The sequence below is a fragment of the Colwellia sp. PAMC 21821 genome (assembly GCF_002077175.1).
Classification (GTDB): domain Bacteria; phylum Pseudomonadota; class Gammaproteobacteria; order Enterobacterales; family Alteromonadaceae; genus Cognaticolwellia.
On sequence record NZ_CP014943.1, the window covers coordinates 692057 to 749727 of the forward strand.

At 39.1% G+C, this 57671-nt stretch carries 48 protein-coding genes, 4 tRNA genes and 2 pseudogenes; 17 read left to right on the top strand and 37 right to left on the bottom strand.

The genetic code is table 11. The annotated features are described in order from the left end of the window. Positions 1-75 precede the first annotated feature (75 nt). The 5 genes from A3Q33_RS02915 to pspA all read right to left on the bottom strand — a co-directional run bounded on the left by A3Q33_RS02915 (position 76) and on the right by pspA (position 4291). A complete protein-coding gene (locus tag A3Q33_RS02915; protein ID WP_081182231.1) occupies positions 76-1089 on the bottom strand; it encodes a YcjF family protein in 1014 nt (337 codons plus the stop codon). Continuing rightward, on the bottom strand, positions 1086-2516 hold the full coding sequence (locus A3Q33_RS02920; RefSeq protein ID WP_196798040.1) for a YcjX family GTP-binding protein: 1431 nt from the start codon (positions 2514-2516) through the stop codon (positions 1086-1088). Before A3Q33_RS02920 ends, A3Q33_RS02915 begins: the two co-directional genes overlap by 4 nt. A gap of 343 nt (positions 2517-2859) precedes the next feature. Beyond that, a complete protein-coding gene (pspC, locus tag A3Q33_RS02925) occupies positions 2860-3345 on the bottom strand; it encodes an envelope stress response membrane protein PspC (protein WP_081178644.1) in 486 nt (161 codons plus the stop codon). After that, positions 3342-3533 (bottom strand): envelope stress response membrane protein PspB, encoded by a 192-nt coding sequence (pspB, locus tag A3Q33_RS02930; protein WP_220465415.1) that lies wholly within the window; start codon positions 3531-3533, stop codon positions 3342-3344. Before pspB ends, pspC begins: the two co-directional genes overlap by 4 nt. 86 nt (positions 3534-3619) lie before the next feature. After that, positions 3620-4291, bottom strand: a complete 672-nt coding sequence (pspA, locus tag A3Q33_RS02935; RefSeq protein WP_081178645.1) for a phage shock protein PspA — start codon at positions 4289-4291, stop codon at positions 3620-3622. A gap of 191 nt (positions 4292-4482) precedes the next feature. On the opposite strand from pspA, the gene pspF reads away from it, so the two are divergent. The 9 genes and pseudogenes from pspF (at position 4483) to A3Q33_RS02980 (ending at position 14254) form a co-directional block, all read left to right on the top strand. Continuing rightward, positions 4483-5577, top strand: a complete 1095-nt coding sequence (gene pspF / locus A3Q33_RS02940) for a phage shock protein operon transcriptional activator (RefSeq protein ID WP_081178646.1) — start codon at positions 4483-4485, stop codon at positions 5575-5577. Between the two features lie 288 nt (positions 5578-5865). Next, positions 5866-7202 (top strand): annotated as a pseudogene (locus A3Q33_RS02945) (ABC transporter substrate-binding protein). Positions 7203-7248: 46 nt separating this feature from the next. Then, positions 7249-8235 (top strand): ABC transporter permease, encoded by a 987-nt coding sequence (locus A3Q33_RS02950; protein ID WP_231295833.1) that lies wholly within the window; start codon positions 7249-7251, stop codon positions 8233-8235. Then, positions 8222-9115 carry an ABC transporter permease subunit gene (locus A3Q33_RS02955; RefSeq protein WP_081178647.1) on the top strand — a complete coding sequence of 298 codons (894 nt, stop codon included), beginning with the start codon at positions 8222-8224 and terminating at the stop codon, positions 9113-9115. The genes A3Q33_RS02950 and A3Q33_RS02955 overlap by 14 nt, the downstream gene beginning before the upstream one ends. Then, on the top strand, positions 9115-10107 hold the full coding sequence (locus A3Q33_RS02960; RefSeq protein ID WP_081178648.1) for a peptide ABC transporter ATP-binding protein: 993 nt from the start codon (positions 9115-9117) through the stop codon (positions 10105-10107). Before A3Q33_RS02955 ends, A3Q33_RS02960 begins: the two co-directional genes overlap by 1 nt. Next, positions 10104-10889 (top strand): peptide ABC transporter ATP-binding protein, encoded by a 786-nt coding sequence (locus A3Q33_RS02965; protein WP_081178649.1) that lies wholly within the window; start codon positions 10104-10106, stop codon positions 10887-10889. Before A3Q33_RS02960 ends, A3Q33_RS02965 begins: the two co-directional genes overlap by 4 nt. 199 nt (positions 10890-11088) lie before the next feature. Further along, positions 11089-12045, top strand: coding sequence for an AraC family transcriptional regulator (locus A3Q33_RS02970; RefSeq protein ID WP_081178650.1), 957 nt, complete (start codon positions 11089-11091; stop codon positions 12043-12045). A 461-nt stretch (positions 12046-12506) separates the two neighbouring features. Beyond that, entirely contained in the window at positions 12507-13277 is a 771-nt protein-coding gene (locus tag A3Q33_RS02975; protein ID WP_081178651.1) for a class II aldolase/adducin family protein, read from the top strand. A gap of 38 nt (positions 13278-13315) precedes the next feature. Beyond that, the gene (locus tag A3Q33_RS02980) at positions 13316-14254 is read left to right on the top strand and encodes a TauD/TfdA dioxygenase family protein (RefSeq protein ID WP_081178652.1); all 939 of its coding nucleotides are present in this window, start codon (positions 13316-13318) and stop codon (positions 14252-14254) included. A gap of 803 nt (positions 14255-15057) precedes the next feature. Here A3Q33_RS02980 and rpoS read toward each other — a convergent pair. The 10 genes and pseudogenes from rpoS to A3Q33_RS03025 all read right to left on the bottom strand — a co-directional run bounded on the left by rpoS (position 15058) and on the right by A3Q33_RS03025 (position 22452). Continuing rightward, positions 15058-15912, bottom strand: a complete 855-nt coding sequence (gene rpoS / locus A3Q33_RS02985) for an RNA polymerase sigma factor RpoS (protein WP_231295834.1) — start codon at positions 15910-15912, stop codon at positions 15058-15060. A gap of 156 nt (positions 15913-16068) precedes the next feature. Further along, on the bottom strand, positions 16069-16917 hold the full coding sequence (locus tag A3Q33_RS02990; RefSeq protein ID WP_231295771.1) for a peptidoglycan DD-metalloendopeptidase family protein: 849 nt from the start codon (positions 16915-16917) through the stop codon (positions 16069-16071). Positions 16918-16934: 17 nt separating this feature from the next. Next, positions 16935-17513 (bottom strand): YqaA family protein, encoded by a 579-nt coding sequence (locus A3Q33_RS02995; protein WP_081149158.1) that lies wholly within the window; start codon positions 17511-17513, stop codon positions 16935-16937. A 3-nt stretch (positions 17514-17516) separates the two neighbouring features. Next, complete coding sequence (locus A3Q33_RS03000) at positions 17517-18194, bottom strand: protein-L-isoaspartate(D-aspartate) O-methyltransferase (RefSeq protein ID WP_081178654.1); 678 nt, start codon at positions 18192-18194, stop codon at positions 17517-17519. After that, complete coding sequence (surE, locus tag A3Q33_RS03005; protein ID WP_081178655.1) at positions 18191-18943, bottom strand: 5'/3'-nucleotidase SurE; 753 nt, start codon at positions 18941-18943, stop codon at positions 18191-18193. Before surE ends, A3Q33_RS03000 begins: the two co-directional genes overlap by 4 nt. Before the next feature lie 2 nt (positions 18944-18945). Further along, positions 18946-20190: a tRNA pseudouridine(13) synthase TruD gene (truD, locus tag A3Q33_RS03010; RefSeq protein WP_081182241.1), complete on the bottom strand. Its 1245-nt coding sequence runs from the start codon at positions 20188-20190 to the stop codon at positions 18946-18948. Continuing rightward, positions 20176-20652 (bottom strand): annotated as a pseudogene (ispF, locus tag A3Q33_RS20720) (2-C-methyl-D-erythritol 2,4-cyclodiphosphate synthase); the annotation flags it as partial. The pseudogene ispF and the gene truD, both read right to left, overlap by 15 nt. Beyond that, positions 20643-21371 carry a 2-C-methyl-D-erythritol 4-phosphate cytidylyltransferase gene (gene ispD, locus A3Q33_RS03015; protein ID WP_081178656.1) on the bottom strand — a complete coding sequence of 243 codons (729 nt, stop codon included), beginning with the start codon at positions 21369-21371 and terminating at the stop codon, positions 20643-20645. The pseudogene ispF and the gene ispD, both read right to left, overlap by 10 nt. After that, entirely contained in the window at positions 21371-21676 is a 306-nt protein-coding gene (gene ftsB / locus A3Q33_RS03020; protein WP_081154264.1) for a cell division protein FtsB, read from the bottom strand. The genes ispD and ftsB overlap by 1 nt, the downstream gene beginning before the upstream one ends. Before the next feature lie 89 nt (positions 21677-21765). After that, complete coding sequence (locus tag A3Q33_RS03025; protein ID WP_081182243.1) at positions 21766-22452, bottom strand: hypothetical protein; 687 nt, start codon at positions 22450-22452, stop codon at positions 21766-21768. A gap of 655 nt (positions 22453-23107) precedes the next feature. On the opposite strand from A3Q33_RS03025, the gene upp reads away from it, so the two are divergent. Together upp and A3Q33_RS03035 are read left to right on the top strand one after the other, a co-directional pair. After that, complete coding sequence (gene upp, locus A3Q33_RS03030; protein ID WP_081178657.1) at positions 23108-23734, top strand: uracil phosphoribosyltransferase; 627 nt, start codon at positions 23108-23110, stop codon at positions 23732-23734. A 123-nt stretch (positions 23735-23857) separates the two neighbouring features. Continuing rightward, the gene (locus tag A3Q33_RS03035) at positions 23858-25123 is read left to right on the top strand and encodes a uracil-xanthine permease family protein (protein WP_081178658.1); all 1266 of its coding nucleotides are present in this window, start codon (positions 23858-23860) and stop codon (positions 25121-25123) included. Between the two features lie 168 nt (positions 25124-25291). On the opposite strand, the gene A3Q33_RS03040 is transcribed toward A3Q33_RS03035, so the two are convergent. The 6 genes from A3Q33_RS03040 to norR all read right to left on the bottom strand — a co-directional run bounded on the left by A3Q33_RS03040 (position 25292) and on the right by norR (position 33255). Continuing rightward, positions 25292-25675 (bottom strand): response regulator, encoded by a 384-nt coding sequence (locus A3Q33_RS03040; RefSeq protein WP_196798041.1) that lies wholly within the window; start codon positions 25673-25675, stop codon positions 25292-25294. Continuing rightward, positions 25668-26432, bottom strand: a complete 765-nt coding sequence (locus A3Q33_RS03045) for a sensor histidine kinase (RefSeq protein WP_081178660.1) — start codon at positions 26430-26432, stop codon at positions 25668-25670. Before A3Q33_RS03045 ends, A3Q33_RS03040 begins: the two co-directional genes overlap by 8 nt. Positions 26433-26450: 18 nt before the next feature. Then, a complete protein-coding gene (locus A3Q33_RS03050) occupies positions 26451-26897 on the bottom strand; it encodes a response regulator (RefSeq protein ID WP_081178661.1) in 447 nt (148 codons plus the stop codon). Then, the gene (locus tag A3Q33_RS03055; RefSeq protein ID WP_081178662.1) at positions 26894-29911 is read right to left on the bottom strand and encodes a CHASE domain-containing protein; all 3018 of its coding nucleotides are present in this window, start codon (positions 29909-29911) and stop codon (positions 26894-26896) included. The genes A3Q33_RS03050 and A3Q33_RS03055 overlap by 4 nt, the downstream gene beginning before the upstream one ends. A gap of 3 nt (positions 29912-29914) precedes the next feature. Continuing rightward, on the bottom strand, positions 29915-31138 hold the full coding sequence (locus A3Q33_RS03060) for an ABC transporter substrate-binding protein (RefSeq protein WP_081178663.1): 1224 nt from the start codon (positions 31136-31138) through the stop codon (positions 29915-29917). A 530-nt stretch (positions 31139-31668) separates the two neighbouring features. Continuing rightward, positions 31669-33255, bottom strand: a complete 1587-nt coding sequence (gene norR / locus A3Q33_RS03065; protein ID WP_081182246.1) for a nitric oxide reductase transcriptional regulator NorR — start codon at positions 33253-33255, stop codon at positions 31669-31671. 448 nt (positions 33256-33703) lie between these two features. Here norR and hmpA point away from each other — a divergent pair, with 448 nt between their 5' ends. Then, entirely contained in the window at positions 33704-34885 is a 1182-nt protein-coding gene (hmpA, locus tag A3Q33_RS03070) for an NO-inducible flavohemoprotein (protein WP_081178664.1), read from the top strand. A 322-nt stretch (positions 34886-35207) separates the two neighbouring features. Here the strand turns inward: hmpA and eno are convergent, their stop codons facing one another. Together eno and pyrG are read right to left on the bottom strand one after the other, a co-directional pair. Then, a complete protein-coding gene (gene eno / locus A3Q33_RS03075) occupies positions 35208-36506 on the bottom strand; it encodes a phosphopyruvate hydratase (RefSeq protein ID WP_081149137.1) in 1299 nt (432 codons plus the stop codon). Positions 36507-36641: 135 nt separating this feature from the next. Beyond that, positions 36642-38279 (bottom strand): CTP synthase, encoded by a 1638-nt coding sequence (gene pyrG, locus A3Q33_RS03080; RefSeq protein WP_081178665.1) that lies wholly within the window; start codon positions 38277-38279, stop codon positions 36642-36644. 249 nt (positions 38280-38528) lie between these two features. Between pyrG and A3Q33_RS03085 the strand changes: the two genes are divergently transcribed. Continuing rightward, positions 38529-39107: a DUF4202 domain-containing protein gene (locus tag A3Q33_RS03085; protein ID WP_081178666.1), complete on the top strand. Its 579-nt coding sequence runs from the start codon at positions 38529-38531 to the stop codon at positions 39105-39107. An 84-nt stretch (positions 39108-39191) separates the two neighbouring features. Here the strand turns inward: A3Q33_RS03085 and A3Q33_RS03090 are convergent, their stop codons facing one another. From A3Q33_RS03090 to A3Q33_RS03105, 4 genes are all read right to left on the bottom strand, one after another. Continuing rightward, positions 39192-39590 (bottom strand): YbaN family protein, encoded by a 399-nt coding sequence (locus A3Q33_RS03090; RefSeq protein ID WP_081178667.1) that lies wholly within the window; start codon positions 39588-39590, stop codon positions 39192-39194. A 93-nt stretch (positions 39591-39683) separates the two neighbouring features. After that, the gene (locus A3Q33_RS03095) at positions 39684-40487 is read right to left on the bottom strand and encodes a transporter substrate-binding domain-containing protein (protein WP_081178668.1); all 804 of its coding nucleotides are present in this window, start codon (positions 40485-40487) and stop codon (positions 39684-39686) included. 423 nt (positions 40488-40910) lie between these two features. After that, complete coding sequence (locus A3Q33_RS03100) at positions 40911-41915, bottom strand: ABC transporter permease (protein ID WP_081178669.1); 1005 nt, start codon at positions 41913-41915, stop codon at positions 40911-40913. 4 nt (positions 41916-41919) lie between these two features. Further along, positions 41920-42801, bottom strand: coding sequence for an ABC transporter ATP-binding protein (locus tag A3Q33_RS03105; protein ID WP_081178670.1), 882 nt, complete (start codon positions 42799-42801; stop codon positions 41920-41922). A gap of 162 nt (positions 42802-42963) precedes the next feature. Here A3Q33_RS03105 and A3Q33_RS03110 point away from each other — a divergent pair, with 162 nt between their 5' ends. Beyond that, positions 42964-43146: a hypothetical protein gene (locus A3Q33_RS03110; RefSeq protein ID WP_081178671.1), complete on the top strand. Its 183-nt coding sequence runs from the start codon at positions 42964-42966 to the stop codon at positions 43144-43146. Between the two features lie 22 nt (positions 43147-43168). Here A3Q33_RS03110 and A3Q33_RS03115 read toward each other — a convergent pair whose 3' ends face one another. After that, positions 43169-45457 (bottom strand): tRNA(Met) cytidine acetyltransferase TmcA, encoded by a 2289-nt coding sequence (locus A3Q33_RS03115; protein WP_155866685.1) that lies wholly within the window; start codon positions 45455-45457, stop codon positions 43169-43171. Positions 45458-45883: 426 nt separating this feature from the next. Between A3Q33_RS03115 and A3Q33_RS03120 the strand changes: the two genes are divergently transcribed. Both A3Q33_RS03120 and pdxH read left to right on the top strand, forming a co-directional pair. Further along, positions 45884-46063 carry a PA3496 family putative envelope integrity protein gene (locus A3Q33_RS03120; RefSeq protein WP_081178673.1) on the top strand — a complete coding sequence of 60 codons (180 nt, stop codon included), beginning with the start codon at positions 45884-45886 and terminating at the stop codon, positions 46061-46063. A 136-nt stretch (positions 46064-46199) separates the two neighbouring features. Beyond that, entirely contained in the window at positions 46200-46853 is a 654-nt protein-coding gene (gene pdxH, locus A3Q33_RS03125) for a pyridoxamine 5'-phosphate oxidase (RefSeq protein WP_081178674.1), read from the top strand. A 116-nt stretch (positions 46854-46969) separates the two neighbouring features. Here pdxH and A3Q33_RS03130 read toward each other — a convergent pair whose 3' ends face one another. Genes A3Q33_RS03130 through A3Q33_RS03140 form a run of 3 tightly spaced genes read right to left on the bottom strand, consistent with a single transcriptional unit; the run spans position 46970 to position 50157 of the window. Next, complete coding sequence (locus A3Q33_RS03130) at positions 46970-48097, bottom strand: sodium ion-translocating decarboxylase subunit beta (RefSeq protein ID WP_081149116.1); 1128 nt, start codon at positions 48095-48097, stop codon at positions 46970-46972. A gap of 8 nt (positions 48098-48105) precedes the next feature. Next, positions 48106-49875 (bottom strand): sodium-extruding oxaloacetate decarboxylase subunit alpha, encoded by a 1770-nt coding sequence (gene oadA / locus A3Q33_RS03135; protein ID WP_081178675.1) that lies wholly within the window; start codon positions 49873-49875, stop codon positions 48106-48108. Between the two features lie 9 nt (positions 49876-49884). Beyond that, positions 49885-50157 (bottom strand): OadG family protein, encoded by a 273-nt coding sequence (locus A3Q33_RS03140; protein ID WP_081149110.1) that lies wholly within the window; start codon positions 50155-50157, stop codon positions 49885-49887. A 1250-nt stretch (positions 50158-51407) separates the two neighbouring features. Between A3Q33_RS03140 and A3Q33_RS03145 the strand changes: the two genes are divergently transcribed. Beyond that, positions 51408-52646 (top strand): IS4 family transposase, encoded by a 1239-nt coding sequence (locus tag A3Q33_RS03145; RefSeq protein WP_231295772.1) that lies wholly within the window; start codon positions 51408-51410, stop codon positions 52644-52646. 216 nt (positions 52647-52862) lie between these two features. Here A3Q33_RS03145 and A3Q33_RS03150 read toward each other — a convergent pair. The 6 genes from A3Q33_RS03150 to alaS all read right to left on the bottom strand — a co-directional run bounded on the left by A3Q33_RS03150 (position 52863) and on the right by alaS (position 57347). Next, positions 52863-52939 (bottom strand) — tRNA-Arg (locus A3Q33_RS03150). A gap of 358 nt (positions 52940-53297) precedes the next feature. Next, positions 53298-53374, bottom strand: a tRNA-Arg gene (locus tag A3Q33_RS03155). 134 nt (positions 53375-53508) lie between these two features. Then, a tRNA-Arg gene (locus A3Q33_RS03160) sits at positions 53509-53585 on the bottom strand. Positions 53586-53730: 145 nt separating this feature from the next. Beyond that, positions 53731-53822 (bottom strand) — tRNA-Ser (locus tag A3Q33_RS03165). A gap of 205 nt (positions 53823-54027) precedes the next feature. Further along, positions 54028-54225: a carbon storage regulator CsrA gene (gene csrA / locus A3Q33_RS03170; RefSeq protein ID WP_081149108.1), complete on the bottom strand. Its 198-nt coding sequence runs from the start codon at positions 54223-54225 to the stop codon at positions 54028-54030. A 497-nt stretch (positions 54226-54722) separates the two neighbouring features. Next, the gene (gene alaS, locus A3Q33_RS03175) at positions 54723-57347 is read right to left on the bottom strand and encodes an alanine--tRNA ligase (RefSeq protein ID WP_081178677.1); all 2625 of its coding nucleotides are present in this window, start codon (positions 57345-57347) and stop codon (positions 54723-54725) included. Between the last annotated feature and the right edge of the window lie 324 nt (positions 57348-57671).

Genomic DNA, 57671 nt, shown 5'->3' on the forward strand with positions numbered 1-57671 from the left:
ACAATGAATGTGTAAAATTTGTGTTACATCAAAATGTACAAATATAAAATTATCTATTAATTTCAATACTGTAAGTTATTTTCTTTTCACTAGTGCTTGCACTTGGCTAACAACTTGTTGACGAATATGACCAAGTTTAGGCGCGTCATCAGTAAAAGGAATAGGTCGACATAAGTGCATAGCTTTTAGGCCTAATCGTGCGGTTAACATCCCTGCTCCTAAGCCTTGTGCCATGCGCGCTGATAACTTTCCTAATAGCTCTACACCTAGCAAATCAGCGCCCAAATCTGCAACTAATTCACTTGCACCAGCATAGGCCATATTGATAATAACTTGTTTAATTAGCTTTACTCGGCTCCAATAGCCCAATTTTATGCCGTATAAAGCCGCTATTTTATTAACTAAGCGCAAATTTCGCCATAGCATCAGCAACATATCAATAATTGCAATTGGACTTAATGCCACTAAAACAACTGACTCTGAAGAAAATTTTGCAATTTCTTTCAATGCTTTTTGATCTACCTGAGACAATATATTGCGCTCATATAACTGTAGTATTTCAACATCACTATACTCTTCAAGGTTCAACTTTTGCCAAGAGCTGTGGTCAAATTCAGCTAAGTCACCCGGTAAGCGCTTAGAAATTTTATCGCAAAGGCTTGCAGCATCAACATCGCCTTCTTTATTGAAAATGTCTTGAGCTTTTTGTTTTAGCTTTTGTTGGTACTTAAACTGCCTAAGACCTGAAAATTCACGCCAAACTGTACGGCCACAAACCAAGGACAAACCCGCCAGTAAAATAGCATATAAACTGGCAATTATCGGTGATTGGCTAAAGCCGTTAACAAAAAACTGTACGGCTTCAACCGTAACTAAAGTAACAAATACTAAGCCTATAGTACGCCAAAGCCAACTTGGCTTTTCAGGTTCAATAATAATGTTATCGTCTACTTGTTCTACTTGCTCATCACACACCCAGTCTTGCTCATCAACAATAATTTGTGGGGTATTTTCTTTGATTGGGCTTTCGTCAATATCAACCGCATCAAACAATATTTGTTGTTGAAATTTTTCTTTATTTTCTATCATTTTAATTTGTCCCCAAGCAAAAACTGCAACATTTGATCCATACGAAGGTGCGGTAAGCATTCATCACTGCTAACCGACTCAATGGGTGCGAAAGCAATATAATTAAAAGGCTGCTTTTGCCAATATTCTAACGTTGGAATGCTCGCTGGAACAGCGCCAGGAAATAGTGTGATCATTTGATCATTACTTAACTGTCTACCTTTAATAACAGGAATGTTCTGGCCTTGATATTGGCTTTTGCCCACTTTGGTTGCTTTGACCGAGGCAATAGCGATTGTTTTCATTTTAATGGCGTCAAAACTCAGCGTTTGCTTAGTTTGAAAAACTAGTTTGTTGAGCAGCGACACTAAGTTTTCATGTTGTTCTGGTGTGATATGGTCAGCCTTAGTAGCAGCAAAAAGTAAACGATCTATTTTTGGTGAAAATAGCCGCGACAATAAACTCGATTTTCCATATTGAAAGCTTTCCATAATCATCGCCATGGCATTTTGTAAATCTGCAAAGCTTTCTGGGCCATTGTTTAGTGGCGTTAAGCAGTCAGCAAGCACAATTTGTCGATCAAAATTAACAAAGTGTTCTTTGTAAAAACGGCGCACGACTCGTTCTTTATATTCAATAAATCGCGCACGTAGCATGCCGATATAACAATCGTCCTTAGCGTTTTGATAGTCATTACTGTCAATATCGTCAAACTCGCTATAAGGAAAAAACTGTAATATTGGTGCATCTTCCAACTCACCAGGAAGAATAAAACGTCCGGGCTGAATCACTGATAAGCCAAGCTGATGTCGAAAGAGTAGTAATAAGTCAGTATATTCTTGTGATAATTGCGCTAAAACGGCTTCATCAACACTCGCAAAAGGGTCAAATTCGGCCAGTTTATCGAGAAATTCCTGCGCATGTTCGTTTCTTGGCGCTTGCTTGAGTAGCATAGTCGTCTGCCTCGACCATTCTTCAAATGTCAGCGATAACATCGGAAGATCAAGTAACCATTCACCAGGATAATCAGTGATATCAATATAGAGTGTCGCGGACTCGGTGGCGTATTTTAATATCGAGTCTTTGGGCTGATAACGCACTGCTAAGCGTAATTCGCTTATGCCATTAGTCGGTTTTGGCCATTTAGGCGGCGACTGACACAAGGCAGATAGTGCGCCATCATATTCAAATCTAGGTATATGCAGGTGCTTTTGTGGAACGCGTTTAGCGGCGATGTAGCGACCTTGATGGACAACATTAAAAAAACTGAGCTGAGAATTACTGCCTTCATTGAGTAACTGATTCACTAAAGACGTAATAAATGCAGTTTTGCCACTGCGGCTCAGTCCTGTTACGGCAAGGGTTATATGTTGATCGATAGAACGATTAACAATGTCACTGGCCTTTTGTTTTAACTTTTTTATTTGAGCTTTACTAATAAATGCCATACTTGAGTGCTATCTTTTGTTTTTCAATACGTTGAAGGCCGTCATGCTTATTTCAGCAAAACTATCATTACTTTGATACTAGCGGTTTTTAAGTTTTGATAACAGTACTTGTCTTGATTTATTATACCAATTGGATTAATTAAGTGATCTACTTTTTCATCAGGACAAATGGATAATGACAAGGCATAAAATTGAGTCAGTCGTTATGATACTTATAAATTTTATAACGCCTTAATTATTCATTTTAACCATCAAGAATGAGCAGCTAATTAATCAACTTGGTATTATTAACTTGGTATTATTAACTTAACAGCGATAAAAAAAGCGGCAGAGCCGCTTTTTTTTAGAGTTTATTAATTTCTCGTGACACGGTAAATTCCGGCGAAGTAACATAACGCTCAATAACTTGTAATTCTAGCTCTAATGTTTTGAATTTACGCCTAATATCATGAAATGCTTGTTTAGGTGGCTCGCCTGCTTGCCAAATACGCGACTTCACTTTAATCGATTCATTAGTGATATCTTCATCAGAATCGTGTTGTTGTGAGCCAGCTGCTTTTTTAGCATGGTATTGGCTGTCATGTGCAAAACTTCCCTTTTGGGTATTGCGATTAACATGAGCAGCATTGGCAGGTTTTTTATCTAATATAAACCAAGCGGCGATATAAATAACAATAAACCAGCCCATACCTAACAGCACACCAGAAACAACGAGTATGCGCACCAACCATGATTCCCAACCAAAGTAATCGGCAATGCCTGCACAGACACCAGCTAATTTTCCTTGGCTCGTATTTCTATATAACTCACCTCGGGATTTGCTGGTCATAATTTATTTCTCCACTCCGGTGTTTCAGCATCCAAAATAGCTTCTAATGTTTTAATTCTATCTGCCATTTTGTCGGCTAATTCAGACAGCTCAGTCAGTTGAATATACTCTTCTTCACTGAAGCCTTGGCTAATTTGGCGTTTACTACGATAATGTAATATCAACCAAATTGGGGCCACGACTACCATAAATATAATTACTGGGGCGACGATAATCTCATCCACAATTTTTCTCCTTTAATTGCACCTTATGCAAGGCATTCGAAAACGTATGATTATTTATTTTGGGTTTCTGATTTCATTTTAGCTTTTAATTTTGCTAATTCATCATCAACTTTCTCATCTGATGCTAAATCTGCAATTTCATCTGCTAATGATTTGCTGCCCATATCATATGATTCGACCTGTGCTTCAATATCATCAATTTTACGTTCGTAGCGATCGAAGCGACTTAAGGCGTCATTCACGCGATCACTGTCAATATTCTTTTTCACTTTTAAACGTGAATTTGCCGTCTTTTCGCGCATGATAATTGCTTTTTGACGTGACTTCGCATCTGCTAACTTATCTTGTAGCTGCGAAATTTCACTTTGCAGTTTTGCAATGTGTTCATCTATATGACTTAACTCTTCGATCAATGAACTTGCACTTTCAACACATTTTTTCTTTTCCATCAATGCCGCACGCGCTAAATCTTCACGATCTTTACTTAGCGCTAGCTCAGCTTTTTCTTGCCATTGTGCTGCATCAGATTCAAATCGGTTAGCTCGACGCGCTAATTCTTTTTTATCCGCTAATGTTTTTGCAGATGAAGAACGCACTTCAACCAACGTGTCTTCCATTTCTTGTATGATTAAGCGCACCATTTTTGCAGGGTCTTCTGCTTTGTCTAATAAATTGTTAATATTAGAATTAATGATATCTGTGAACCTTGAAAAAACACCCATAATTACTTCCTCATTCAAAAAATTGCTTTAATTGTCTTAGGTTTTACTATTCACATTCTGCGCCAAGTTTTTATAACATGGTAAGCCTATAATTAATAACGCTTTATTATTAATTAAAAAAAGGCTTCTCTCTAAGCAGTTAATAAAATACACTATTTGTTAGTGAAAAAAACCAATTATTAGGTCAGTAAATGACACGTTTCAAACAACAAGATAATCTCATTGGTCAATCTAACAACTTTTTAGAGGTGCTTGAGCAAATTTCACAGATAGCGCCTTTAAGTAAGCCGGTTCTCATAATAGGTGAACGTGGTACCGGTAAAGAGCTTGTTGCCGCACGCTTACATTATTTATCTAAACGCTGGGATCAAAATTATCTTAAGCTTAATTGTGCCGCATTGAATGAGAATTTATTAGAAACTGAATTATTTGGTTACGACAGTGGGGCCTTTACTGGGGCAAGTAAGCGTCATGAAGGCCGCTTTGAACGCGCAGATAACGGTACATTATTTTTAGACGAAATAGCAAATACTACCGGGTTAATCCAAGAAAAATTGCTACGGGTTGTAGAATACGGTGAATTTGAACGTGTTGGTGGCTCAAGAACAATTAAAACCAATGCGCGCTTAGTCGCAGCAACTAACGAAGACTTACCCTCAATGGCCGCTGCAGGCGAGTTTCGCGCTGATTTACTCGACAGATTAGCTTTTGATGTTATTACTCTGCCACCCTTACGTGAGCGTTTAGACGATATACTGGTATTAGCCGAGCATTTTGCCATTAACATGGCACGCGAGCTTGAGTTTGAACTTTTCAGTGGCTTTACGGCAAAAGCAAAGCGTGATCTGCTTGAATATCATTGGCCGGGTAATATTCGTGAATTAAAAAATGTTGTTGAGCGTAGTGTTTATCGTTGCAATAACCCTCACTTACCTGTGCATGAGCTCGTTATCGACCCCTTTGAATCGCCCTACCGCCCTTCTAAACGAATAAAAACTCAAGATCGCATCGTAGTAAACCAGGCTGTAGTCGCCAGTGAAAGCAAGGCTGAAACTGAGGTGAAAGTAGAACAAAAACTTAAGCCACTGCCTAAAACCTTACAATTTCCGTTGTCGTTAAAAGACTTATCACAAAATTACGAGGTCGATTTGATCAAGTCTGCTTTAGCTAATTGTCAATATAATCAAAAGAAAACCGCTGACGCCTTAGAATTAACCTATCATCAATTAAGAGGCTACTTAAAAAAATATAATCTACTCGACACAAGTAGTGCAGACGAAGAATAAAGATTAGCTATGGCTTACTCTAAACTAACATATTACAAATATTTTGCGCTGTTAATCATAGTGTTATCTGGTTGCGACTCAAACGAAACACTTTCGTTAAGTAAAAAAAGCATTATCTACTGTAGTGAAGGCCCGCCTGAAAGCTTTAACCCGCAAACGGTATCATCGGGAACAACTATCGATGCAACGTCAAATCAGTTATATAATCGTTTAATCGAGTTTAACCCGACCGATAATTCGATCATTCCTGCTATTGCAAAATCTTGGCATGTAACGCGTGATGGCAAAATGATAACTTTTTATCTCCGCAAAGATGTTCAGTTTCATCAAACAAGCTATTTTATGCCAACACGGACGCTCAATGCCGACGATGTGCTGTTTAGTTTCAATCGCATGTTAGATGAAAACCATGAATACCATCCAATATCTGGTGGTAAGTATCCGTTTTTTCAAAATGCTCAGTTGGTTAATCTCATTAACAGCGTTGAAAAAATTAATGAACATACCGTACGCTTTCAACTTTCTCACTCTGACAGCTCATTTCTTGCAAATATTGGTGGCGATTCAGCCGTTATTTTATCAAAGGAATATGCTGAACAGTTAATTGCACTTAACGCAATGCAAGAAATAGATATGCTTCCTATTGGCACTGGCCCTTTTAAATTTAAACAGTATAGTGCAGGTGCGTTCATTCGTTATGAACCTCATCCAGACTACTGGCGCGGCATGTCAGAGCTTAAACAACTCGTTTTTGATATAACCCCCGCGATACCGGTCGTTTAACCAAGTTATTAGCCGGTGAATGTGATGTTATCGCTTATCCCATTGCACATAAAAAAATAGAAGAGCATACCAATCTCACGTTAGAATCGGTAACCGCTTTCAATGTCGGTTATTTCGGTTTTAATACTCGTAAAGAACCGTTTAATAATCCTTTAGTACGTAAAGCTTTATCTTACGCCATCAATAAACCAGCAATTCTCGAAGCTGTTTATACTGGGCAAGCCGAAATTGCAAATGGCCTGATCCCGAATTCTTCATGGGCCTACGATGCAACGATTGCGAGCCAAGAGTATTCAATCACTAAAGCACAAGAGCTGTTAGTCGAAGCGGGTTATAGCAATGGCTTTTCCATGGATTTATGGGCAATGCCCGTGCAGCGAGCCTATAACCCTGATGCCGTGACAATGGCAAAACTCATTCAGGCCGATTTACAAAAGATAGGGGTAAAGGTTGATATCGTTTCCCATTATGAATGGACAACTTTTTTACGCAAAATATCTGAAGGTGAACATCAAAGTGTGCTTTTAGGTTGGTCAGCTGATCACCCTGACCCAGACAACTTTTTTTCAACATTACTGAGTTGCTCTTCTGCTATTACTGGCAGTAATGTAACGTTTTGGTGTAATGAAAAATTTGATCAACTCATTCAAAGTGCGCTGCAAACAAATAACATTAATAAACGTAAGGTCTACTATTCTAAAGCTTTAAAATTAATTAATGAAGAATTCCCTTTAATTCCAATCGCGCACTCAAAAAGGTTTCAAGCACGGGCAAATAATGTAAACGGTAGTCTGCTGCGCGCCATTGGTGGCATTGACTTTAACGGGGTTACAAAAAACTAATATGCTTATATTTACCCTGCGTCGTTTTAATTTATTCATTTTTACAATGCTGTTATTGACAATATTGTCTTTTAGCTTGAGTTTTTTATTTCCCGGTGACCAACTCATCAATCTCACTGGTCAAATTAATGCCTCGCCTGAGCAACTAGCTGTTTTAGCTGAAGAGTATCAACAGCAATCAGGATTAATAAGCCAATATTTCAGTTATCTCAACCATCTATTTCATGGTGAGATGGGTTATTCTATGACCAGTCAATTGCCGATAGCCACTGAAGTACTGAACCGTTTACCTGCAACAATTGAATTGACCTCGGTGGCTTTACTTGTCGCCATGTTTTTTGGCATACCCATAGGTTTTTTTGCCGCTATATATCATCGAAAACTCCCGGATAATTTCATATTGGCCATTGCGATGATTGGCTACTCAATCCCTGTTTTTTGGTTAGGAATACTGGCTATATTGGTGTTTTCTATACAATTAGGCTGGTTACCTTCTGCTGGTCAAATAAGCCTGTTATTTGAAATTCCACATGTTACGGGATTACAATTAATTGATATTTTACTCAGTGACAGTCCCTATAAATGGCAAGCTTTCCAGGATGCTACTCGACACCTTATATTACCGGTAATTGTTGTGGCACTTGCCCCTGCTACCATTTTTATGCGCTTAGCACGCACGGCAATGTTAGAGGTTTTAGACACCCATTATATTAAAGCGGCAAATGCAAAAGGCTTAACTTTCAGCCAAATTATTTATCGACATGCAATGCGTAATGCAGTTATTAAAGTTATCAGAGATGTAGGTTTGCAGTTTGCCAACCTGATTACTATTGCGATGGTAACTGAGGTTATTTTTAGCTGGCCTGGTATTGGGCGCTGGTTAATCGAAAGTATTTATCAACGCGACTATACCGCAATTCAAGGCGGACTTATTGTGCTATCTACCTTTATATTTATTGTACATATAATTATTGATTTTGTTTATGCAGCGCTTAATCCTCTAGCTCGGGAGCCAAGTCATGGCAAGAGATAAAATATACCAAGAAGAAGAGTTTCCAACGCCATTGATGCAATTGTGGCATAACTTCAAGCAACCTCCTGTGGTTTTGATCGGGTTTGGCTGTTTCTTGTTCCTCATTGTTTTAGCGATTTTAGCCAATATTATTGCTCCTTATTCCGCAGTTGAAAATCATTTAGATCACTTGTTACTGCCACCAGCATGGAGTGATGATGGTGATATCAGTTTTTTACTCGGTACAGACAACCTTGGTCGAGACATGTTATCACGCTTAATTGACGGGACTTCTCTGACTTTTGGTTTAAGTATTATTGTCGTTATTGCCTCTTTAGCTATTGGCGTTGTTATCGGCTCATTATCGGCCCTAACTACCGGTATTAAATCGAGTTTTTTAAACCATTTTCTCGACGTTATCTTGTCAATACCTTCCTTACTTTTAGCCATTATTATTGTAGCGATACTCGGTCCAGGCCTAGAAAACACCTTATGGGCTGTTATTATGGTGCTTATTCCACAGTTTGTTCATGTTACGCGAAATGCAGTTAGGGAAGAGTTTGCTAAAGACTATGTGTTAGCGTCACGCCTTGATGGTGCAAGCTCTATTAGAATTTTACGTTATTCTATTTTTCCTAATATTATCGAAAAATTAATCAGCCAAGCCACACTTGCACAATCAGCCGCGATTCTAGACATAGCCGCGCTTGGTTTTTTAGGCTTAGGCGCCCCTATTCCTATGCCTGAATGGGGAGCTATGTTAGCCAACGGTATTGATTTATTTTATATCGCGCCTTGGACCGTCTACTTGCCCGGTTTAGCTATTTTATTTTCGGTTGTCGCGACTAATTTAGTCGGTGAAGGCATGCGCCATGCGCTTAAAGTGCGCAAGGAAAACTAATGAACTTAATTGATATCCGTAATCTTTCTATTGAATTGAAAACAGGGGCAAAACCCATATTTGCCGTTGACCGTGTCAACCTCACCATGAAGGAAGGGGAAGTTCGCGGTTTAGTGGGAGAGTCTGGTTCAGGCAAGTCGTTGCTAGCACAAGCTATTGTTGGCGTACTTGATGAAAAATGGCGAGTTGACGCTGACCGATTTCATTGGCGAGGCAATGATCTGATGCGCTTGTCACCAGCAGAGCGAAAAGCGATTATATCTAAAGACGTGGCGATGATATTCCAAGAGCCAATGGCTTGTTTAGATCCCACCACCACCATAGGTGAGCAATTAGAAGAAGCCGTTGATGTTGAACAGTTAACTGGATTTTTTTGGCAGAAACGACAACAACGAAAACAAGCAGCAGTCAATTTATTACATAAAGTGGGCATCAAACAACACGAAGTCTGTGTAAAAAGCTTTCCACATCAATTAACCGATGCGCTATGTCAACGTGTGATGATTGCTATGGCCCTTGCACGACGCCCTATGTTGCTAATCGCTGATGAACCTACTGCAGCGATGGAAAGTACTAACCAAGGGCAAATATTTCGTCTCTTAGCGAGCTTAAACCAACTTAAAAACATGTCGATATTACTGATCAGCCATGATCTAGAGAATGTTACCCATTGGACGAATACTATTACGGTTATGTACAGTGGCCAATTTGTCGAGGCTGGCACTACAGAGCAAATATTTAACCAACCTTATCATCCATATACGCGTGCGCTTGTCGATAGTAGCCCAAAAGCGAATATAATGATCCCTAATAAATCTCGACTGATGACTTTGCCTGGTAGTATCCCTATTTTGCAACATCTACCCATTGGATGTCGGCTAGGTCCCAGGTGTCCTCGCGCACAAAAAAACTGCGTAGACGCACCTAAAATTAAAAACTACCATGGTCATCAAGTTAGTTGCCACTTTCCACTGAAGGATAGCTACTCGTGAGTAATGTTTTATTACAAGTATCCGAGCTAAGTAAAACCTACAAAGATAAAAACTACTGGTTTAACCGTAAATGCGTTACGGCACTAGAGCCTCTATCTTTTGATATTATGGCGCATAAAACCCTCGCGATAGTTGGCGAAACAGGCTCTGGAAAGTCTACGGTTGCAAAATTATTGGTTGGTGCTGAAATGCCAACTACCGGCCATATTCGTTTAAATGGTCAAACTTTAGAGCCTGGAAATTTCAAACAGCGTTGCCAACATATTCGCATGATTTTCCAAGACTCTGGCACAACATTAAATCCTAGCCTTACGATAGAACAACTATTAGATGAGCCTTTACGACTCAACACTAAGCTAGATGAAGGTGAGCGTCATCAATTGATCCGAGAAACCTTACATAAGGTCGGTTTATTGGCTGACCATATGAGCTTTTATCCCCATATGTTTTCTGGTGGTCAAAAACAACGTATTTCACTGGCGCGAGCAATAATATTAAAACCACAAGTCATTATTTTAGACGAAGCTTTAGCGTCACTCGACCCATCTTTGCGCTCTCAAATGATAAATCTATTACTCGATTTACAGCAACAAATGGGACTGGCATTCATATTAATTTCTCATAACCTTGGAATTGTTAGACATTTCAGTGATGAAATGATGGTGTTAAGTAATGGTAAAGTATTAGAGTTTGGAAAAACTTCAGATATATTGCAAAAGCCTAAACATAAGTACACCAAAAAGCTAATCATGAGCCAACGTTTTCAACTGCATTATCGTTAGTTAAGCTTTTAGTCCGTTTATCAGCATGCAATTTGGCATAATCAACACCTGTTGAATAGCGTCGGTATGTCGTTTATTCTAACTACACTTAAACCTGCTACACTAACCTCAGTGTAAGCTGCTAATTCTAAGGAGTAATGTCATACATACAGATGCACGTTATATCATTTGGCTGCTAGATTTTCTCGCGAGTTTGGGAATGGATACTAAGGCCATTTCCGCCAAAAATGGTATTAATGACATAGCGCTTCAAGGGCATGATGCATTAATTAGCGCGAAACAGCACAAAGGCTTGTTACTTGATGCTCAGTGCAATTATAAAGGCAGTGACTTAGGTTTAATATTAGGCCTTCAGCGCTCAATTGCAACCCATGATCAACTAGCTTATTTAATGATAAGCAGCGCTACACTACGCGAAGCTAGTAACGCAGGATTAAAATACCAAAATTACTCAGGACGGTTTTCAGGCAACTTAGTGGTCACCTCTTTTAGCGAAATTCAAGCAGAAGGTTGCTATCAAATTGATGCCAAAGCAGAGCTTGGCGAACTACGTTTACTTGCGATTGAAGATATTCTAGCGAATATCGTGACCACTGCACGATGGGTGCTTGGTCAAACATTACCCATTACTAAGCTGAGGTGTAATTACCCCGCACCGGCACATATTGAGCGCTATCAATCTATTTTCCAATGTCCCATTGAATTTGACGCACCCGCGACGCAACTATTTTTTAATGCAGATATTTTAGATAAACCCTTGCCTCAGGCAAGCCCGCAAAGTGTTACGCTATATAAAAAGCTCTGCGAAGAAAAAAGCATTACCCACAATCATGGCGATATTGCATGGCGGCTTTCGCAAATTATTGTTGAAGATCCTGCTGCGCCACCTTCCCTACATGACGCGGCTAAGATGCTGCACTTTAGCCCCCGTACATTAAGCCGTAAGTTGCTGGCCCAAGGTTGGCGATATCAACAGCTTATTGACCAAGTCAAAGAAATCCACGCTAGGCGCCATTTAAGCGATCCGACCTTGTCTATTACTCGAATTGGTCAACAACTCGGTTATGCCGATAGCTCTGGCTTTCATCGCGCTTTCAAAAAATGGACAGGGCTATCTCCACGTGCCTTTCGCCAAGCCTTGTTTGAAGTTAAATAACCCTTGAATGTGCTGCCCTTCTAATGGCGATATCAGATAATAAATTGACTAGATAGGACAAGCTTACTGAAGATGTTTTACGTAATATCTTTAGCAGAAGTACTATTTAGTAACCAATAATAGCTTTTTAATGACTCACCCAACAATTGATAGAAACTTTTTGTTTTGTCGTTAAGTGCTTTATTTGAGTTCTACTAATAATACCAAATGTAATAAGTTATTGACCAATTTTAAGCGATGATAAATTGTTCAAGAATAAGGCGTTTGATTGATTAGGGCATGGATGCCCGTAAGTAGAACAATGCAGGAGCAATTGTCGAGTAATAGCGGGCGTGTGTGATTGAAAACAACGCAGTTATTGACGATTTAAACCGCCTTAAAATGATCGATTATTTATTTCAATTGGTATAAGTCACCTTTTATCTTTTTTTCTGTTTTTAATCAACAGGGTAACATTTATCATGAAAAAATATGACGGCGTTAATAAAGCCATGCTAGATCGCTTTGCAACACGACCAGGGCGTAAAGCACTGCTTCCAGAACTTAGCGATAAAGCGCAAGTTGCCCTTATGTGTCGCATGCTCATTCGCGAAGGGTGGGATGAACACATTGCCGGGCATATCACGTATCGCTTGCCAAACGGTAATATCTTGACCAACCCATGGGAACTCGCTTGGGGTGAATTGACCGCTAGCGATATTGTCACCCTAGATCCAAAAGGTAATGTCATTGATGGTGAATGGAACGTAACTCCGGCAATTGGCCTGCATTTGCAGTTACATGCTATGCGCCCCGATGCACACTTGATTATTCATAACCATCCACACTACAGCGGCATTTGGGCCTGCATGCAGAGAGTGCCGCCAGTTTATGATCAGGCCAGTGCTTATTGCGGTGTAGATCTGCCCTTGTATAACGAATACGAAGGTACCTTTGAAGATGACGCAACCAGCGTCTCTGCGGCTGAAGCCTTGGGCGATGCTAAATGGGCGTTATTAGCAAATCATGGTTCATTAGTCGTTGGTAAAGATTTGCGTCAAGCACATCTTCGCGCTATTACCTTAGAGTGGCGAAGCAAGCGTGCTTATCAAGTTGAGTTAGGCGGAGGCGGCACCCCTTTAAGTGATGAAGAAGTTAAAAAAGTATCTATTGCTGATGAAAACGGGTTTCCGTTTATTTGGGAAGCCATGGCGCGCAAAGAATTGCGTCTTGACCCCAACTTAGTGGATTAAACCTCACCATTAATTTAGTTAAAAATAAGGAATAAATTATGACCCTTACCGTTACTCCGCTTGATAGTGTTGGTGTAGAAGTATCAGGTTTTGACATTAATGCCCCTTTGACTGATGCAATAAAAGCTGAGTTAAAGGCTTTATGGTACGAGCATGCAATATTAGTGTTTCGCGATCAGGACGTGGATCCTGAAAAACAAATAGAGTTCAGTCGCATTTTCGGGCCTTTAGAGCTACATCCTCTGAAAGTAACGCAAAACGACGAGTATCCAGAATTATTTGAGCTGAAAAATGGCGGTCCTATGGATAAATTCCAAACCGCATTTTACAAAGATCAGGAAATAGTAGGACGCTTAGACTGGCACATGGATTTACATTACACGGCGCGCCCCAACCATGGCGCACTATTACGTGCTGTAGTGGTGGCTGAAGAAGACGGCCTTACTGGCTTTGGTGACTTAGCGAAAGCTTACGACGCCCTCGATGACGAAACCAAGGCAATACTTGAAAAACTAGAGGTTGTTTATAGTTTTAGCATGCAGCGTAGACACATGCGCTATGTTAATCTAGATGGCTATGAGCCAGGTCCTAATAGCCCAATGAAGCCGACTGACATTGGCTTTCCTGACTTTCCTGATGCTGCTTATCCCGCCGTAGTTACGCACCCTATAAGCGGTCGTAAAGTTCTTGAAGTGGTAGAGCAATTTTTGGACAGAGTAGTGACGCCACAGCAGTTTGGCTTATCAAACGATGAGTCTATTGAGTTATTAGAGCGCCTAATAAAGCACTCTACCCAGCCAGAATTCACCTATTTTCACAAGTGGCGTAAAGGCGACATGGTGCTGTGGGATAACTGGCGCGCAATGCACTGTACGACAGGTACTAAAGTCGGTGTAAACCGTGTTATTAATCGCACGACGATTAAAGGTGATGTGACACTTGGCCGAGTGCTAAAATCTAAGCCCTTATCGGCATAGAGCAGTCATTAGCAAAATAGGTTATCAGGCGCAACTTGATGTGAGCATCAAGTAAATAGACTCGAGCCATCCAAGATTTCTTTTTAGGAAAGTATATTTTGAATGATAATAGTACATAAAATGCTCGAGTCAACTTCTTCAACGCTAACCCAACTAAACCCACTTTAGTAGAGGTTAGAGTACTCAATAACAAGTTCCCATTTGTCGCTTCGTATCTGCATCGATGAGTATTTATGTAAAAACGACTACACCTGCAGTACTGACTTTAGCATAACGAGTGCTGCGGTCTTTAAGTCCCTGAATTGTCATTTTTCCTGTTTGTTATACTAATTTAGTTAATTTAATTAATTAAGTGTTCTACTTTTTCATCTGGAACGATGGATAATACCAAATGTAATAAGTTATTGACCAATTTTAAGCGAGGATAAATTGTTCAAGAATACATGTTTATTGTTCCAGACTAAACATAAGTACCTGCTTCCCTGCAGGCAAGGCGTTTGATTGATTAGGGCATGGATGCCCGTAAGTAGAACAATGCAGGAGCAATTGTCGAGTAATAGCGGGCGTGTGTGATTGAAAACAACGCAGTTATTGACGATTTAAACCGCCTTAAAATGATCGATTATTTATTTCAATTGGTATAATTAGAAGACATAAAATTTAGTCAGCAGTTATTCATTTTAACCATTAACAATGAGCAGCTAATTAATCAGCCGGGTATTATTAGTACTTAACAATAGACCTAAAAAAACCAGCAAACGCTGGTTTTTATTTAAGGGTACTACCTAGTTCAGCTTATAAATTTACACTTGAAATAGCGCTTCAATAGATAAGTTTTGTTGACTTAAAATATCGCGTAAACGTTTCAGCGCTTCCACTTGAATTTGACGCACGCGTTCACGTGTTAAGCCAATTTCAACACCTACATCTTCTAATGTTGCGGCTTCGTAGCCTAGTAAGCCAAAACGTCTTGCTAATACTTCTCGTTGTTTAGAATTAAGCTCATTCAACCAATCTACAATACTATGTTTAATATCGTTTGTTTGTAACTTGGTTTCCGGGCCGCCGCCTTTTTCATCAGGAATAACATCTAATAAAACTTTTTCACCTTCACCGCCAAAGGGCGAATCGACTGAAGCAATACGTTCGTTTAAACGTAGCATTTTACTGACACTTTCTACGGGAACATCAAGTTCTAGGGCAATATCTTCTGCGGTAGGTTCATGGTCAAGCTTTTGCACCAGCTCACGGGCTGTACGTAAGTAAATATTAAGTTCTTTAACAACATGAATAGGTAATCGAATAGTGCGGGTTTGGTTCATAATGGCACGTTCAATTGTTTGACGAATCCACCAAGTTGCGTAAGTAGAGAATCGAAAGCCACGCTCGGGGTCGAATTTTTCAACGGCGCGAATGAGACCTAGGTTACCTTCTTCGATTAAATCTAATAACGGTAAACCACGATTGTTATAACGGCGAGCAATTTTTACGACTAAACGAAGATTACTTTCAATCATACGTTTTCGAGAGCGTTCGTCACCTTTGAGAGCAAGGCGAGAAAAGTAGACTTCTTCTTCTGCGGTTAATAATGGTGAAAATCCGATTTCACTTAAATATATTTGTGTTGCATCTAAACTAGAAGGCGCCTCTTCAGGCATTTCTGCCTTGGTGCTTTTTGGTTTATCCTTAACTGCAACATCAGAACATGCTATTTGTTTTTTTATGCCCATGTTATATCTCCCGCTTTAGCTTCTGCTAAATTTACTGACTAATTATCCACATTGACCTCAATTTATTTTGATAAATTTTTATTATTATTTCGGCAAATACTTCATAGGATTAACTGATTTCCCGCGAAAGCGAACTTCAAAATGAAGCATGACTCTTTCAGCGTCAGTATTTCCCATTCTAGCAATCACTTGACCGGCTTTAACAACTTGCTGCTCTTTGACAAGAATGCGATCGTTGTGAGCATAAGCACTAAGGTAGTCGTCATTATGTTTAACGATAACTAACTGGCCGTAACCCTGTAACGCATCACCGGCATAAACTACTTTGCCGTCTGCAGTTGCTTTTACCGAATCGCCGCGACGCCCCGCAATGTCGATTCCTTTATTTCCTTGCTTTGCGGAGGAAAAGTTACGAATAACTTTCCCTTTCGCAGGCCACTGCCACTCTCTTATTTTTTGTGAAAAAGCAGTGGTTTGTTGTTGAGCTTTGTTGATTGATTTTCGCTCAACCACATTTCCACCATACTCCTGCTTTTTCTTCTGTGCAATAGGTTTTGTTATAACTTTTTGTTTAGACGAGTTAGTACTTTTACGCTTAGTACTATTATCACTAGGCTTACTGGTGTTTTTGGTTAAAAATAATTTTTGTTGCGGAAAAATACTGTATGGCGCTTTGATATTATTGATATCGGCTAAGGTACGTACATCGACATCGGCACGCCATGCGATTGAATACAAAGTTTCACCTTTTTTAACTATATATTCACTTCCCGTAACACTGTTCTTAAGCCTTTGACTCAGCGGAAGTGAGCCTTGAACGTCGACGACAGGAGCAGGTTTACTACGACTAGAACAGCCATTAATAGCGACTATCATGATTAACACTAATAAATGATTAGTGTTAAATAGTTGACCCTGCATCCATTTCGTCATAACTAACAGAACACCCTTTATCGTGTCGCAATATAGGCAATAACAATAGCGCCAACAACAAGCCAACCTAATACATCAACCCACTGCTTAAGTTTTTTCTCCATTGCCGCTCCACCCCAGCGAATAATACCGGCAACCATGAAGAATCGCATGCCACGACCTATGGCTGACGCTAATAAAAATGGCAAAAATGCCATACTTAAAAAGCCAGCACTCACAGTAAATAACTTATAGGGAATTGGAGAGAAGCCAGCAATAAATACCACCCAAACACCCCATTCACTAAACCACAACATGGCTTTATCAAAGCGTGCCTGATATCCAAATTCGGTGATCAGTGGTTGGATCCAAGGTTCGAACATTAGATAACCCAAGCCATAACCTACAATACCGCCCAGCACTGAAGCAATAGTCGTGATTGTCGCGAAACGCCATGCCTTATCGCGTTGCGCCATCACCATAGGCGCGAGTAAAACGTCAGGTGGAATAGGGAAAAAAACCGATTCAGCAAATGTTAATACCGCCAAAATTCTGGGCGCAAACTTATGCTCTGCCCACTTAAGGGTCCATTCATATAATGCAGAAAATATTTTCACAAATTATCCTAAAGCGCCAGGTACCAGTGGAACAAATCGAACAGCTTCAATTTGCTGTTCTTTAAATTCATCACCATGACGGGTAATTAACTTCAACACTTGGCTTTGTTCGCCAACAGGTATGATCAAGCGGCCACCATCAGCAAGCTGTTCGAGTAATGCCGCTGGCACCTCTGTAGGAGCTGCCGTTACAATAATGGCTTGAAATGGCGCTTTACTTTGCCAGCCTTGCCAGCCATCACCGTGTTTCATGGCCACATTATGTAGGTCCATCGTTCTTAACCTACGCTTTGCTTGCCATTGCAACGATTTTATCCGTTCGACTGAGAACACTTTAGGTGTTAACTGCGCCAGAATAGAGGTTTGATAACCTGAGCCCGTGCCTATTTCAAGAATGCTATCAGGCACACCATCAGCCAGCAACAATTCTGACATTTTTGCCACAATATACGGTTGTGAAATGGTTTGTCCTTGACCAATCGGCAATGCCGTATTGTCATAGGCTTTGTGTGCTAAAATTTCGGGCACAAATATATGGCGAGGTGAGCGAGCAATAGCCCTTAATACTTGTTGATTTTTGATGCCTTCAACCAGTAATTTTTGTGCCAGTAATTCCCCACTCCGACTCGACTTTCCGCCGATGTTACTGCCTACTCTGGCATTGATATTACTTTGATTCATAGTGAAAGTTCATTAATCCATTCTGTCATTTTTGCCAAGCTTTTATAAGCGGTCATGTCTATCGTTAATGGGGTAATTGATGCAAAGCCATTGGCTATTGCATGAAAATCAGTACCTACGCCAGCATCAAGCTCTTGTCCTAATGGGCCGTACCAATAAATATCACGTTGCCAAGGATCTTTCACCTTTTTCATGGTTTCTGCTTTGTGGCGATTACCTAAACGCGTGACTTGAATGCCTTTTAATTCATTCAGCGGTACATCAGGTACGTTGATATTAATAATTTGATCGCTGGGCAGCGGATGCAACTTCAAACGCTCAATAAATTTCGCGGTAACAAGAGCAGCCGTTTGAAAATGTTTAGGGTCTGAAGACACTAACGACACGGCTATGGCTGGCATGCCTAAATGGCGACCTTCTGTAGCCGCGGCAACCGTGCCAGAATATATAGTATCGTCGCCTAAATTCGCCCCATGATTTATACCAGCAACCACTAAATCAGGATACGGTTTCATTAACTGTGCAGCCCCTAAGTGAACGGCATCAGTGGGCGTGCCATTAACAGAAATAAAGCCATTTTCTAAGGTATGCGCTCGTAATGGATTTAACAAGGTTAACGAGTTACTTGCGCCACTGCAATTTCTATCTGGGGCAACTACCGTTACGTCAAAGACTTTTGCTAACTCATCAAAAAGTACTTTAATGCCATCAGCATGAACACCATCGTCATTACTCAGTAATATTCTCATGTTCAGCTATTTCGCTCCGCATCGCTTTCTGTTGTATTGATTATCGCTTTAGTGGTATCAGTTGACTGCCTAGTTGCGCCTACATCAACGCGTTCTGTCATGTCTTTATAGTCAAGTAACTCACGCATAATGGTGGTAGCGTAAGCGCCAGCCGGCAAGAAAAATGACAAAGTCACAACATCGTTATCTACTATAATGCCAGCGTCTTTAATAGTTAATCGAATACGACGGCGTTCTTGTTTTAAACCAAACCGGGGTAAGCCCTCGCAAAATGCTTGCTGCCCATTGGCAATACTTCGCTCAAAAGCGTGCGCATCGCCGGTAGTCATTAATTCGCCCGCGCCCCACATTGGCGCAGTTATATCTAGATCATGTCCTGCAAGTCTTGCTGTTAAATGCTCATCAATAACATCCGCTAGAAATACAGACTGCGTACCCGCCAACATCAACACATCACCACTGACTAAATTGTCGAATGTTTGTTGTTCGATACGTTGACTGATCATTTCATTGAAAATTAATGACCGTGCGGCAGATAAATACATACCGCGTTTTTTCTTGTCTTTAACTTTTTGGCCTGAGAACAAACCTAAGGCTTTTTCGATGTTGCCACCATTAATGCCAAAACGTTGTTCACCAAAGTAGTTTGGCACGCCAAAATTACTGATCACGTGCCAACGTCTAACGAGTTCATCAATGTCGGTCACATCACGTAAAGTAATTTCAAAACGATTACCGTCTAAGCCACCTATGCGCAACTTTTTGTTATGACGTTTAGACGATAACACCTCGACACCTTCGATGTTTAAGTCACTTAAGTCATAACTTTGCTTGCCCGGAACATGCACACCAAACCATTGTTCAGTCACAGCAAAGCGATCTTTTAAACCTGCATAGGAAACTAAAGACTCTTTAACAGAAAAGTATTGCGCGAGTTGCTTGGCAACAAAAGCGGTATTAGCACCGGTTTTTCGAATATGAATAAAAAGGTGCTCACCTTCACCACAAGGTTCAAAGGGAATTTTTTCACATACTTTAAAGTCTGAACGGTGACGACGCAACAAACCGGTCGACTTGGGTTTACCATATAAATAAGAGAACTCTGGCAAGGGTGATGGGCTTTGCTCAGGTTTTTTCTCTTGGGCTTTTTCTGTGACTTTCTCTTTTTCTTTTTCTTTTTCTTCTAGTTTGATTGGATTTAGCGGTTCAGCGGTTAATGTTAAGTTGCTGTTATTTTCGGTTTTCATTAATAACACCACGGCATGTACCGACACACCTTCTTTGCGGCCAATGTAACCTAATTTTTCAGTCGTGGTGGCTTTTACATTCACCTGTTCAATATCAGCTTGTAAATCTTCAGCCAAACATTCACGCATAGCTAAAAGGTGCGGCGCTATTTTAGGGGCTTGCGCACAAACAGTAATATCAGCATTACCTAAACAAAAGCCTCGGTCTTGCATTAAGCCAACGACATGGCGTAACAAAATTCGGCTTGAAATATTTTTATATTCACCATCAGTATCGGGGAAATGATTACCAATATCCGCTAAACATAATGCTCCTAAAATTGCGTCACACAGAGCATGTATGGCAACATCACCGTCAGAATGTGCCACAAAACCAAACTCGTAAGGAATAGCAACACCGCCTAAAATTAATGGCCCTGCGCCGCCAAACTGATGAACGTCAAAACCGTGACCTATTCGCATATTGCCTCTGGTGATAAATTATTTTTTTGTTGATTCAGAATAAACTCGGCTAAGCATAAATCTTCTGGCTGAGTAATTTTTATGTTGTCACTACTGCCATTCACCAATCCACTCGGATACCCTAAAGCTTCCATCGCAGATGACTCATCAGTAATGCTTATACCACGGGATAAAGCGGTTGAAATAGCTGTGATTAGTTCTTGTGTTTTAAACATTTGCGGAGTGAGTGCATGCCACATTTGACTGCGTTCTAACGTTGTTTCTACCCGGTGTTCTGTATTTGCTTGTTTCATGGTATCGCGAACAGGAGATGCTAATAAGCCGCCATGATCGTTTTCAATACAATAGGTTATTAGTCGCGTTAAATCCTTGTGCTGAACACAAGGCCTTGCTGCATCATGCACCAACACCCATTGCTCTTTACTCATCTGCAAGCTTTTTAAACCAGCAAGTACAGAATCAACACGCTCTTTACCACCAACAACACAGGTTACATTTTTATTATGGGCTAACGCAGTGCTAGGGTAATATTCATCGTTTTCACCTAAAGCAATAATGACATGGGAAATGGCACAGTGGCTAAGTAAACGCTGAACGGTGTGTTCTAAAATGGTGATATTTTCAATGGTTAAATATTGTTTGGGACAAGTTGCCAGCATACGTTTACCAACACCTGCAGCAGGCACGACGACGGTAAAATGCCCAGTTGTATTGTTCATTATCGCAAGCGTTCCTTTTTGTCGGCATCGTCATCATTAGGAATAACACGGAAAAATGTTTCGCCCTCTTTGATCATGCCTAACTCATGCCGTGCACGTTCTTCAATAGCTTCAGTACCCGATTTTAAATCATCGGTATCGGCATAGAGTAATTTATTACGTTGCTTAAGCTTATTATTATTGGCTAGCTGCCTTGTCACTTCTTCTTCTAAAGCGAGATAATCAGGCACACTATTTTTACCAAACCAAAGTCGGTATTGTAAAAGTACAAGAAAAAGTATTAAAACTGCCGTGATCAGCCGCATAAAGTAACTAAAGTCGTTATTGAAGACGTAAATTGATACGCTATTATAAATGCGTACCGCCTGCTGTAAACACCCAACAAGATTTAAAATCAATTGTCAGGTAAATTTACCCTTGGTTGTTTGAAATTACGCCAATTAATTGTGCAAGATAGCAGCAACTCGCGTAACGATGGCATGATCGGTTGTGACTTTCGGCTGTTTTTCCAGCAATGGCCTGCACATGCTGCTGTCATTATTTTCTTAGTTGGCTTAAGCAAGTTGACACTGTGGCGATTAACTTCAGGTTTAACCTCACTCTTGTCAAACTTAGTCGCGCCATTAGGCGTATCGTTATCTGTTAAATAAAACCAGCCATAAACGTTAGTTCGAAAGCGTTGTTTCTCTCTATCTATTCGATCGATACTATCAAGCACAATATGACTCTTTAATGCTATAGGCACCACTAAGCCATGCACCAATGCTTGGCCTCTATACCAAGCAATAACATTGTCATTATACGCTGACAATTGGCTTATTGATGGCAGCGCACTGACTTGTTTCGCTGACCAACTGGCATTTTGAATATCTAATTCAAGCGGTGTTTGTGCATTAAGTAGCGCAAATGCTGTACGTTTAACATAATGCGGTAAACTTTTAATGCGGCTTTGTAACCCTGCTACCGATGAATATTCATTGCGGGCTAAGGTCATTAACTCTCGTTCATAAAGGGCATTACACAGTTCAGCAAAGTCTGATGACTGCTGCTCCGATTGCCATAATAATGATTGAGTGACCATGAATTTAACAACTGCTTTAATAAATGCCGATAATTTAAGCATACTCGATTGTTGTGTAAAGATAAAATAGCGCTACAACATTCTGTCTACCAATTTTAATCTCATCAGCTTCTTAATCGGTTCTGTGTCCATTATCTAAGCTAGTGGAGCTACGTGAGAGATAATACTAAACTAGCTCATTATCTATTTATGTAAATAGCGATTTCAGTGAAAAAGAATAGATAATTCAACACAATACAACATAATACAATTGATAATAAAATCACGACTGACTTAAACCTGTCTCTTGTATTTAAAGATATTTCCCCTAAAAGTAGACTATTTACATTGGTTAAACTGCTATAAATTGACTTCTCCTGCGGAATTAATCCTCCCTAAATCAGCAAAAATACATTTAAACCAAGTTGATTAATAGTATTACTCATTAATACCATAATAAAATGCCCAATGAGGGTAGCTCACGTGGCATTAATATTTTTAGATAGTGAATCACAATTGTTAAAACATCTAGTCCATGGAGATAGTCGTAACCTCTGCGGTTTTTCCCGTCGCTAAAAAATATGTTTAAATCATTGTTTTTTTATAACTCAAGCGAGCATTCCCAAGTCTTTTCGGTATAATATAAAAAATAGTTTTAGCAAGTTTTGGAGTAGAAATGAGCGTAATCGAAGTAAAACACCCCCTAATTAAACACAAACTCGGCATAATGCGTGAAGCCGATATAAGTACCAAGCGCTTTCGCGAACTTGCCTCTGAAGTGGGTTGCTTGTTAACTTACGAAGCAACTAAAAATCTCGAATTAGAAACTAAAACCATCGATAGCTGGAATGGCGAAATTCAAGTAGAACAAATTAAAGGTAAAAAAGTCACGGTTGTGCCTATTTTACGTGCTGGTTTGGGCATGATGGACGGTGTTTTAGAACTTATACCTAGCGCTCGAATCTCAGTTGTTGGCATGTACCGTAATGAAGAAACACTTGAACCTGTGTTTTACTTTGAAAAGTTAGCCGGACAAATTGAAGAGCGTTTAGCACTAGTGATTGACCCTATGCTTGCTACTGGTGGCTCTATGGTAGCCACTATCGACTTATTAAAAGAACGTGGTTCAACAAATATTAAAGCACTAGTTTTAGTGGCTGCACCAGAAGGCATTGCAGCATTAGAGAAAGCACATCCTGATGTTGATCTTTATACCGCCTCTGTTGATGACCGCTTAGATGACGCCGGTTATATATTGCCAGGTTTGGGTGATGCTGGAGATAAAATTTTCGGCACTAAATAGTAACTATATCTACACCAGCATATTGCTGTATTTGGCATTATGTTTGTCGAGATAAAAACAGTCGTCATGGTTTTAAAAGCACCACTATACTGCCAGCTTGCTGGCAGTTTTATTGAGTAAAATATGAATAAAGAAGATAACCTAGTAAAAAGCGTAGATCATAATAATCAGTCACTCTTTCAAGAAGTGCTTACCGGGACCCAAATGCTATTTGTTGCTTTTGGCGCTTTGGTATTAATGCCTTTACTCACGGGCTTAGATCCAAACGTGGCTTTGTGTACAGCAGGTATAGGTACTTTGCTATTCCAACTGGTAACAAAACGACAAGTCCCCGTATTTTTAGCGTCTTCATTTGTTTTTATTGCTCCTATTATGTACAGCACGCAAACCTGGGGGATTCCGGCAACTATGGGTGCTTTGGCCGTTGTTGGGGTTGTCTATGTTTGCTTTAGTGGCCTGATTAAAGCCCGTGGTGTTGGCTTTATTAGCAAGTACCTACCTCCTATTGTTACTGGCCCTATTATAATGGTCATTGGATTATCACTTGCTCCCGTTGCCGTTCATATGGCTTTAGGTCGCACCGGTGATGGCTCAGTACAGTTGATTGACCATACACTGGCCTTAAGTATTTCATTACCGGCCCTACTGACGACCCTTTTGGTATCGGCGTTTAGTAAAGGTTTTATGCGTTTAATGCCAATTTTATCGGGCATTGTTGTCGGTTATGTATTATCGCTTTATCACGGTATTATCGACTTTACGCCGGTCCAAAATGCCGCATGGTTTGCCGTCCCTAAATTTACCGCACCTGAATTTCATTGGCAGGCCATTATATACATGCTGCCCATCGCCATTGCCCCAGCCATTGAACACATAGGTGATATTTTAGCGATTGGTTCAGCAACCGGTAAAGATTACATTAAAAAACCAGGCTTACACCGTACGCTGTTTGGAGATGGCATCGCGACGACGGCGGCCTCAATGTTGGGCGGCCCGCCAAATACCACTTACTCAGAAGTTACTGGCGCGGTGATGCTAACCAAAGCGTTTAACCCTAGAATTATGACCTGGGCTGCTTGTACGGCCATTATTATGGCCTTTGTGGGTAAACTGGGCGCTTTGTTGCACACCATACCCGGTGCCGTAATGGGCGGTATTATGATGCTATTATTTGGTTTAATCGCCAGTGTCGGCTTAGGTAGTTTAGTTAAAGCAAAAGTTGATTTTGACCAACCGCGAAACTTCATTATTTTTGCCGTGGTATTAGTTTTTGGTATCGGTGGTATGGCATTAAACTTAGGTGGGTTTAGCATTCAAGGAATTAGCTTGTGTGCACTAGTCGCTATAGGTTTAAACTTGCTTTTACCTAAAGAAGTGACAAAAGTATAGTGCTAAATCAGTGCTAACTTAACTCTAAATCAACTCTAAATCAGCTCTAAGTTAGTTCTAATTTAACTGTAAATCAAAAGGCCTGAACGCCATTGCGTAAGGCCTTTTTTAATAAATATTAAAAGGTTACCAGCCTATTTTAGTAGAATATAATTCACTAAAAGTGGCTTAATCCATCGATAAAATACATTTTTCTAATGCAGAGAAAAATGCTTTACCATAATCTTTTTCAAGGCATGCTGTTGGTTTATATTTTTCTGTCAGCTTTATATTATCTTCGGTAATCACACCACTTAGTAGAAAAACAGGCAGGCTTTCGTGCATTTCACGAATAAATTTCAACACATCAATACCTTCACCATCAGGTAAATTCCAATCAATAAGTGCAATAACATGCTTGTCATGCGCAAATATGGCTTTCGCCTCTGCAACCGTTTCTGCAACATCCAAAACAATATTCAACGAAGCACAATATCTGTCTATCGACATTCTCATTAACTCAACATCACCTTCATTGTCTTCAACGTACAGAATATTTATCGGTTCACTCATGAGGTAAGTCCTTAGCAATTTTAAAGGAGAAAGCGGAACCTTGGTCATTATTTAAGGCTACACTGATATCGCCCTGATGCTTTTGTAATATTTTTTTTGATAATGCTAAGCCCATACCTAAACCAGGATATATTTTACTGGAAACGCCTCTTCTTAAAACTTTGAATATTTTTTCAGTCAAGTTTTCAGGGACGCCGATACCATTATCGCTAATGCTAAAGTGCCAATAATCCTGATCATCGCTGGTACTCACTGAAATAACAGGTTTATTGTCTGGAAGCTGATAAGTCAACGCATTCTCAATAAGGCATTTAAACAGCAAACTAACTTGTTCCTCATCTCCAATAATTGTGGGTAAATCTGCACAGGTAATTTCTGCCGCTGTTTTCGATATCAATGATGATAAATCATCTAAAGCTTTTGCCACTATTTTATTACTATCGAGTGACGTAAATGGCTGAGCCCTTGTATTTAATCTTGAATAGCTTTTAATAGCATTCATAATTTGCGTTGTTTGAGCTGAGCCACTGGTGATCAAGTCAAAGTGACGTTTAGTTTTCTCATCAAAACTGTCACCATATTTACTGACAATAATTTCAGAGAAGCTATTTATTTGCCTCAAAGGTGCGCTAAGATCATGTGACACAATATAGACAAACTCTTCGTATTCAGCCTTTAGCACCGCTAATTCCTGCTTCACCTTGTCTACTTCATTCGCTAGTCCGTTCTCTAGCTTATTGTTTATCTTTGTACTCATTATTGGTCCTTGTTTTACCTAGCTATTACTGGTCGGCAAACAAACAATATCACCCCAAAAACGTTCTACATCTTTAACAACTTTCATAAATTCACTGGCACTTACCGGTTTAACAATATAGCAATTGGCATGTAAATCGTAACTTTCAATAACGTCTTTATCAGCTTCAGAGCTAGTTAAAACAATAACGGGTATTCTTCTAAGCAATGGGTCAGTTTTAACAATTTCCAACACTTCTTTACCGTCAGTGCTTGGTAAGTTTAAATCTAACAATATGATATCGGGCGTAACAGCTCCTTCATAGCCATTACGTTTGAACAAATAATCTAATGCAATATCGCCATCTTCAGCAATATGTAGGTTATTGCGAAATATGGCGTCTTCAAAAGCTTCTCGCGTTAGCTCTATGTCACCTTCATTATCTTCAACCAATAATATTTCAGCTACTCGAACATCCTGTGTCATTTTATTTCCTCTACATCTGTTGGTTTTAATAATTTCACATAAAAAGTTGAGCCTACATTTACCTCAGACTCAACCCAAATTTCACCACCGTGGCGCTCTACCACTTTTTTACATATAGAAAGACCAACACCGGTACCGGCATATTGTTTTCTACCATGTAAACGTTGGAAAACCTCAAATATTTTCTTTAAATGGCGCGCTTCCATACCAATACCATTATCTTTAAAACTAAATAACCAATGCATATCACTGTCTTCAACACTAATATGAACGTGTGGCGTGGCATCTAATTGTTGATATTTCAAACCATTACTGAGTAAATTTTGAAACAATTGAAATAACTGGGTTTTATTTCCTTGCAGTTCAGGTAACGGATCAAACGTTATCTGACCTTTCTTGCCTGCTGATTCGTCAAGCAGGTCATTTTTAATGACAGTTACAATCCCTTCTAAATCAACATTTTCAAACATTTGTGTATCGCTGCTACTGATACTTGAGTAAGAAAGTATGTCGGTGATCAACATCTGTGCTCGGGCGGCACCATCAATAACAAAATTAAAATATTTTTGACCTTTAGCATCATCTTTTAAGCTATCAGCTAGGTGCTCTTGTAGCATTTCAGTAAAACTACGTACCATTCTCAAAGGCTCTTGTAAGTCATGTGAACAAACATAAGCAAATCGCGCTAACTCTTCATTGGAGTCGGTCAGTTTTTCAATAAATTTTTCGCGCTCTTTTTCGAGTTTCACTCGTTCAGTTACATCTCTAACTATGCCTGAAAGTTTTCTAGTATCACCAATAAGCATCTCACTAACAGATAAATCTACCGGGAAAATTGTGCCGTCTTTCCGTCTGCCTTTTACTTTCCGCTCGATACCTATGTCTTTTTTAATACCGGTATCTCGATAATCTTCCAGGTAAGTATCTTGATCATCATGATCGGTTGCTGGCAGGAGTATTTTAAGGTATTCACCGATCATCTCATCTGCGGTGTAACCAAAAATATGCTCTGCCGCGCGATTATACTTCTCAATAATGCCAAACTCATCAATCGTTAACAAACCGTCTACTGCATTTTCAACTACCGCGCGGTGTTGCTCCTCGCTTTCTATCAAACTAATGGTTCTACTCACAACAAGCTGTTCAACCACTTCACGTCGACGAATAAGGTGCGTGATACTAAATGTTATTAAGGCAGTTACAGCTAAACTGGCAATCAGCAAAAGCCAAGCTGAAAGCATCAGTGGCGCTTTTATCATATTAGTATGTGTTTTAATATGCCAACTTCTGCCAGCAACCGTTATAATTTCGCTGTGAGAAAACCAGCTATCACCTGCCAAAGTGCCATAAAGAGGCTCGATATTATCAGCTTCTGTGATATCTTCGACATACAAAGCCAAACGGCCTTCATCTTCCATCGCCGTAGCGGTAACAATATCACCGACATTTAAAACCAGTACGGCAAGGCCAAGAAAGCTTGGTGTTGAATCGTCCTTACTGTCTACTGAACTTTGGTCATAAACAGCATTAAAAACAAGTACATCAGCAGAATTAACTGCATTTTGTACTAAGTTTATTCTGCCGGTAGCAATTTTATCAGCACTATTTTTGGCCTTGTTAATGGTATTTAATCGTTCTTTATTTGCCCCATTATCTAAACCCATGGCTCTTTCATTACCCTCAAGAGGTTCAACGTAATATACCGGTAAATAACTGTCGCGCTTTTTAGCGAGTACCATATCACCTGTAGCGCTTATTTCTGTAAGTGTAAAATCAATTACACCGTCAGTTTTCGCTTGTTGTTCATAAGCTTGGCGCTGTTCATGGGTAATATATGGCACCCATTCTATTGCTTTTATATTCTGATAGTTACTCAGTAATGGCGTAACAAATGCATTAAATTCTTGTCGACTGACATAATCAGAGGCGTTATAAAACGCTTTAACGGCATCTAAAATTTGTAAATTTAAATCAATATTTTTACTCATTGTTTTAACTTTTTCTTTACTCTCGAAAATAAGTTCCTTTTCAATCGCAGCTATTTCGAGGTTTGATTCGATCATAAAAGCAGAAATACTAGCGGCGATACCAATAACACCGACAAATATTGGAATACTGTAGGTTTTCCATGCCGCTAATTTAACTTTAGCATTCCCTTCACTTCGGGTTAAGCTTCGGTAATTTAGTCCAGCAAATAATAAAAACGAAAGAGTAAAACTAATCAATAAAACTATTAAAATGGTATTTTCTAACTCTCGTTTACCGTTGTAAATTAAGCTATCGTCGGAAATATAAGTAAAGACAATATTTGTATCTGGTAATGTTAATGAGCTTTCACGATAAACTTCGATATGCTCAGTACTCGTATTAATCCTTACTGAGTCTTGAGTTAGTCTAAATGCTACGTTTTCCTTAAAATTTTGTGTAACAAATATATCTTTTAATGGCACCGTAATTTCACTACTCAATACCCCTTCAATATAGCGGTTATAAAGTACAGGTACGGATATTCTGAAAGTTAAGGCGGCGTTATTTTGTCGCAATAACTGAAAGTGATATGCAGCAGTCCCCTGCAACAACTGTTCTAGCCACGGCTGATTATTTGAGTAATTACCATAGAGTTTATTATCTGTTTTAATGACAATATCACCAGCAATATCTTGTAATACGAGTCGACTTTTTTGACCGCCAATAACCGTATTTTCAAATAAGTCAGTAATGGCAAGATCGTTTATCTCACCTAACATAACAGCACCTGCTAATATCGGATACGCAGCTAAATCTTGCACCGTTGTTTGCTGACTAACGACAAATCGAGTAAATAAAGCGGCTTCTAGTGCCAACTCGTTTTGAACATCTTGATCATGTTGATTATCTAATAAACCATTGAATTTAGGCACAATAAAAAAAGCACTGATAAACAGGATCAATAAAAATAAACTGATCGAAAATATCGTAAAGTTTTTAAATGCCGAATTACTTTTAGCCGGGCTATTAATCGTTTTTAGCTTCATTGTTTACTCATGCGAAAGTAAAATTTCATCATTCTCGCCAAACTTGCCCATACAATAATTTTCTGGATTTAACGCTTCATGAGCATTATTGTTAGTTAATTCATTAAATTCGGAGAACGGCTTAACATAAGTTTTGACCAAGCCTTGAACCGGCGTGTCGATATTTTCTAAAGCTAAGCGTATGGTGTTTCTGTCCTTAGCAACATCACCAGTAAGTCCTGCTTGCTTAATGGCTTGAATCAATAACTTGGTAAGATCGTAGGCATGAATAAAACCAACGGCAGACTTCAGATCAGCCGGCTTAGTAATGGTACCTTTCGAGTGCGCGATTAATTGCGAAAATACCTTTTCAGAAAATGGGTTTTGTTGCGCATTAGTAAAAGCAAAACAAGACTGGATAAAGTTTAACTCAAGTTTTTTTCGTTTTTCAGCCGTAATAATTTCATGAAAATTACCACTGGTAAGTCCCCAGTGGCTAACAATGGGTAAACGCTGTTCTTTAGGAAGGTTAAGCACCTCATTAACTATCACCGCACCTTCAACCGTATTACTGACTAAAACGATACAGTCACTACCAGCATTCACAATTTCATCAATCACTATCGCCGCACCTTTCGCTTTCAAACTCCAACTAAAGCGTGTTGTTTGGTGCTTCTCAATACCATGATTTTTTAACGCCTTAGACATATTTTTTAAATTGGCATCGCCCCATGGTGTTTTTTCAAGCAATAAGTGAGGCTTTTTGCATTGCTGCTGATCCATGGCGTAATCAATAATGACCGAACCTGCTCGACTATCGTCAATCGATAGCCTAAACAACCAGTTTTCTTTTGACGGGTAGCGCGTAATATACCCAGCTGCAGCCCAAGGAATAAGGGTAAGAGCTTTATTTTCATTGATAAATGTGCGGTTTTTAATCAAGGGGGGCGAATGAATACCTGAGTAGATAACGAGCGCGTTTGGGTCGGCAATAAATTTTTGGATATTACGCTTACTTCTAATAACATTACCGCGATGATCTAAGTATTTAAATGCAATTTTATAACCGTCTATTTCATTATCAATTTCACTAAAAGCAACTTCAATACCTTTTTGTATCGCTAAGGAAGATTCTTTATGGTTAGAAAGATCCGCATCTTGATAGATAAATAAAACCTTATCTTCAGCATGCAGGGAACATGTTACGATTGATATAAGCAATACAACAATATTAATTACTTTATACATTTGCTTCTCACTAAAAAATCTATTTCATTAATAACCTAGTATTGATTTAGAGTCGCCTTAAAGACGAAAGCTACTGTGGAGAACCTTTTACTCGTTTTATCACAATACATGTTTTCAAAAGTATAAAATTTATGCTTTGTGCTTTATTTACTCTCGTCAACGGAGCTTTTTATATGGGCTTCAATATTAGCTGGAACAGAATAATATTATCATTCCAACTGACTTGATGATTAAGTAAACAATAACTTTTATACTTCAACTTACACTATTTTTTGATAAAATTGTAACAAAGTTAACACCAATACAAATTTTATACTTAACAACAATATAGTCATAATATTCGTGAATAACAAACCCAGAAAAAAGTCTGTCATTTATCATCTTAGTCATCGATGAAACTCTAGCTTAAATGTCTACCGATACACAAAGTAAGATAAAGGCCTTAGCGTGAGGACTAAAAGTAGCAATTAAAAGGTCTAGCTATCATGTAAACCGGTATTTTTTAGTCTATTTATGACTTAAGGATTGCGTTAAACAATACTTTTAATCACTTTAATATCTAACCTCTTAGCAATACGATTTAAATTAGCCCGATCAATTGATAACCTTCTCGCGGTGGCCGCCCAATTACCATTTTCTTGCATCAGCACCTGCTTGATTAACTGACGTTGAAATTGCTCAGTTTCATCTCGCAGATTTATATCAGCTTGAGCTGGGCTAATATTAGCACTGGCTTTTACTACGCTATTTTGCTCTTTTTGCTGCGCTGATTGGAGATTAATTAATGCACCGCAATCTTGTTTTTCTATCGCTATTATCGCTTTGCCTTTTTGCCGTGCACGCGCTTTTAATGCTGCTCGACTAACCACATGTTCTAACTCTCGAACATTGCCTGGCCAATTATATTGTTCAAGGTGTTTAATCGCTTCAGTGGTTATTTTTAACTGTACTACACCCAGTTTTCGTTTAGTTTTTTCAACAAAATAGCCACTTAATATTTGCACATCACCGACCCGCTCTTGTAGTTTTGGTACTCGAATAGGGTAAACACTTAATCTGTGATACAAGTCGGCACGAAAACGTCCGCTTTCAGCTTCTGCTTTTAAATCTCTGTTAGTGGCGGCAATAATACGAACATCGACTAGTTCTACCTTGTCTTGCCCTACGGGCTGAATTTCATTGCTTTGAATAGCGCGTAAAATTTTACTTTGCGCCGCCAACGGAAGTTCACCAATTTCATCTAAAAACAACGTTCCGCCATTAGCTAATACAAACTTCCCCGCGCGATCTTTATCCGCACCGGTAAAGGCGCCTTTAACATGACCAAACAGTTCACTTTCAATTAAATTTTCTGGTAATGCGGCACAGTTTACATAGACCAAAGGGCCGTGTTGTCGAGGTGATTTATGATGCAGAGTCCTAGCGACCAACTCTTTTCCAACACCCGTTTCACCATAAATTAAAATGTTAAAGTCCGAATTAGCCACAATAGTTAACTCTTCTTTAAGTTGTTGCATAATCGGACTTTCACCAATGAGCTCACCACCATCGCGCCGCCACGCTTCTTCCGTTAATTCTGCCACCACGCGCTGCGAGTGATCCGCACGAGATTCTAATTGTTCAATCAAAAAAGCCGTATTTAATGTTGCTGCAGCTATGGCAGAAATCACAATTAACGTGCGCTCAGGAATATCTTCAAATTGATGCGGTGTCAGGCTATCTATGGTTAACAAGCCTAACAACTTGTCTTCATAATATAGGGGTAATCCCATGCATGAATGCACAGGTAAATCATCTTCACGGTCTATTAGTAAACCGTCGTAAGGGTCTGGTAATGTTGAGTCTGCAGCAAAACGTATCGGTTGCTTAGATTGACAAAGCACATCGAATCTTGGGTGTTCTGTCACTACAAAACGTCGGCCAATGGTGTCTCTGCTTAAGCCCTGCAGCGCAATTGGCGTGAGAATATCGCCATGAAACGATAATAAAGCAACAGCATCACAGTTGATGGTTTTGCGCACAGTATCTAGCAAGCGATCAAACCGATCTTTGCTGTTAAGACTACTGGCTAAATCTAGCGCTAATTCGATAATCGCTGTTGATGATATTTGACTGATATATTTTCTCCCACTTAACACTTAACACTTAACACTGAACACTGAACACTGAACACAAAATACCACACAAGAGTCTTATCGACTACCAAGATAAGAAGTCAATATGACAACAAAAATCACATAAAAACGCTAAACACCTAATAATTAATAACTTTATATGTTGGCACTTACCTTGCTATAGCTTTAGGTATTCGCATAATAAGTAAAAGTAAACCCGTTCGTCAGTACAAATTTTTGCGCATATCGCCACCATTATTTCTGTGGGTGCGCTCAAGCTTGGCTATGTATAGCGCGGCGTTGCTTTACATGGTTTTGGGAACAAAAATTTTAGTTGAGTGAATATTAAAATATCGAGTTTAAACAACTAAACCAACATTAAATCATCTTATGAGGTTTACATAATCAATTTCATAAGCACCTATTATCTTCAGTTAATTTAGGAGCAATAATGCTAACTGATCAACACATTGTAATCATAAAAAGTACTATTCCATTATTAGAGAATGCCGGCTCGGCGTTAACGTCACATTTTTACCAACGCTTGTTTACTCATAATCCAGAGTTACAAGATATTTTTAATATGTCGAATCAAAAAACCGGTCGACAACAAGTGGCATTATTTGAAGCAATAGCTGCTTATGCTAAAAATATTGAGAACTTGAGCGCGTTAACCACTGCTGTTGAACGTATCGCGCAAAAACATACAAGTTTTAATATTCAAGCAGAACATTACGCTATTGTCGGGCACCATTTAATTGAAACGCTGCGCGAATTAGCCACCGAAGCTTTTACCCCAGATGTAGAAGCCGCTTGGACAAACGCTTATCAATTTCTAGCGGGCATTTTCATTAAGCGCGAAGCAGAGTTATATCAGCAACGCTCAGCAGAACTGGGTGGCTGGCAAGGCGCCAGAGCCTTTAAAGTTATCGAGACAGTGATAGAGTCGGCTCTTGTTAAAAGCTTTGTCTTTGCCCCAGTTGACCAACAAACGGTTATCGGTTTTACACCCGGTCAATATTTAGGCCTTGAAGTTAAGCCGACAGGTAATGACTACAAAGAAATTCGACAATACTCACTGTCAGACAAGCCCAATGGCAAAAGTTACCGAATTTCTGTAAAACGTGAACAACAAGATGTGCCAGGTAAAGTGTCTAACTATTTGCACGACGCTATCAAGGTCGGTGACGAAGTTAAACTTTATGCGCCAGCGGGAGACTTTTTCTTCGTTGACCGTAAAACACCAACAGTGCTTATTTCTGCCGGTGTCGGCATTACGCCAATGCAAGGTATGCTAGAAACCTTAGCTGAGTGCAAACATAGCCAACCTGTGCATTTTTTGCATGCTTGCGAAGACAGTACACAACATTCTTTTTCACAACGTACGCATGAGTTAGTCAGCAATAATAACTGGCAACAAAATATTTGGTATAAAAATGAAGATGCCCAACAAAGCCATATTAAAAAAGGCATGATGGACTTAGCGTCTGTTAATTTACCGACGGAAAAAGGTAACTTCTACTTATGTGGCCCAATCGCTTTTATGCAATTTGCTAAGCAGCAACTATTAAAGCTAGGGGTAGGAGAAAGTAATATTCACTACGAAGTGTTTGGCCCACACGCAACCTTGTAATTTATTCGCTTAACCGGATAAGTTGCTGGGTTGACGGTGTAACTCAATATAAAAAACCACTCAAATTGAGTGGTTTTAACTCGCGAAAAATAACGCTTAAATTAGCAGCGTGAGGCGCTATGACAAGGAAGCTGCACAGAGCTGACAAGCGTCGTTAAGTAAAGCTGACGCCATCATCGTGACAACACGCCATTAATTTAACGTTATTAATAACCATTAAGGTGCCGCTAATTAACTCAAGAACAATGAGGTTACACGGAGCTGACAAGTGTCAGTGAGTATAACCGAGGCCGTTATTGGGTTAATTAGCAAAAGGTGATGGTTATTGGCCTTTAACTTCTGATAGGCCATTAAATATAGCTTTATCGCCAAGGAATTCTTCAATGCGTAACAATTGGTTGTACTTAGCAACACGATCAGAACGACATAAAGAACCAGTTTTAATTTGGCCTGCCGCTGTTCCTACTGCTAAATCAGCGATAGTAGCATCTTCAGTTTCACCCGAGCGATGAGAAATTACCGCCGTAAAACCAGCATCTTTCGCCATTTTAATCGCCGCTAACGTTTCAGTTAATGTTCCGATTTGGTTGAACTTGATTAAGATAGAGTTACCAATACCATTTTCAATACCACGCGCTAGAATTTTAGTGTTGGTTACGAATAAATCATCTCCAACGATTTGAACTTTATCGCCGAGTAATTTAGTTTGGTAGGCAAAACCATCCCAATCTGACTCGTCTAAGCCATCTTCAATTGAAATTATTGGGTACTCTTCACAAAGTGTTGCTAAGAAATCAGAAAATTCGTTAGCCGTGAATTGCTTACCTTCGCCTTTAAGATCGTAAATACCTTTATCTGCATCATAAAACTCAGAAGCAGCACAATCCATTGCTAAGGTTACGTCTTTACCTAATTCGTAACCCGCCGCCGCAACAGCTTCTTTGATTACCGCTAATGCATCAGCATTTGAAGCTAAATCAGGTGCAAACCCACCTTCATCGCCAACGGCAGTATTTAAGCCTTTTGCAGACAATACTTTTTTTAGCGCGTGGAAAATTTCAGCGCCCATGCGTAGAGCTTCTTTGAAGCTTTTCGCGCCAACAGGTTGTACCATGAATTCTTGAATATCAACGTTGTTATCCGCATGTTCCCCACCATTGATAATGTTCATCATAGGTAATGGCAGTGAATATTGGCCCGGCGTGCCGTTAAGGTCAGCAATGTGTTCAAATAATTGTACTTTCTTTTCCATAGCAGCGGCTTTCGCGTTCGCTAATGAAACAGCAAGAATGGCATTTGCGCCGAAAACTTCTTTGTTTTCTGTGCCGTCTAAGTCAATCATGATTTGATCGATGTTTGCTTGGTCTAAAGCACTTTTGCCTTTAAGCGCGTTAGCAATGTCATTGTTGACAGCAGCAACGGCTTTTAAAACACCTTTACCTAAGTAACGTGCTTTGTCGCCGTCACGTAATTCAAGCGCTTCACGAGAGCCCGTTGATGCGCCAGAAGGAGCTGCAGCTCGACCCCATGCACCAGATTCTAAATAAACGTCTGCTTCAACAGTTGGGTTACCACGAGAATCCATGATTTCGCGGGCGATGATTTTGCTAATATTCGACATTATTTTCCCTATTCCTTACTAGCTGCGCATGGCAGGTTATAAACGTTAAATGAAATTTTAAATTTTTAGTACGTTAATACATAATTATATTAAAAAAAAACCGCAACAATAAGCTACGGTTTTCATTAGTTCGGTTTAACTTGATTGCTGCTTTTGATGTTGATAAGCGGCAGCAATAAAGCCGGTAAATAGTGGGTGCCCATCGCGTGGAGTTGACGTAAACTCGGGATGGAACTGCCCAGCAATAAACCAAGGGTGATTAGGATTCTCAATCACCTCGACTAAAGTTTTATCCGTAGATAAACCCGAGAACACTAAACCTGCTTTGCTTAATTGTTCTCGGTAGTTATTATTTACCTCAAAACGATGACGGTGTCTCTCATAAATTGTTTCACTACCATATACGTCATATGCCTTGGTACCTTTCACAATGTGACACAATTGTGAACCTAAGCGCATAGTGCCGCCTAAGTCTGATTCAGCATTACGGTATTCTACTCTGCCTTCTTCATCTAACCATTCGTTGATTAAACCAACCACAGGGTGAGGTGTTTCGGCATTAAATTCAGTACTGTGTGCGTCAGTTAAACCAGCAACGTTGCGGGCGTAGTCAATTAATGCGACTTGCATACCTAAACATATGCCCAAGTATGGAATTTTGTTTTCACGAGCGTATTGTGCCGTTAAAATTTTACCTTCAACACCACGTTCACCAAAACCACCAGGCACTAAAATGGCGTCTAAGTCTTTAAAAACTTCTACACCTTTAGATTCAACATCTTGTGAATCTATATATTGAATTTTAACTTTTACTTGGTTTTTAATACCGGCGTGCTTTAACGCTTCGTTTACTGATTTATAAGCATCGGGTAATTCAGTGTATTTACCCACCATACCAATAACGACTTCACCCGATGGGTTAGCTTCTTTATATAGTACTTGTTCCCAGTCAGATAAATCGGCTTCTGGTACATCAAGCCCAAAACGCTGAACCACTAACTCGTCAGCGCCTTGCGCTTTAAGTAAAGCCGGTACTTTATAAATAGAGTCTACATCACGCAATGAAATTACCGCTTTACCTTCTACATTAGTAAATAGCGATATTTTAGCGCGTTCATTGGCCGGAATTGCACGTTCACTTCGACAAACTAAAATGTCTGGGAAAATACCAATAGAGCGTAATTCTTTAACAGAATGTTGCGTTGGCTTAGTTTTAATTTCACCCGCGGCGGCAATATAAGGTACTAAGGTTAAGTGCATAAACATTGCACGTTCACGGCCTAGCTCAACGCCTAGCTGACGAATAGCTTCTAGGAACGGTTGTGATTCAATATCACCCACCGTACCGCCAATTTCAACCATAGCAATATCGTAGCCTTCAGCACCTTCAATTACACGACGTTTAATATCGTTAGTAATATGAGGAATAACTTGAATGGTAGCACCTAAAAATTCACCTTTACGCTCGCGCGCTAGAATATCTTGATAGATACGCCCCGTAGTGAAGTTATTACGCTTGGTCATTTTGGTACGAATGAAACGTTCGTAATGACCTAAATCTAGATCTGTCTCTGCACCATCTTCAGTAACAAATACTTCACCATGCTGAATAGGGCTCATAGTGCCCGGATCAACATTAATATAAGGGTCAAGCTTAAGCATGGTCACTTTTAAACCACGTGCTTCGAGAATTGCCGCTAATGATGCTGCAGCAATACCTTTACCAAGAGACGATACAACGCCGCCAGTAACAAAAATATATCTAGTTGTCATGCGATACCCAGAGTCAGGAAAAACAGAAATTTTGCACTAAATTGATTTGGTTTTTGGCAAACAAATGAATTTAGTAGGACGGGAAAGCATTATACTGAAAAGCCATGTGTACGACAATATGATCAATGCATCTAGTTGCACAAATTTTCACTAAAATTGTGCATATTTACTCTAAAGCGTTATTGTAACTATCGAAAAACGGGGTAAACTCATGTTTTACTTTTTCATAATAAAGAAAATTTATTCCCTATGACTCAATTACAAAACGTATTACACGCTATCGACACCATTAATACGGCAGATATCAACACGACTATTGTTGACGGCATTAGCCACCCGAAAGAGTTATTGTACGGTCAAAATATGTCAGCTTGTTTAGAAAAGTATTGGCCTAATGCCAGCGAGCATTTACAAATTGCGGTGCGAGCGCAACACGTAAAGCGCTGGCACTTAAAACGCGCTGATTTTGCTGAAGGTAAAAAAGGTTATTTAATGTGGCGTAAAGAATTAGGTATTTTCCATGCCACTACGGCTAAATCTTTAATGTTAGCGCATGGCTACAGTGAAGTAGATGCAGAAACAACCGCGGCGATTATTCGCAAAGAAGACTTAAAATCAAACAGTGAAAGCCAAACACTAGAAGACGTGGCCTGTTTAGTGTTTTTGCAATATTACTTTGATGAGTTTGCGGCTAAACATAAAGAAGAAAAAATTATTCGTATAGTACAACTAACTTGGCGAAAAATGTCAGACCAGGGCCATGAGATAGCCTTAGGCTTAACGTTACCGCCACACTTAGCTAAACTTGTCGGTAAAGCATTAGCTTAGTGCTTAACGCTTTGCGTTTAAAGTTAACCGAAAGCTGCATATAAACCTGCTTATATAGCTTTCGGTTTTAGCTTTACTGATACTTTAGGCGCTATTTTTAGTCGTTTTATTGGTCGATAAAACCGTAGCATTGTCTTTAGCAAGTGGTAAACGCCAAATAAAAACAAAAGGCCACGCGACTAAGGCAACGACTAAACCCTTCAACCAAATTGAAGGTAAAATATAACCAGACCACACAACAGCAAGCACCATGGACACTAAGGCAATAATTTTCGCCCGCTTTGGAATACTGCGCGTTTGCTGCCAATGATAGATCATCGGCCCAAAAACTTTATTAGCCAATAACCTTTTATGCAACCGAGGCGAAGACTTAGCAAAACATGTTGCGGCCACCAATAAAAATGGCGTGGTTGGCAATAAAGGTAAAAACACGCCTATAAATGCTAAGGCAACAAAAAAAATCCCGATTATTTTTAACAACATATAACAGCCTATGCACTTTCGATTTTGAAGTTCTACTTTTGATGCTCTACTTATTGATCAGCTAGCTATTGTCCTTGTGCCAATAGGTGATAGTTAATTATTAGCGGTTAGTTGCCAATCGTCATAAGGTAGATCAATCGAAGATAATAATTGCGCTAACTCCCCCGATGTTCGCATTTCAGTAATAATAGCACTTACGGCTTTATTCAAATGGCGCCCTTTCTCAGTATTGGGAAACAGCACTTTTACTTCAAACCTTTGGAAAAGTTCTCGCTTAATTGAAGGTAGTAACTCGCTATTATATTTTAGTAGCGGGTCTGTGGAGGAGTCGGCAAAAATATAACCGTCGGTCATTTTATATTGTATTTTCTTTAAACTACACAAAATACAATCAGAGCCCATTTCAACACCTTCGAAATAAGGTACATGTGCGGTATCTGTTTCAATTTTATAATTACTGATATTCTCGATATCGATAACGATATCTTTATGGCTATAAAGTACAAAATTGACATGAAAAATAGTTTCGTCTGAATAGGAGAAATTATTAGCTTGTTGCTTTTCTTGATGGCTAACAGTGGAATTATTGAGGGTCAAAAGTGTTTTTTTCGATAACGGCTTTAGCTTTGCTTTAATAAAAGGTAAGTGCAAATCAACCTTATTGTTACTGACATAATAAATAGAACGTGAAAAAGGGACTATTTGAATATCAATGTCTTGCTTTAGTTTTTTCGCCAACACTCTGGCAAAATCAACGAGAATACCTTTGCCGTCACTTTCTGCATGAACAGGCATTCGAGGAATACTCACCCTTAACTGCTCTGCAAAAGCATGAAAGTTAAAGAAAACGAGTAAATTGAATATAATACTGGCTGCTAATAAACGATTTTTTTTCATCGTAAATAACTATCCATTACGGCTGATACCTAAGCATAATATATTTTATTGCTTAATGCCTCCCTACTTTCCCCCTGTTGATTAATTATGTGTTTATTTTTAACGCTCAAAATTAAAAACTATACGGCTTAATTCAATCAAGTTGGTATAACATCATTTTAATGGTGCGAAATACTATATAGCGACTCTGTTAAATATTGCCTATATGTCTAAAAGAGCAACTTGCCATTTTAGAATCGATAAAAGCAATCATTCACTATAAAGACTCATATTGAAAAGCGGAATTTATAGTGGCAATACCATACATTACTTAAGGCATAACTTAAGGTACTACTTAGAGCATTACTTAGAGTATTACTTAGGTGCTAATTAGGGTATTAAATTATCGATGTACGCCGACTAAACGACTAGCCAATAATAAACCTACCGCTCAGTATTCCAGCTAAATAAATATGCCCCTAAGCTTAGAAATAGTGTACTCATTATCACTAGCACCGATACGTGATAACTGATATCGGCTAACGTTGCCCCTTCCGTTATTATTTTACGGGCGCCAGCAACCAAATGCGTTAAAGGTAGTAATTCAGCAAATATTTTTACCGCATTCGGCGCACCTTCCAAGCTGAACCAAACTCCTGATAACAGCATCATCGGCCAAGAACTTAAATTTAACAAACCGCCAATTAATTCTTCACTTTTACTGCGACTGGCAACTAACAGGCCTAAGGTGATCAAACTAAATGCACCTAATATGGCAATAATGACTAAGTCAAAATAACTGCCTAACATATAGAAATCAAAAAATAGGTTACAGCCAATATAGACCACTGACGATAAGAACATAACAATAAATAGACGCGAAAAAAGCTGCGCAGAGACAAACTCCAATGCCGACAATGGTGTGGCTTTCAATCGTTTTAAAACCGAATTTTTACGATAACGTACAATGACATAGCCAACGCCAAATAAGCAGCTAAACATCATATTCATTCCTAAAATACCTGGTAACACCCAATCAATATAACGAATTTTTTTACCTTGAGTTTCAAAACGCTGATAATGACTGTGTTCGTTCAAGAATATTTTTTCTACTAAGTAACTGTTAGGTGCCCCTTGATTAACCCAATATTGTTGAGCATTAAAGTCCACTAGCAAATCAATACTATGTTGTTCTAGCTTAACTTTCGCTACTGCGGTTTCTTGATAATCAATAAAGCCGATATATTTAGTTGCTAGAAAATTTGACTGACTTTGCGCTAAATTCAACACGCCAACTTTATAGACGGCACGACCGTCACCAGAAAATACAAATGACAAGCCCACCAACATTAATACAGGAAAAATCAAATTCCAGCCCAGTGAAGACCGATCTCGAAAAAATTCAATGTTGCGCGCTTTGAACACGGCAAAGAAACGTGAAAAATTCATGTTATTAATCCCTTAATGAGTGACCCGTCAATTTTAAAAATAAATCATCCAAATTGGGAGATTTAACATGTAACCCTGAAAGTGAAACGTTTTTAGCTAATAACAAGGCAATGGTTTTTTCTACATCAGTAGTGGTAATTTCTACTTGTTGGTCGTGCACTTGCCAATTTGATTGCTGACAAAGTTCATCTGGCACCTGATCAACAGGTAGATATATAAACACTTCATTGAAATGCTGATTTAACAACTGTCTTGGTGTGCCTCGAGCGATCACCTGTCCATGATCCATAATTAACACGTCATCACACAATTGCTGGGCTTCGTCCATATAATGCGTAGTTAACACAACGGTTTTATTTTGCGCTTTAATATTTTTTATCAACTGCCAAAAGTTTCGTCTCGCTTGAGGGTCTAATCCTGTCGTAGGTTCATCGAGAAAAACAATATCAGGGTCATTAATGAGTGCTAACGCCAGTAATAATCGCTGACGTTGCCCGCCAGACAAAAGACGATTATCTCGGTTCAAAAACTCACTTAAATCACATAATTCAATTAATTCTTCATGTGGCACTGTCTGTTGATAAAACGAAGTAAAAAGATTTAAGGTTTCTTTAACAGTGAGAAAATCTTGTAAAGCCGTGTGCTGAAATTGAATACCAATTTGTTGTGACATCGACTCATCTATAGCCTTACCGTAATAAAACACTTGGCCTTTTGTTGCTTTGATAATGCCTTCCATTATTTCTATCGTGGTCGTTTTTCCAGCACCATTGGGCCCTAGCAGCCCAAAGCAATGACCTTTTTGAATAGCAAAGTTAACATTGTCTACCGCAATAACATCTTTATAACGCTTGGTTAAGTTTTCAACACGAATAACTTCTTGCATGACACACCTCAATAATACCCATGATGCATTCTAACGGCTGATTCAAAATAATAATACCAGAATACCAAACCACAAATGATAATAATTATCATTTGTATTAATGGCTGTTTTCTACTATTGTTGTAACAATCTTATGCTAGTAAAGCAGACCAAGGAATAATAATGGGATTTAAACAAGTCAGTGAAGGATGTACAGGGAAAGCTCAAGTTGAAATATCAACAGTGTTGTTAGCCCAGTTAATTATCTCTGGTGTGCTAACGGGCAATGATTGCAGGTGCCTTGACAACAATGCCCGGAAAACATTATGGCAGTCTTTATTATCATTAAGTGTTGCTGAACAATAAGTCAGCAATGGTTTCTTGCTGATTAACTTTGCTGATCTTTGATGTAATTTATCAAGTGCTGGTTTAACGCTTTTTTACCGGTAAAACCGTATTGTTGACAAACTTGCTCAATGCTGTGTTTTTGTAAAATTCGTGCAATTAAAGGGAATACATCAACATTACGCGGTTCAGTACAATGCTTTAACAACCATTGGTGTAAAGCATAAACACAGCTACTAAATTGCCGTTGACCTGTAGAAAAATCATTTACACTTAGCATAATATCACTATCAAGCACTAACGTTTTCAACTCAATATTTCCATGAAGCAACTGCCAAATTAAGGGGGCTGACAGATACTTAAACTCATCGGTTAGCCAATAGTCAAATTGTCGATAAAACTGTTGAGTAATAACAGGTTGTAAAGCGCCGGCTTTAGGGGTTAATGCCTTAATCACTAAACAAGAGTGTTCACCACTGGCTTTATCTTTACTAAATCCAACTCGCGCTACGCTAAAGCCAGAACGCTGCCAAAACTTAAGTAATGTAGCGTTGCCAGCAAAACTAGCGCCAATAAAGTCGATACCTTGCTTGGCTATAGACTGTTCAATTCGATATAAAAAATCACGTCCTAGCCCTTGCCCTTGATATTGAGGGTGAACAGCAATACGCATAACTCTTTGATAACTATAATTAAAACTACCTTTTACACCACAATGCACTAGAAGAGACTGCGGCATAAACTGATCACGCAATCGGCGCTGATTACCATTAACCAACTCAACAAGTTTTTCATCTGCATGCCCTTCACGCATGAGCATGGCCACACCTAAAATATTAGCCCCGACTCTAAGTACAAATAATGAAATTGCCTTATTATTCAACAGGAGTTTTACATCGCTTGGCGAGGTTTGATAGTGAGCAGTTACCAACACGGCGAACGCTTGCTGCAAAAGCGTTTCGTTTGCAAGAAGTTGTTCGGCGCTAACAAGCTCTACTGTCGTTGTATCGGTTTGATTTATTGTCTGAGTTATTGCCTGATTTATTCCCTGAGTTATTCCCTGATTTATTACCTGAGTTATTCCCTGAGTATTGTTGTCATAACTTGGCAATTTAGCATTCAATAAACAACTCTCGAATACAAACCTTTCGAGCGGGTCATCACTAGCCCAACGAATAGGTTCATTAATGTGCATGTTGCGCCAATTCGGCATTAATTGCTGTAAAACCTGGCGAAACTTAATGCTAAAGCCGCGCCCTGCTCCTTCATAACCATGAATAGTGCTGGCAAATATTAAGCGATGATAATGAGTAAGCAACTGCTGTAAAAGATAAACCGGAATCGCCGCTGCTTCATCCACCATCACAATACTCGCTTCTGGCTGCTCTTTTAACAGCACATCAATAGGATAGTAAACAATTCGACCATTAGCGTGTTCAACATGAGTTGTTAGTACCTTAGCATTAGGTAAATGCTGTTCAACCTGCTGAAAAAATATTTTTAGGGCCGGTTTACTTGCCGCGGTAATAATAATGTTGATTGGTTGATGAGTATTTTCCAGCATCTGACATGACGCAAGTGCTAAAGCACTCGATTTACCACGACCTCTATCTGCCGTGAGCACCAAAGGCCTATCTCTATGTCCCGACAATACTTTCAGCATAGCCTCGACCGCGAAAACTTGTTCTTGAGTAATACAACCGTATGGCAAGTTTATGACAAGATTATTGGCTGTTAATTGCCCATGCTCAATCGTATTTATAGGCGCTGTTACACTTTCATTCAAAGACCATAACATCGGTAATTCAGTGGTGTTTTGCTTGATTAGATAGCAGTTTTCGCCAGCTAATTGCCGAATGAAACGTTGGAGAAAATAGTCTTGTGTATGTGTATGTGAATGTGAGTTTGACTGTTTTAGCTGCTCGGCCTGCCATGGTTTGAGTAAAAGCAAGAAAACGCCACCCGCGACTAAAGTCCCTGAAAGTGCAGCAAAAGCATCGACATCAAAATCACCAGTAAAATCGACTGACTTATTCTCTGCTGAAAATACAATAACGTTTTGTTCGGTACCTAAATACTGGCTATAGTTTTTTTTATTTACGGCAATAAGCTGATGATAATCACTAATATTGGCAACATCAGCATAAACAAGCCCTTGTTTTTTAGCTGTAGCACTCGCTATTTCGGCTGATAAAAATAAAGCTAAACTGGTCTCAAGCTGCTGCACTGTCCAAGGTTCATCACCCACTAAAACAACTAAACTGCGCCAACGCTTGGCTTTCGTTAATTGCTGTAACTGAAAACACCAACGTCCAAATTTATCTTTCAACATCAAATTTAACCCTAAAATTATCTTGGCTAACACCAAGAGGTATAAGTCTATCAGAGCACTAATCAAAGCTAAATAACGGCGCACAAGTAAATCAGCTCGAAAAATCAACCTCTTGCACTTTATCCGTTATATTTTTATTGAAATGAATATAATAATTAGTTGAAAATCCGTCATTAGTTGCCTAAGTTCAAATTATACCCGTTTTTCTTTAAGTTACAGCCTTGCTTCAAAAAGTAGACCGGCTATAAATATTCGTTATATACACTATGATTATAAACTAGTCATTTTTGAGATATCGAAAATTAAAAATATTTTGCATGATGGCAGTGAATATAAATTAAATAAAAGACTCGGCTACTATTTATATATTGAGGCCGATATTTATTGTAATTGCAGCAAATACTGTAAAAGCCGTAGGTATAAAAAATGAATGACGATTTAACAGATAACGCTAGCCCTAGAAGAAAGCAAGAAAGTTATGACAAAGACTTACCTAAAGGCGATAAGGCTTCTCATAATAGCGACATCAGAAAACGTATTGACGACTTGCTAGAAAAAAAGCGTCTTAAAGCTTTACTGGATGATGTTGACGACTGGGATTTTTAATCCCTGACGTTGCTAACACTAAACACCAGCTTTCAATGATAAAATATTAACAATAATATTTTATCTGTAACGATTTGCTTCTTATCTAAAACTGCTATCATTAGCCTAATATATACGCGACCTAATTGCCTAAACTATGACTTTATTTGAAAAATTACGCTGCTTATTGACCTTTGGTCAAGGCGTTGCTTTACCTTTACCTGCAATTGACCAAAACGCAGATCCCTTTTCTCTTTTTAAACTTTGGTTTGATGAGGCTAATAAGTCAGGAATTTTATTGCCTGAAGCCATGTCAGTAAGCAGTGTCAGCCAAGACGGTCAACCAAGTTGTCGTATGGTGCTACTGAAAGAATTTAACCAAGACGGATTTATCTTCTATACCAATTACGCTAGCAGAAAGAGCCATGAACTCAGTGAGAATGACAAGATAGCATTGTTATTTCATTGGAATGTGTTGCAACGTCAAATTCGCATTGAAGGTTGTGTTGAAAAAGTTAGCGCCGAGCAATCAGCAAAGTATTTTCATAGCCGAGATCACGGCAGCCAAATTGGCGCTTGGGCATCTAAACAAAGTAGTAAAATTCAATCCGAAACTGAACTTGCTGACAATGTTGCTTATTACACTAAGAAATTTGCCGGAAAAGAAGTGCCATTACCAGAATTTTGGGGAGGCTGGCGAATTAAACCTCACTATATTGAGTTTTGGCAAGGTCGTACAAGCCGCTTACATGACCGAGTTTGTTTTGAAAAAAATGCTACAGGTTGGGACAACTTTAAACTGCAACCATAGTATATTGATTAATTGTCATCGTTTGATTATTAAAAAAGGGAAGCAATGCTTCCCTTTTTAATGTGTTGAGCCTAGCTAAAATACAGACTTATCTAGCATGGCAATAGTCAAATATATTAACCAACTAACGCTAATAATATACCGGCAGCAACAGCTGAACCAAGCACACCCGCAACATTTGGTCCCATAGCATGCATAAGTAAAAAGTTATGCGGATTAGACTCTAAGCCGACCTTGTTGGCGACTCGAGCTGCCATTGGCACCGCCGATACACCTGCAGCACCAATAAGCGGGTTAACTTTTTCTTTCGACAGTTTATTCATCAGCTTCGCCATAAGTACGCCAGCAGCCGTACCGATAGAAAATGCTACTGCGCCTAAGGCTAGTATGCCTAAAGTTTTAGCATTCAAAAATTGATCAGCGCTTAACTTTGACCCTACGCCTAAACCTAAGAAAATAGTGACAATATTGATTAGCTCATTCTGTGCTGTAGAGCTTAAGCGATCGACAACGCCACACTCGCGCATCAAATTACCTAAACAAAACATCCCGACCAATGGCGTTGCCGCAGGTAAAAAGAATATCGTCATCATTAAGACACCAAGCGGGAAAATAATTTTCTCAACTTTAGTAACATGACGTAATTGTGCCATCTCAATTTTACGTTCATCTTCTGTCGTTAGTGCGCGCATTATTGGTGGCTGAATAATCGGTACTAATGCCATATAAGAATAGGCAGCAACAGCAATGGCACCAAGTAAATCAGGAGCAAGTTTTGATGCTAAGAATATTGCTGTTGGACCATCTGCCCCACCAATGATGGCGATTGCAGACGCATCTTTCATAGAGAAATCTAGACCGACAAAATTTAACGCAATAGCACCAAACAATGTGGCGAAAATACCAAACTGAGCGGCTGCACCTAAAAGTAATGTTTTAGGGTTTGCAATCAACGCACCAAAATCAGTCATGGCACCAACACCCATAAAAATGAGTAATGGGAAGATACCTGTATCGATTCCTGCGTAGTAAATGAAATGCAACAAACCACCCACTTCAGAAAAGCCAGCGACCGGGATGTTAGTTAAAATAGCACCAAACCCCATAGGCACTAATAATAGTGGCTCAAAATTTCGGGCAATCGCAAGGTAAAGTAAACCACAACCTACTAGCATCATGATCACTTGGCCTAGCTCAAAGTTTGCTAAGCCTGTGGACATCCACAATAATTTCAAAGATTCCATGGACTTTCCTACACCAAGCTTAACAAGATATCACCAACGGCGACTGAGTCACCTTCTCTGGTGTGAACAACCGAAATTTCACCGGCTTTTGTCGCTCTGATTTCAGTTTCCATTTTCATTGCTTCCATAATGACAACAACTTCGCCTTCTTCGACTTCGTCGCCTTCATTCACTAATACTTTAAATATATTACCGGCTAAAGGTGCTTTTAAAGCTTCTCCGCCTGTTGAACTTGCAGCAGGTGCTTTACTCGCGGCTTGAATAGTATCTATTGAACCACCAGGCGCTACTACAACGTCATAAACTTTACCGTCTACACTTACCGCGTAACTTTCAGGATCGGTGCTTGCAGAGCTTGTAGCAGGTGCAGAAGCACTTTTAGCACTGGCTTTGGTTGGTGCTGGCTCAAAAGCATCAGGGTTATTACGGTTTTCTAAAAATTTCAATCCAATTTGTGGAAACAAAGCATATGTTAAAACATCATCGATAGTATCTTCAGCTAACGTAATATTTTTATCATTGGCAATTTCTTGTAACTCAACCGTTAATTTATCCATTTCTGGGTCAAGTAAGTCTGCTGGACGACATGTTATCGCTTCTTTACCGTCAAGTACTCGCGCTTGTAACTCAACATTAACCGGAGCTGCAGTCTTACCATATTCACCTTTTAATACTCCGGCTGTTTCTTTTGTTATTGACTTGTAACGCTCGCCTGTAAGGACATTGAGTACCGCTTGTGAACCCACAATTTGTGAGGTGGGTGTTACTAATGGAATATAACCAAGGTCTTTACGCACTTTTGGAATTTCTGTCAGTACTTCATCAAGTTTATCAGCCGCGCCTTGCTCTTTTAATTGGCTTTCCATGTTAGTTAACATGCCACCAGGTACTTGAGCTAGTAAGATACGCGCATCGATACCACGCAAACTGCCTTCAAACTGAGCATATTTTTCACGCACATCACGAAAGTAAGTCGCGACTTCGGCTAACTTAACCATATCTAAACCAGTATCACGCTGTGTGCCTTCAACAATAGAGACAATCGTTTCTGTTGGTGAATGCCCGTAAGTCATACTCATTGATGAAATAGCGGTATCAATTACGTCAATATCTGCATCAATCGCTTTCATGTGTGTCGCAACACTTAATCCTGTTGTTGCATGACAATGCAGTGCAATAGGCAAAGATACTGTTTCTTTTAAACGGCCAATCAGTTCAGCGGCATCGTAAGGTTTTAATAAACCAGCCATATCTTTGATACACAAAGAGTGTGCGCCCATATCTTCGAGCTGCTTAGCCATAGTTAACCAACCTTCAAGGGTATGAACTGGGCTTTCGGTATAACTTAATGTGCCTTGCGCATGAGCGCCAACCTTAACGGCCGCTTTGATCGACGTTTGTAAATTACGCACATCGTTCATAGCATCAAAAATCCTAAAAACATCGATACCGTTTACATGGGCTCGCTCGACAAATTTTTCTACTACGTCATCAGCGTAATGACGGTAGCCTAAAATATTTTGACCACGGAATAACATTTGTTGCTTTGTTTTCGGCATAGCCTTTTTCAGCGCACGAATACGCTCCCAAGGATCTTCGCCTAAATAACGAATACAAGCATCAAAGGTAGCACCACCCCATGACTCTATTGACCAATATCCAATTTCATCCATTTTAGCCGCAATGGGCAGCATATCTTCCAAACGCAAACGTGTAGCGAGCAATGATTGATGGCCGTCGCGTAGTACGACTTCAGTAATTCCTAGGGGCTTGGTCATGGTCATTTCCTATTTCTGTGCAGAATGTTGTTTACGATATTGAGTAACAGCAGAAGATATTGCTGCGACGACTGCAGGTGAAACACCTTTGCCGTTTTGTGTTTTATTATTTTTTTTACTTGAGGCTCTACTTTCTACAATGGCGTCAGGATATTTTTTTGCTAACTTAACCAGCACAATGTTGATAAAAACAATCAACAAACCTAAAAAGGAAAAAACAAAGACCATTCCGGCTAGCATTAACGTGCCTGCTTCAATAAATAACTGCTGAAGATTTTCCATTATTTTACTCTCAAGAAATTTTTATATAATTAGAATAATCACTCCAATGTGTAAAAAGCAAACAAATTCTTACAAATTGATAAAAAAAAACGATGTCAAGCGATAATAGACCAAAAAATAAGCTAAATTTAATAACATTTCATTATTATTTTATACAATGTGATATAAAAACAACATTGTATACAATATAAACCTCATGAATAACGGCCATTAGAAATAAAAAAACAAACATAATATACAATATGCAATATATAAAATAAAACTAATGACTCAGCTCGTACTGTACAAAAAATCCACATTAAATATGTAATAAACACCCTCACTTTATAGCGAAATCTATAAGGCAGCATATACCAATTGGACTAAAGAATTTTTTGCGTAGCTTAGATTAGAAATTTAAAATGCGTAATTTAATAGTTAAACCAATTGAATTACACAAGTGTTCAATTATATTTCATCCTTAAAGCGCCGAGGGTGTTTTTCTCAATGGCAATATCAATAATTGAATAGAAAAAGCCAATCTACAAACCAATATATACCATCGAAAAATGACATGGTTCAAGAATAATAGTCAACTGTTGTATTAAGATCAATTATTTGAATGTTTTCACAAGTCAAAGCATCAAAATTTCACCTTATTTATTTTGATAATCTTAACGATTAGTGACTAAAATAAATGTCATATATTTGGTCAGTTTACCTACACATAAAGTAGACCATCTCATTGATGAAATGTTGATAAAGCGAGTATTTTGGCGCTGAGTTGATGTCGAAAGTGTCGTGCAGTTATTTTAGGCGAAAAAAACCAGTCATTAAACTGGTTTTTTATATTTCATGTTTAGGAGATAACACACTAATACCAATTTTCACAAAGTCCTGATCTAATATGTTTTTATTTTGGAAGCAGACACCACGCTTTGGTACAACTCACCTCAGTAGGTTTACTCAAATTATCAAGAAAGGAAAAAAATGGGCGAAAGCGTGTGCTTGTTGTTTCATAATTTTTAGATGGTCTCAGCAGAACGGATATTTCAACGACATTAAAAGTAGCTCGTTCAAGTGTTAACCGTTGGGTTGGGTCACCACTTACTTGACAAAAGTCTTATCGGGCCTTGATAGTGTTAGGCTCAAAGAAAGACCTTCTATGCTTTCTCCAAAATAAACTAGGGTCAGATACTGACCTATCCCCACAAATAATCGATAAGAATCAATAAAATAATTTAAAAAACAGGGAACATTCATGACGTTTAGTGATCAGATCTATCGCCAAACAAATACAACCAGGAAACGCCATGAATGTCCGCTCTATTTTGAAGAAAACAATTACGCTTGTCACCCCTAAAATGCACGCCCGTCGCAGAACTTCATTAATAAGTTCAGTTGATAGCTTATTAAATGGTGCCTCAGCCACGGTGACTAACCTTGGTAGGGGCATAAATTCTAAAGCAAAAGAAAAGCACCGGATAAAACGCGCTGATAGATTGTTATCTAACACCAATTTACAAAATGAGTCCTTTTCTATTTACCAAGAACTCGCCAAATACACGGTTGGCAAAGCCAAGCGGCCGATTATCTTAGTCGATTGGTCCGATTTAGATGAGTATAAAGGCCATTTCTTACTGCGCGCTACTTTAGCGTCACATGGAAGAGGTATATGTGTTTATGAAGAAGTGCACGATATTAGCACCAAAGAAAAACCCCAAACGCACATTAAATTTTTGATCAATTTAGCAAAGGTTATCGATAAAGACTGCTGCCCTATTATTGTCAGTGATGCAGGATTTAAAACACCTTGGTTTCGATCGGTATCAGCTAGGGGCTGGGATTATCTAGGAAGAGCACGTTTGCCGAACTTCTATAGTTTAGATGATACTAATTGGCAGAGCATTACCCATTTTTACAAACGGGCAACCACCTGTCCGACGTCTTATTCTGGGACTATTGCCAGAAGCAATCCTTTGAAATGTCGATTAGTACTTTATAAGCAGAAAAAGAAAGGAAGAAAAGATATGAATCAATTAGGTGTACCGAGGAAATCAAAAACCTCAAAGACTTATAGAAAGTCAGGAAACGACCCCTGGCTATTGGCTACATCGTTGCCACAGGGGAAACAATTAGCAAAACGTGTCATGAAAATTTATCGTTTACGTATGCAAATTGAAGAAGGATTTCGAGATATGAAAAGTCATCAATTCGGGCAAGGATTTGAGTACAATAAAACAACTAAAATGAATAGATTATCCATACTCATTCTATTATCAAGCATTGCGCACTGGTTATTAATGGCGATAGGATTAGCGACAAAAAATGAGAATAAACATAGGCAATACCAAGCTAACAGCTTGAAGAGTGACACAATACTATCGCTGCATTTTATTGGACTGCGCGTTGTTGCTGACAGGTATGCAAAGCTAACGATAAAGACGTTTTTAAAAGCTGTAAGGCAGCTCCACTTATTTGGTGGAGCTTATATCATTGAGAGACTCTGATATTTTGTGGGGATCGCTCAGGGTCAGATACACATTAAATTTTAGTTGTCTGATATCCTATAAAACGAGCAACATGGTCAAGCTCTGAGCTCGACATTCCCTCTTTTACAATGACCAAAGCCACCAAAATCAATTAATGTGTATCTGACCCTACTTTATATAAAACTAAATATTGAGGCGAAAAAAAACCAGTCGTTAGACTGGTTTTTTTCAATGTGGCGGACGCGGCAGGAGTCGAACCTGCGACCGCCTGGTTCGTAGCCAGGTACTCTATCCAGCTGAGCTACGCGTCCGCAATAAACGGTTTTTTTATATCTCATGTTTAGGAGATAACGAACTTACTCTCTAAAGAGCATTCGTAGCCAGCAATGTTAGATAATCTATCCAACTGAACTACACATCCGTAATAAACTGTTTTTTTATATCTCATGTTTAGGAGATAACGAACTTACTCACTAAAGAGCATTCGTAGCCAGCAATGTTAGATAATCTATCCAGCTGAGCTACGCGTCCGCAATAAACGGTTTTTTTATATCTCATGTTTAGGAGATAACGAACTCATTTGATAATAACACTCTATCATCATGCTTCAATCATAAAACTAAATATTGAAGCGAAAAAAAACCAGTCGTTAGACTGGTTTTTTCAATGTGGCGGACGCGGCAGGAGTCGAACCTGCGACCGCCTGGTTCGTAGCCAGGTACTCTATCCAGCTGAGCTACGCGTCCGCGGTCAATCGTTATTTTATATCTTGATTCAAGATAAACTTAGATAAAATACTACTTAACATAAGTCATATATTTATTTTTTAATTAGCTTTAATATTAGCTACTCTTTATTATTTAGCCACTCAAAGAAAAAGTGGCGGACGCGGCAGGAGTCGAACCTGCGACCGCCTGGTTCGTAGCCAGGTACTCTATCCAGCTGAGCTACGCGTCCTTATTTAAACCTGTTATTTATATCTCTAGTTTAAGAGATAACGAACTAGACAATATTTACTTAGGTAAACGACCTAGTCAATATTATATACATTCGTAGTGAACTATTTCAATATCGTTGTTCCTACGATGCCAATCTAAAAGAATGGCGGAGAGGGAGGGATTCGAACCCTCGATCCGGGATAAACCAGATACTCCCTTAGCAGGGGAGCGCCTTCGGCCACTCGGCCACCTCTCCAATGGGTGCGAATAATAAGGGATTATAAAAATAAGTCAAACTTTTTTCAGCTTTTATTCTTATTTTTTGACTGTTTGCTGAGAATTCAAACAACACGGTCATTTTTCCTACATTAACTCACAAGAATCAGCACTAATTCGCCTTGAAAATTTTATTGCTGGATCAAAAAAGCCGACTAGTGTCGGCTTTAATTATGAGAAAATAATTAACTTTCGTTCCCTGAGGCTTCACCCTCACCTTTTTCCGATTGTATTCTCATATAGATTTCTTCTCGATGAACCGACACTTCTTTTGGCGCGTTAACACCAATACGTACTTGATTGCCTTTTACACCTAACACTGTCACTGTGACGTCGTCTCCGATCATCAACGTTTCACCAACTCGGCGAGTTAATATTAACATCTTAATTTCCTTTATGTTTAAAAACGAGATCCACTAAATATATATAAGCTAGTAACAAATTAAATTTAGTCTAATTTTTGCAAAAGTGCACTAAAGATTACAATAAGTAACTAAAATACTTATCAAACATTGACGATTCCTTCGACAATATCGAGTTTCCTATGATTAATAGAAAACTTGCAAAACAAGAGTAGAATGCAATTGCAGCAATTACTGCTCATTTTAACAACCTTAATGAAACAATAAACAACTTATAAGTAAATTAATGCAAATATAAGCAAATTTTCAGTAAAAAATGACTTGCTTGTATTATATTTTACATTTTTTTAACAAATATAGCGGGTATTTTACTGTGACAGTGCCATTTATGCATTTTAACGCTTAACAATAAGCTAAAAAGTGTCACTAATAATGACACTTTTTCTAGTGTTCAAAAAAAATGCAAAAAAAAAGGGGCAAAGCCCCTCTTAATTTAGTTTGTTTAGTTATTTAACTAATTAGCTCAACTTATCTTTTAACCAGCTTTGCGCTGCTTTTAAAGCGGCTTCAATGTTTTCTGGCTGGCTACCACCGGCTTGTGCCATGTCAGGGCGACCACCACCTTTACCACCAACTTCTTGTGCAGCTACATTAACTAACTCGCCAGATTTAACTTTGCCGATAAGATCTTTGGTTACCCCGGCAATTAAACTCACTTTATCGTCGCTAGCAGTCGCTAATAAAATAACACCTGAGCCCATTTTATTTTTCAAGTCATCGACCATACCGCGAAGAGACTTAGCTTCTACACCTTCTAAATTAGCAATAAGCGCTTTTACGCCATTATAGTCGACAGCTTGGCTTACTAAGTCAGCTCCGGCTGCACTGGCGAGTTTTTGCTTAAATTGTGCCAGTTCTTTTTCTAACTCTTTATTGCGCAACATTACTTGCTCAACCTTACTCGCCACATTAACAGGGTCAGTTTTAACGATTGCTGCAATGGTATTTAAGGTTTTTTCTTGTTCGGCAAAGTAATTTAATGCTGCTTCACCCGTTACCGCTTCTATTCGACGAACACCAGCAGCTATACCTGATTCAGATATAATTTTGAATAAGCCAATATCACCCGTTCGGTCAACGTGAACACCACCACAAAGCTCTGTTGAGAAATCACCTAAGGTAACCACTCGCACTTCATCGTCGTACTTTTCACCAAATAAGGCCATAGCGCCTTTTTCTTTCGCTTCGTCAATTTGCATTAAATTGGTTTCGCGACCTAAGTTACTGCGAATTTGCTCATTCACCATACGTTCAACCATGATTAACTCTTCAGGTGTTACTGCTTCAAAGTTAGAAAAGTCAAAACGTAGTTTTTCGGCATCACACAATGAGCCTTTTTGTGTAACATGTTCGCCTAATACTTTGCGAAGACTAGCGTGCAATATATGCGTAGCTGTATGGTTTTTAACAATAGCAGCGCGACGCTCACTATTAATTTGCGCTTTAACACGACTGTTTAAACCGATAGTGCTGCGAGCAGTACCTCTATGAGCAAACGCATGACCGAGTTTAACCGTATCGGTTACTTCAAATACGCCATCGTCAAGCAGTAGCGTACCGCTATCACCTACTTGCCCGCCTGATTCAGCGTAAAATGGCGTTTGATCAAGCACTACAATACCCGCTTCGCCTGCTTTCAGCTCTTTAACTGATGATTCAGCATTAAATAGCTCAACAACGGTAGAAGACATCTCATTGCGAGTGTAGCCTTTAAAGTCAGTTCTGTGTTCTGACTTAAGTGTTTCATTGTAATCTGTACCAAACTGACTGGCTTTTTGAGCGCGAATACGCTGTTGAGCCATCGCGGCATCAAAACCTTCGATATCAATGTGTAACTGACGTTCACGAGCAATGTCAGCGGTTAAATCTGCTGGAAAGCCGTAAGTATCATATAACTTAAATACATCATCACCTGCGATAGTGTCGCCTTTAAGTTCAGATAAAATATCTTCTAATAGCACCATGCCTCGATCTAACGTACGACCGAATTGCTCTTCTTCTATGCGTAAAATTTTCTCAATAGTAGCTTGTTGTTGAACAAGTTCAGGGTATGCATCACCCATTTGCGCGGCAAGTGAGGCTACTATTTTATGAAAGAAAAATGATTTAGCTTCTAATTTATGTCCATGACGAATAGCACGGCGAATAATACGACGTAAAACATAGCCACGTCCTTCATTCGAAGGCATTACACCATCAGTAATCAAGAAGCTACATGAACGAATATGATCGGCAATTACACGTAATGATTTGTGTTCTAAATCGTCACATTCAAGTAATTTAGCGGTATCACGAATTAAGCGTTGGAAAATATCAATTTCGTAATTGCTATGTACACCTTGAGTGATTGCGGCAATACGCTCTAAACCCATACCCGTATCAACTGACGGCTTAGGTAAATTCTCCATTGTGCCGTCAGCGTGACGGTTGTATTGCATGAAAACGATATTCCAAATTTCGATAAAGCGATCGCCATCTTCATCTGGTGAGCCTGGAGGACCACCGAAAATGTCTTCACCGTGGTCATAAAAAATTTCAGAACAAGGACCACATGGACCAGTATCACCCATCGACCAGAAGTTATCTGATTCATACTTTTTATCAGCTGACTTATCACCAATACGAATAATTTTCTCTGCTGGCACACCAATTTCATTTAGCCAATAGTTATAGGCTTCATCATCGCTTTCATAAACAGTTACCAGTAACTTTTCTTTTGGCAATGCTAATACGGTAGTTAGAAATTCCCAGGCGTAATTAATCGCTTCTTCTTTGAAGTAATCACCGAAACTAAAATTACCTAGCATTTCGAAAAAAGTATGGTGACGGGCTGTATAACCAACATTTTCTAAATCATTATGCTTACCGCCCGCGCGAACACAACGTTGTGCCGAGGTAGCTCGGGTGTAGCTGCGAACATCGTCGCCAAGAAATACATCTTTAAATGGCACCATACCGGCATTAGTAAATAATAATGTCGCATCGTTGCCAGGGACAAGCGAGCTACTCGCTACAATTTGGTGCTGCTTAGAGGCATAAAAATCTAAAAATGCCTGACGCAATTGGGCACTAGTTTCAATCATTTGAATTTCCAACTTTCCGAAAAATTATATCTGTTTAAGCGTTTAATAGTGTCATGATTTCATCTATTGATAAACCACCATGTTGTATAAAGCGCACTCTTTTGGCTTTATCTTTTTAATCTTTTATTAGGGACGCACCATAGCACTTATTATACGCAACCTCTGCTTGAAGATACCAACCTATTTAGGAATTTATTGATAAATTTCATACAAATTAACTACTACCTCCTTTATTGAGCCAATGCCCTTTTATATAGAGATAGCCTTAATCTTCAGCTATTCAGCTTCGAAACTTCCAATAAGTATGTGAACACCATGACTTTA

Bases quoted from the DNA above. Each gene is read 5' to 3' on its own strand.
- surE (WP_081178655.1), bottom strand. From the start codon at position 18,943: ATGAGAATATTACTGAGTAATGACGATGGTGTTCATGCTGATGGCATT.
- A3Q33_RS03095 (WP_081178668.1), bottom strand. From the start codon at position 40,487: ATGAAAAAAAATCGTTTATTAGCAGCCAGTATTATATTCAATTTACTC.
- pspA (WP_081178645.1), bottom strand. From the start codon at position 4,291: ATGGGTGTTTTTTCAAGGTTCACAGATATCATTAATTCTAATATTAAC.
- A3Q33_RS03140 (WP_081149110.1), bottom strand. From the start codon at position 50,157: ATGGAAAATCTTCAGCAGTTATTTATTGAAGCAGGCACGTTAATGCTA.
- A3Q33_RS03025 (WP_081182243.1), bottom strand. From the start codon at position 22,452: ATGGTCACTCAATCATTATTATGGCAATCGGAGCAGCAGTCATCAGAC.
- ftsB (WP_081154264.1), bottom strand. From the start codon at position 21,676: ATGCGGCTGATCACGGCAGTTTTAATACTTTTTCTTGTACTTTTACAA.
- hmpA (WP_081178664.1), top strand. From the start codon at position 33,704: ATGCTAACTGATCAACACATTGTAATCATAAAAAGTACTATTCCATTA.
- oadA (WP_081178675.1), bottom strand. From the start codon at position 49,875: ATGACCAAGCCCCTAGGAATTACTGAAGTCGTACTACGCGACGGCCAT.
- A3Q33_RS02950 (WP_231295833.1), top strand. From the start codon at position 7,249: ATGCTGTTATTGACAATATTGTCTTTTAGCTTGAGTTTTTTATTTCCC.
- A3Q33_RS02960 (WP_081178648.1), top strand. From the start codon at position 9,115: ATGAACTTAATTGATATCCGTAATCTTTCTATTGAATTGAAAACAGGG.
- A3Q33_RS03000 (WP_081178654.1), bottom strand. From the start codon at position 18,194: ATGAATCAAAGTAATATCAATGCCAGAGTAGGCAGTAACATCGGCGGA.
- A3Q33_RS03040 (WP_196798041.1), bottom strand. From the start codon at position 25,675: ATGAGTGAACCGATAAATATTCTGTACGTTGAAGACAATGAAGGTGAT.
- A3Q33_RS03045 (WP_081178660.1), bottom strand. From the start codon at position 26,432: ATGAGTACAAAGATAAACAATAAGCTAGAGAACGGACTAGCGAATGAA.
- truD (WP_081182241.1), bottom strand. From the start codon at position 20,190: ATGAAAACCGAAAATAACAGCAACTTAACATTAACCGCTGAACCGCTA.
- A3Q33_RS02975 (WP_081178651.1), top strand. From the start codon at position 12,507: ATGAAAAAATATGACGGCGTTAATAAAGCCATGCTAGATCGCTTTGCA.
- A3Q33_RS02970 (WP_081178650.1), top strand. From the start codon at position 11,089: ATGGATACTAAGGCCATTTCCGCCAAAAATGGTATTAATGACATAGCG.
- A3Q33_RS03105 (WP_081178670.1), bottom strand. From the start codon at position 42,801: ATGCAAGAAGTTATTCGTGTTGAAAACTTAACCAAGCGTTATAAAGAT.
- A3Q33_RS03090 (WP_081178667.1), bottom strand. From the start codon at position 39,590: ATGTTGTTAAAAATAATCGGGATTTTTTTTGTTGCCTTAGCATTTATA.
- A3Q33_RS03060 (WP_081178663.1), bottom strand. From the start codon at position 31,138: ATGTATAAAGTAATTAATATTGTTGTATTGCTTATATCAATCGTAACA.
- A3Q33_RS03055 (WP_081178662.1), bottom strand. From the start codon at position 29,911: ATGAAGCTAAAAACGATTAATAGCCCGGCTAAAAGTAATTCGGCATTT.
- A3Q33_RS03120 (WP_081178673.1), top strand. From the start codon at position 45,884: ATGAATGACGATTTAACAGATAACGCTAGCCCTAGAAGAAAGCAAGAA.
- A3Q33_RS03115 (WP_155866685.1), bottom strand. From the start codon at position 45,457: ATGTTGAAAGATAAATTTGGACGTTGGTGTTTTCAGTTACAGCAATTA.
- upp (WP_081178657.1), top strand. From the start codon at position 23,108: ATGAGCGTAATCGAAGTAAAACACCCCCTAATTAAACACAAACTCGGC.
- A3Q33_RS02920 (WP_196798040.1), bottom strand. From the start codon at position 2,516: ATGGCATTTATTAGTAAAGCTCAAATAAAAAAGTTAAAACAAAAGGCC.
- A3Q33_RS02980 (WP_081178652.1), top strand. From the start codon at position 13,316: ATGACCCTTACCGTTACTCCGCTTGATAGTGTTGGTGTAGAAGTATCA.
- A3Q33_RS03100 (WP_081178669.1), bottom strand. From the start codon at position 41,915: ATGAATTTTTCACGTTTCTTTGCCGTGTTCAAAGCGCGCAACATTGAA.
- A3Q33_RS03130 (WP_081149116.1), bottom strand. From the start codon at position 48,097: ATGGAATCTTTGAAATTATTGTGGATGTCCACAGGCTTAGCAAACTTT.
- pyrG (WP_081178665.1), bottom strand. From the start codon at position 38,279: ATGACAACTAGATATATTTTTGTTACTGGCGGCGTTGTATCGTCTCTT.
- A3Q33_RS03085 (WP_081178666.1), top strand. From the start codon at position 38,529: ATGACTCAATTACAAAACGTATTACACGCTATCGACACCATTAATACG.
- pspB (WP_220465415.1), bottom strand. From the start codon at position 3,533: ATGGTAGTCGTGGCCCCAATTTGGTTGATATTACATTATCGTAGTAAA.
- pdxH (WP_081178674.1), top strand. From the start codon at position 46,200: ATGACTTTATTTGAAAAATTACGCTGCTTATTGACCTTTGGTCAAGGC.
- ispD (WP_081178656.1), bottom strand. From the start codon at position 21,371: ATGAACAATACAACTGGGCATTTTACCGTCGTCGTGCCTGCTGCAGGT.
- A3Q33_RS02955 (WP_081178647.1), top strand. From the start codon at position 8,222: ATGGCAAGAGATAAAATATACCAAGAAGAAGAGTTTCCAACGCCATTG.
- rpoS (WP_231295834.1), bottom strand. From the start codon at position 15,912: ATGCCTGAAGAGGCGCCTTCTAGTTTAGATGCAACACAAATATATTTA.
- A3Q33_RS03035 (WP_081178658.1), top strand. From the start codon at position 23,858: ATGAATAAAGAAGATAACCTAGTAAAAAGCGTAGATCATAATAATCAG.
- alaS (WP_081178677.1), bottom strand. From the start codon at position 57,347: ATGATTGAAACTAGTGCCCAATTGCGTCAGGCATTTTTAGATTTTTAT.
- A3Q33_RS02915 (WP_081182231.1), bottom strand. From the start codon at position 1,089: ATGATAGAAAATAAAGAAAAATTTCAACAACAAATATTGTTTGATGCG.
- A3Q33_RS03110 (WP_081178671.1), top strand. From the start codon at position 42,964: ATGGGATTTAAACAAGTCAGTGAAGGATGTACAGGGAAAGCTCAAGTT.
- eno (WP_081149137.1), bottom strand. From the start codon at position 36,506: ATGTCGAATATTAGCAAAATCATCGCCCGCGAAATCATGGATTCTCGT.
- csrA (WP_081149108.1), bottom strand. From the start codon at position 54,225: ATGTTAATATTAACTCGCCGAGTTGGTGAAACGTTGATGATCGGAGAC.
- A3Q33_RS03050 (WP_081178661.1), bottom strand. From the start codon at position 26,897: ATGACACAGGATGTTCGAGTAGCTGAAATATTATTGGTTGAAGATAAT.
- A3Q33_RS02990 (WP_231295771.1), bottom strand. From the start codon at position 16,917: ATGACGAAATGGATGCAGGGTCAACTATTTAACACTAATCATTTATTA.
- pspC (WP_081178644.1), bottom strand. From the start codon at position 3,345: ATGACCAGCAAATCCCGAGGTGAGTTATATAGAAATACGAGCCAAGGA.
- pspF (WP_081178646.1), top strand. From the start codon at position 4,483: ATGACACGTTTCAAACAACAAGATAATCTCATTGGTCAATCTAACAAC.